This window comes from Paenibacillus gyeongsangnamensis (genome assembly GCF_027533625.1).
Taxonomy (GTDB): domain Bacteria; phylum Bacillota; class Bacilli; order Paenibacillales; family NBRC-103111; genus Paenibacillus_G; species Paenibacillus_G gyeongsangnamensis.
The window spans coordinates 173,014-230,684 of sequence record NZ_JAQAGZ010000007.1 but is presented as its reverse complement, the minus strand read 5'-3'; the positions used below and the strand labels follow the sequence as shown (position 1 = coordinate 230,684).

Below are 57,671 nucleotides of genomic sequence, written 5' to 3'. Positions count from 1 at the left end.
GAGCTTGCGGTGCAGGAACAAGTACATGCCGGAAAAGACTGCAGCCACGACAAAGGCTGCATAGCTCGCCGTGGCAAGCGACACGTGAATGAACAGCAGCTCGTCGTTGATATTCCACTGCGACAAGCTGGGCGCGACTCTCGGGTTGCTGAACACGTGCAGCGCCAGCATCGCGAAGCCGAATACATTGACCAGAAAAACGAACAGCTCGATCCGGAAAAACCGGTTGATGACGAGCGATACGGTCACTAGCAGCCACGATAGGATAAAGAGCGTTTCCAGCTTGGAGAACACTTTGATTCCGCTGCCGCCTAGTAAACTATAAATCAGGTAGGCCGTCTGCAGCACCCAGACAAATGAAAGCAACCCTGTCCCCATCCGTTTGGCACTTCGGTTCGGACCGACAAAGTCCTTGAAGTAAAACAGGAGGCTCAGGGCATATATATACAAGATCGCATCGTATAACCAGCTTTGAGTGACCATGGTCTTCCTTTCCGGTCAAGCTTTGGCGAGAATATCCGCCGGCGTAACTCTGACCTTGGAAAGCAGTTCTTCCTTCAGGCTCTCGTGCGCCGCCTGCGCTTCCTGCTGACGCGCCGCCGCTTCCGCCTGCTTCAGGGCGGCAAGCCGCTCCTCCAAAGCGAAGATTTCCGTGAACAGGTCCAGCGCCTCGTCTCCGTGACGCTCCGCTGCCATTTCTTTAATACGGACAATCGGATCCCGCAGCAATTGGTTCATCATGCTCTTCGTGAGCTTGTGAATGACCTTCAGCTCGCGTTCATCCAGATCCGGCAGCTTCTTCATCAGGCTGTCCATCGTTTCCTCATGTATGGACGACGACTTGGACTGCAGCGCCTGAATCACCGGGCTAACCCCCAGTGTCCTCGTCCACTGGTTGTAGGCTGCGATTTCCGCCACAATCCCCTCTTCGATCTGCACCGCGGCTTTGCGGCGTTCTTCCAGGTGGCTGTTGACCAGCGACTGGAGATTATCGATATCGTATAAGAACACGTTAGGCATTTCGCCCAGACGCGGGTCGAGATCCCGCGGCACCGCGATATCGATCATGAACAGCGGCCGGGATCTGCGCTTCTGGAGCACCCCCGATACCTGCTCCGCCGTCAGCACGAATCCGGCTGCGCCGGTCGAGCTGATGACGATGTCGGCCGATTCCAGATGGCCCAGCAGTTTGTCCATCGTACTCGCCACGCCATGGAACTTATCGGCCAGCTCCTGCGCCCGCCCGAGCGACCGGTTCACGACGACTACCTCGTCCGCCCCGTTCGCATACAGGTGCTTGACGGTCAGCTCGCTCATTTTGCCGGCGCCGATAATAAGCACCTTCTTCTGGTCGTAGCTGCCGAAGATGCGCTTGCCGAGCTCCACCGCCGCATAGCTGACCGATACCGGGTTCTCACCGATGCCGGTTTCGGTATGCGCCCGTTTGGCCATCGTGACGGCCTGCTTGAACAGCTGGTTGAACAGGACGCCGGTCGTCTTCTGCTGCTGCGCCAGCAGGAACGCATCCCGTACCTGGCCCAGAATTTGCGTCTCACCGATAACCATCGAATCGAGACCGCTCGTCACGCGGAACAAATGCTTCATCGCTTGTTCATTCTCATATATATATAAATGCTTGTTAAACTGCTCCCGGGGAATGCCGAACCAATTCTCAAAAAATTCGCGCAAATAGTGCGTGCACAGGTTCTCCCTGTCCACGGCCACATATAATTCCGTCCGGTTGCAGGTGCCCACGATGACGCACTCCATGACGCTCTTCGTCACCTTGAGCTCCTGAAGCGCCTGCGGCAAATCCCCTTCGGCGAATGCGAATTTCTCTCTGATGGACACCGGTGCCGTCCGGTAATTTAAGCCTGCCACGACGATATGCATCTGGTTCACCTGCCTCCTCCTCAATTATTTAACTTATTATATCACAAGGGTACGAGCTTTTCCGACATTATTTATGAAAGTTTTTTTACAGGGGCTTCCCCTGTCGACCCCTTTATTGCGGGGAGGGCCCCTGCACCCCCGGATCCATCCCCCTAAATCCCCCTTCATAAGGGGGACCCCAGGGGGCCTGAGTGCCCCCTGGACCCCCACGCTTCGGGCGGCGGGGCTGGTGCGGGGAGCGCTTTTCGTCCGAGTCTTGGTTTAACCGTTTCCCGGTGGGAAACACGGTTAAACCAAGGCTCGGACACGCTTTACGGCGTGCGGAAACGGTTTGAGAGTAACGTGATTCTGGGCAGAGGCGCACGGCGAACGTCGTTGGTGCCGGGATCGCGTTCGTTCGGCGGGGGGCCGGCTTCCTGACGGAAGCGGCCGCCCGCCGAACACGCTTCACGGCGCTAGCTCGGTCGACTTCCCTCTTCTTCGGGAAGCGACCGCATCTTTGTCCGAACCGCTTCACCCCAGTCGGGAATGGAGAAGCGGAGCGGCTCCCCTACGGGAAGCGCTCCAAAAACCCGTCAACACCTTTAACTGCTCCAAACTTTACAAAAACCCCATTCAATACAGCTCCTGTTCATATCACCATATGCAACAGCTGTTGGAAACGTAAAAACCTTTCATCAACCCATCCACACTTCCAAATTTCGCCAATCGCAAACTAACCGACCCACGTGCTGCCATTTTTAGTTTCCTCCCAAACGGTGAAACCTATACCTTTTCCCGGGGATCGCGGCAGCATTATTGCAGCAGCTTGCGCTTCAGCAGCAGGGAGATCGATTTGTCCGCCTCCTGAAGGCGGGAGTTTTGGGACGAGACGATGTCTCCGCCGCTGGATAAGAGTTTGCTATAAGCGTCATAAAGGACGGCGAACTGGTTGTTTACATCGTTTAAAGCCTGGGATTCGTCCGCGCGGAGCTGACGGCCGCCGCCGACTTGAAGGCGGAGGATGTACTGCATCAGGTCCGACAGCGAGTCCAGCTTCGTCAGGCGGGCTTCGCCGTAGGCCAGGATCAAATGATCGTGGGCGAACTGAGCCGAATAGACGGCTTGACGCAGGGCGTTCAGCCCGTCGGTGGTCTGCGATTTCGTACCGGTTTGCAAATAGCTGCCCAGCAGCTCCATTTGGAACAAAGAAACCTGATAGAGCAGCTTATCCGGACGCTCCACCGGCGACGGTTTGCCTAATAAATGGACGACCTGAAAGATCGGCCATACCACCAACACCACGACGATCGCGTACATGAATCCTTTTTTTCTCCACTTTCTCATATATGCCTCCCCTTCCATACAAGCTGCCAGCCTATTAACAGATTGTATGGGACGGGGGCAAAAGAAATAACCACGGAGCCCCGTGGTTATTTGTATCGCATATATCCTTATTTCACCAATTGTTCTTGCTTCAATACCGGTGTTTCCACTTGCAACTCACCCATGCCGCGCACGAGCTTCTTGGCATGCGCAACTTCAGGCTTCAGCACGGAGAGCATGTGCTCGATCGCGAGTTGAGGATCCACAGTTTCGCCGCAAGTATAGCAATCAAGTGCCGCGAATCCTTTCTCAGGATACGTGTGAATGGAGAGATGGCTTTCCGACAGCAATACAAGAACCGTTGCCCCTTGGGGTTCAAACTGTTTGGATTGAACCGACAATACGGTCGCCCCGCAAACCTCAGCAGCTTCTACCATTTGTGCTTGTAGCCACTCCGCGTTGTTGAGCAGATCAAAATCCACTCCCCATGTATCAACGGCTACGTGTCTTCCGAAAGTTGAGTATTCCATCTTCCGGTTCCCCCTTCCTAGGAATAAAATGTTGTAAAAAATTTCATCCGCTAGGACCTACGTCATTCACTTCCCGAGGGAATAGCTCTCTCGCAACATTCAATGTCCTGAGTGAATCCTGGTTCCTATTTTGTTTTCAATCAACGAAAATAAAAATAACATCTATTGAACAGAAATGCAATACTTTTTTTTGTCCAGGCGATGATTGCATTTCACCTTGTCACACATTGAACAAAATATGCGGAAGCCTCCCTGTTGGTGTGTGGTTATCACAGAGTTTACAAATGATTTACAAATGCATATTCATGCAAAAAGAACTCCCTCGACATCCGTAAGGACGCGGCGAAGGAGCTCCTAATATTCATTAATATGCAAAATTATATGCTTAAGCTTCGAGTACGAACAAACGGTGCGTCAGCTTCTGCAGCCGGCCGTCGATTTGCTCGCGGACGATCGGATCCTCCAGCTGATTTCTAAGATCGAGGAACCCGTTGATTTGCGCTTTGATCGCATCGATTTCTTGTTCAACAGCTTTATTCTGATAAAGCTGTTCCATTTGGCCAATGGTATCTTTGTATTCGTAAATGATTTTATCGGCGGCGGCGGATTTTTCCACGATACGGACGACCGCGCCTTGCTTATACGTATATTCCATCGTATAGGACGGATAAATCCGGTGCACGACGGCGTCTCCCTTAAATTCGGACACGGCTTTGCGCATCACATTGACCAAATTCTTGTTCGTAATGCGGCAGGTTCCGCGGCAAACGTAAAGATCGATTTCTTTCTCGAACGAGAGGATAATCTCTTGGCCCGCATCGTCGAGGAGCACCACTTCTTGACTTCCATTCTCGAGTACCTTAACTTGCAGTGAAGCCTCCTGATCGACAAACATCTGGATGAACATCGCCATTTCAGCTTCCGTTAATTGTAGGCAGGTTTTGACGTATTCGGTCGCTAACCTCATTGCCATAAAAATCCCTCGATTCATTTTTTTCGAACCATAAAGCTAATCATTGAACCTGTTTTCTTAACGATATAGAAAGTTTAAGTTCGCTAAAGCATTAATGCGGACTGCGACTTTCTGTACCAAGAAAAACTTCCGCCATAAACGGTCTGGCTTATTTGAAAGCCTCCGATAAGGAGTTTTTCTTATATACATTATACTACATATTTATTTAATATTCCTGCAGCCGGAGCGCTCAATTTCGGCTAGAATTCAGAAAATTTCGCGTTTTCCTCACAGGATTGCTGGCTAAGTTATAAAAAACTCACTTTCCCTGCGGAAGTTCTCCGTTTCCCTGCGGCGTTTAATACAAATTGCTGGTTTTTTCTCCGCTTTGCTCCCTTGTTGGCCGCTTTCCATCATATGTCGGGAGTTCTCAAGATATACTTAACCGACGGTCCGCGGTTTAAGACATATATATTAAAAAAGCCGAGACGCACGGGCTTCCGTCGTTCGGCATTTAAATTTATTGCTCGGCGGCTTCCGGCGCCTCATCTGAAGCGGCTCTCTCCGCCGCACCGGACGGCACATAGCCTATCCGTTCCTCTATGACCTGCCAAAGCTCGTCCTTGCCCAGCCCGATTTCGGAGGAGAACAGCACGAGCGGATCGCCCTTGTCGGCCTCGAGCGTTTCTTTAATTATTTTGATGTGCTTCTGCCATTTGCCCTTCGGGATTTTATCGGCTTTGGTCGTCACAATACAGACCGGAAGGCCGTTATGTTTGAGCCAGGCATACATGGCCTGATCGTCCTTGGACGGCGGGTGCCGCAGATCGATGATCAGCAGCACAAGCTTCAATAATTCACGCCCGGTCAAATAGGCCTCGATGAACTTGCCCCATTTTTCCCGCTCGGTCTTGGACACCTGGGCGTATCCGTAACCCGGCAAATCGACGAAGAATAAGTCCGTATTGATGCGGTAATAGTTCAGCTGCTGCGTCTTGCCCGGCTTCGAACTGGTGCGCGCCAGATTCTTGCGCTGGATCATCCGGTTGATCAGCGACGACTTGCCGACATTGGAGCGGCCTGCCAGAGCGATCTCCGGCAAGCCGTCCTCAGGGTATTGGCTCGGCCGGACCGCGCTGATTACGAATTCGGCTTGATTGACTTTCATGGAATTCACTCATTTCTGTGATGAGCCGGGGCGGCGAGGTCCTGCAAAAAAGTCACCTGATCCTCGTAAACCTATTCCCCGCTCCACCGCTTTAGAAATCAAATGGTCATGAATATAACCTCTTCGAGGGTACCATTTGATTTCAAATGCGGCCGTAAACTTTCCGCAGGGAATAGGTTTACTACTAAGGTGTGACATTTAAATACAAAACCATCGCCGTTCCGGCTCCGGTTTATACGCCGACGGGCTTGACGAGCGCGTGCTCAAGCACTTCGTCCATGTGGGAGACCGGGATGAACGTCAGCTCGCGGCGGACGCTTTCCGGAATCTCCTCGATGTCCTTCTCGTTGTCCTTCGGCAGAATGACCGTCCGGATGCCTGCGCGGTGGGCGGCCATGCACTTTTCCTTGAGACCGCCGATCGGCAGCACACGGCCGCGAAGCGTGATCTCGCCGGTCATGGCAACGTAGCGCGAGACCGGAATGTTGGTCAGCGCGGAGATCAGCGCCGTGCCCATCGTGATGCCGGCGGACGGGCCGTCCTTCGGAATGGCCCCTTCCGGAATGTGAATATGAATATCGAATTTCTCGTAGAAATCCGGTTGAATACCGAAATGATCGACGCGGGAGCGCGTATAGCTGAAGGCGGCCTGTGCGGATTCCTTCATCACGTCGCCGAGCTTTCCGGTCAAGGTGAGCTTGCCGCCCCCCGGCATGACCGTCACCTCGATGACAAGCGTATCGCCGCCGACCTCGGTCCAAGCAAGACCTGTGACCGCGCCGACCTGGTCGCGCTCCTCAGCCATGCCGTAACGGAATTTCGGCTGGCCCAGATATTCCTTCAAATTGTCGGGCGTAATGACCACCGAAGGCGTCCCGGCGACGATCTGCTTTGCCGCCTTCCGGCAGATGGAGGAGATTTGCTGCTCCAAATTCCGTACGCCGGCTTCCCGGGTATATTCCCGGACCGTCTTCATCAGAGCCGGATCCTCAACTTGAAGCTGCTGCTCCTGCAGGCCGTGATCGCGCTGCTGCTTCGGAAGCAGGTATTTGCGGGCGATATGCAGTTTCTCGATTTCTGTGTAGCCCGGAATATAGAGCACTTCCATCCGGTCGAGCAGCGGACGCGGAATGTTGTGAATGGCGTTGGCCGTCGTAACGAACATGACGTTCGATAAATCGAACGGCACCTCCACGTAATGGTCGCTGAACGTGCTGTTCTGCTCCGGATCGAGCACCTCCAGCAGGGCAGAAGCGGGATCACCGCGGAAGTCCATGGCCATCTTGTCGATCTCGTCGAGCAGGAAGACCGGGTTGCTCGTGCCTGCCGATTTCATCCCTTGGATGATCCGGCCCGGCATAGCGCCCACATAGGTGCGCCGGTGTCCGCGAATTTCGGCTTCATCCCGCACGCCCCCCAAGGAGATGCGGATGAATTGCCTTCCGAGAGAGCGGGCGATGGAACGCGCGATGGACGTTTTACCTACCCCGGGAGGCCCGACAAGACAAAGAATCGGCCCCTTAAGCTTCTTCACGAGCTTCTGGACCGCCAAATACTCCAGCACCCGCTCCTTCGGCTTCTCCAGACCGTAGTGATCTTCGTTCAGGATTTCTTCCGCTTTGGCGAGATCGAGATCGTCCTCCGTCTCTTTCGACCAAGGCAGCCCGAGCAGCCAGTCGATATAATTTCGAATGACGGAGCCTTCAGCGGATGTGGCGGGCATTTTCTCGAGGCGGTCGATTTCCTTCTCGATCTTCTCCTTGACCTTCTCCGGCACCCCGGTCCGCTCCAGCTGGTTCCGCAGCTCGTCAATCTCTCCGGCACGGCCTTCCTTGTCCCCAAGCTCCTTCTGAATTGCTTTCATCTGCTCGCGCAGGTAATACTCCTTCTGCGTCTTCTCCATTTGCTTCTTGACGCGTTGGGAGATTTTGCGCTCCAGCTCCAGAACCTCGCGTTCGTTGTTCAGAATGTTCAGCAGCTTCTCCAGCCGCTGCCGCACATCGACGGTTTCCAAAATTTCTTGTTTATCTTTAATCTTAAGCGATAAATGACTGCAGATGACGTCCGCCAGCCGTCCCGGCTCGTCGATATCAGAAACGGCCGCGAGCGTCTCGGGCGTGACCTTTTTGGAAAGATTGATGTAATGCTCGAACTGATTCAGCACGGTCCGCATCAAGGCGTCGATTTCCGGATCCGTCGTTTCCTGCTCGTGCAGCTCTTTCACGTTTACTTCATAGTACTCTTCGTTGACCAGAAATTCCGTAATCTCAGCCCGAATGACGCCTTCCACGAGCACCCGGATCGTGCCGTTCGGCAGCTTGAGCATTTGGCGCACTTTCGCAATCGTTCCGATCCGGTATATATCTTCGGATTTCGGTTCCTCGATATTGACCTCGGATTGGGAGCATAAGAGAATCATGCTGTCTTCCACCATGGCTTTATCCAACGCCCGAACCGACTTCTCCCTGCCGACGTCCAAATGCAGCACCATGCTCGGATAAACGAGCAGTCCACGCAGCGGCAGAAGCGGCAAGCGGCGTATTTTTTGTTTGCCCGGTCCCATTCCCGACACCTCCAGACTAAACTAACTTGCTGTGTGTATCATTTTAACAAAATCCATTTCAAAACACCAATTAGACCCAGGATATACACTACGCTGTCCTTGTCTTACAAGAACCAGCGCGTTTATCAAGGTTGATGCGAAACTATAAATTGTGACAACTTATAAATTCATATCAACCAAGTAATCGGATCGAATCTGGAAATCCTGTCTCTCCGTCTTATTCTGCCCATTTGTCCTTCAAAAAAAAGAAACGCCGGGCCGCTCTATTCGAGCGAATCGGCGTGCAGTACGGTAATGTTGGATGCGGAGAGCGTATCCGGAAGAACCGGAACGGCGGTTTGCGAAGCGAACTCCAGCCCCAGCGCGTGATGGAGCGCTTCCTCCACCGAATCGACAGGAACGACTTCAAGTCCGTTCAGGCCTGCGAACACTTCCTGCCAGTTTTCCTTCGGAATGATCACTTTGGTGGCTCCGGCCTGGAAAGCCGCTTCCACCTTGGCTATGACGCCTCCGACCGGCTTGACCTTTCCGTGAATCCCGATCTCCCCGGTCATCGCCAAATGATTGTCCACCGGAATTTGCTTGATGGCGGATGCGATGGCGGTTGCCATTGAGATGCCGGCGGACGGTCCGTCAATCGGAATGCCGCCCGGGAAGTTGATATGCAAATCATATTGGTAAGGGTCCATTCCGAGTCTTCGCAGTACGGTCAGCACGTTCTCTACCGAGCCGCGGGCCATGCTCTTGCGCCGTAGCGTGCGGGAGCCGCCGCCCATTTCTTCCTCATCAACCACCCCGGTGATGGTAAAGCTGCCCTTTCCCGGCTGTACTACGGGGATCGCCGTTACCTCGATCTCTAGCAGCATGCCGAGGTTCGGCCCGTATACGGCCAGCCCGTTGACGAGCCCGATCTCCGGCTGCTGAGGAATTTTTCGCTCCGGACGAGGGGGCAGCTGCGAGCTATTGACGACCCATTCGATATCCTCGGCGGATACCTCCCGCCGCTGATCGGTGAGCGCCATCCCAGCGGCTAGCTGGATGATGTTAACTGCCTCGCGGCCGTTGGTCGCGTACCTTTTGACCACGTCGATGGCGGCTTCATTTTCCGGAAATCCGATTTTTTTCAGCGCCTTGGAAGCGATCGATCCGATCTCGTCCGGCAGCAGCGGCCGGAAATAAATTTCCATGCATCTCGAACGGATCGCCGGCGGGAGATCCTGCGGATTGCGGGTCGTCGCGCCCACCAGGCGGAAATCGGCTGGCAGCCCGTTCTGAAAGACGTCGTGAATGTATCCCGGGATATTGGTGTCCTCGGAATTGTAATAGGCGCTCTCGAGGAACACCTTCCGATCTTCCAATACCTTTAATAATTTATTCATCTGGTGCGGATGGAGTTCCCCGATTTCATCGATGAACAAGATGCCTCCGTGCGCCTTCGTTACGGCTCCGGGCTTCGGCTGCGGGATGCCCGCCACTCCCATCGCTCCCGCTCCCTGATAAATCGGGTCGTGAACCGAGCCGATTAACGGATCGGCAATGCCCCGCTCGTCGAACCGCGCCGTCGTGGCGTCGATCTCGGTAAACTTGGCGTCCGACCGGAAAGGCGACTCCGCATTCTTTTTCGCTTCCTCTAGAACGACTCGCGCGGCGGCCGTCTTGCCGACGCCCGGCGGACCGTATATGATGACATGCTGCGGATTCGAGCCGCACAGCGCGGCTTTGAGCGCACGGAGTCCTTCACGCTGGCCGATGATATCGTCCATATTGGACGGCCGCGTTTTTTCCGCGAGCGGCTTGTTCAGGCTGATGGAGCGAAGCTTACGCAGCTTTTCCAGCTCCTTCTTCGACTCTTTATCCACCGCCGTTCGATTCGTTTGCTGATTGCGCAGTAAATTCCAAAAATACATCCCTATCACGACAGCGAAAAACAGCTGAATGACCATCAATATCATGCTTATGCTCATTGAATCTCACTAACCTCCCGGCACTCGATATAATTGGTAGTATTGCCCTAGCGAGGAAGCATTAATCCCGGCAAGGAAAGAAACTTTTTGGGGGATGCTATAACAAGCGAAGGCAGGTACCCGTGAAGGAGGCGAATCGGATGAAACTTCGTTGCTGGTTTACCTGGATATGCACCCTCGGACTGCTGCTCGGCTGCGTGTCCCGTACTTTTGCAGCCGGTCCGGTACTGCCGGAGGAGCTTTTCTTCCTGCCGCAGCCAAGCAGTCACCATCCGGCCATCTACGGTGTCGACGTACTGATCGATGTCGGACACGGCGGCATCGACAGCGGGACGGTCCACGGCACGATCGAAGAGAAGAATATTAACCTGGCCATCGCAAAAAAAACGTATGACGAGCTAAAGCGCAAAGGCTTCAATGTGATGCTCAACCGGATGGACGATTATGCGCTCAGCAGCGAGAACGAATGGCTGCGGATCCGCTCAAGGCATAAGAAGGACCTGGCGCAGCGCAGCCACCTGGCGAATGAAGTGAAGCCGCGCATGATGCTGAGCCTGCATGTCAACTCCTCCCGCAGTTCCGGCACGAGGGGACCGCTCATGCTCTATCAGAAGAATGAAAAAAGCAAGCAGCTGGCCACCTTTCTCCAGCAAGCGATGAACCCGCTCTATGGCGTGACCGAGAAGCCCAGATACGGCAAAACCTATTATGTGCTGCGCCATACGAAAGTGCCGACCGTCATTGTGGAGATGGGCTACCTAACCAATCCGCAGGACCGGGAGATGCTGACGCAGGACAAGGGTCAGCATCTCATCGCGAAGCATATCGGAACGGGCGTCGAGGCTTTTTTAAATCTGCAGTAGCTTACACGAACGATCCTATACGCGAAAAAAAGCCGCCATCCGTTGAAGGAAATCGCGGCTTTCTTTAGCGTTCAAGAAAGTATTTCGCAGTCTCTTATTTGGCCAACTCCGATATTTTCACGAATTGTCCGCCCAGCTGCCGAATGACCGGAACGGATTGCTTCAGCACCTCGGAGGTGATTTTCCCCGGCGCGCCGACATGGCCGATGACGACCGTCTCGGCGTTATCTTTCACAAGCTTTTGCACCTTCAGGGCTTGCTTAGCGATATGCCCGCGGGTATAGACATCGTCCATGAAGATGTTATTCGACACGGTTCGGACGCCAAGCTCCTTCGCCAGCTGTCCGATGACACTTTTATGAGTCGTCCGGCTGTCCAGAAACAACAGATTTCTTTCCTTGCAGACGGTCAGTATAATACGCATCACGCGTTCATCCGACGTCGCCCTGGAGCCCATATGATTGTTGATCCCGACGGCATAAGGCACATTGTCGATGGCCGCCTCCACCCGCTTGCGCACCTCTTCATCCGACAGCTTCGTGAAGATCGCTCCCGGTCCGAGCCATTCCGGCTTGCCCTTGTTCGGCTCCATCGGCAGGTGAACCAATACATCATTGCCCAGCTTATGAGCCCATTCCGCATCCCGCTTGCTTGTCGACAGGAAAGGCATGACGGCAGCCGTAAAAGGAACGCCAAGCTCCATCATCTCCTCGGTCCCTGACAAACCGTTGCCGAAATCGTCAATGACGATGGCAATCTTGTTGGATGCCGCCGGCTCTTCGGCCCAGACGCTCACCGGTATGGCCGTTAGCAGAACAACGGACAACAGCAAGCTGCGCACGCTTCTCCATCTGTTTGACTTCACTGTGCATTCCCCTTTTCGATAAGGTATCTAAATACTTATTTGCCAAAAAGGGGCTTCTTATGCAAAAAGTCACGGACAAAATGTCCGTGGCTCTTATCGGCTACGCCTTCGCGTGATGCTTGCGCCCCGGAATTTCGCCGGTTTGCTCGTAATGGGCGACGATCGTATCGATTTCTTTCTTCAGCTCGCTGAGCAGCTCGGCCTCCGGCACTTTGCGGATCATCTCGCCGTACCGGAACAGCATGCCTTCGCCCCGTGCTCCCGCGATGCCGATATCGGCTTCCCGTGCTTCCCCAGGACCGTTCACCGCGCAGCCGAGCACCGATACTTTGATCGGCACCTTGATCTTCGCGATGTACTCCTCCACCTCATTGGCGATGGAGAACAAATCGATGTCGAGCCGGCCGCATGTCGGGCACGATACGAGGGTGGCGGCGTTCGTAATGAGCCCGAACGACTTCAGCAACTCGCGGCATACTTTGACTTCCTCGACCGGATCGGCGCTGAGCGAGATGCGGATCGTGGAGCCGAGCCCCTTGCTGAGCAGGGTGCCGAGTCCCGCCGCACTCTTGACCGTACCGGAGAAGAGTGTGCCGGCCTCGGTAATGCCGAGGTGCAGCGGATAGTTAAAAGCGGATGCGGCCTGCGTATAGGCCGCGATCGCCATCGGTACGTCGGACGCTTTCAGCGATACGATAATATCGTGGAAATCGAGCTCCTCCAGAATGCCGATATGGAACAACGCGCTCTCCACCATCGCTTCCGGCGTCGGATAGCCGTACTTCTCCAGCAGATGGTTCTCCAGGGAGCCGGCATTTACGCCGATCCGGATCGGAATGCCCCGCTCTTTGCAAGCTTTCACCACCGCTTCGACCTTCTCGCGGCGGCCGATATTGCCCGGATTGATCCGGACCTTGTCAATGCCGTTCTCGATCGCCATCAGCGCGAGCCGGTAATCGAAATGAATGTCGGCGACAAGCGGAATCGAAATTTGCTTCTTGATTTCCTTGATCGCTTCCGCCGCTTCCTTGTTGTTCACGGTCACCCGGACGATCTGGCAGCCGGCTTCCTCCAGCCGGTGAATCTCGGCAACCGTCGCTTTCACGTCCGCCGTCTTCGTGGTGCACATGCTCTGGATAATGACTTCATTGCTGCCGCCAATCGTCAGGTTCCCCACCCGGACCGGTCTGGTTTCCGTTCTATGATACATGATAGATTTACTCTCCCATGATACCAAACATCCTCCGCTCCGATGGCCGCCACCCGAATCCTCTGGAAGGATTCGAGCGGATCATCGGATTGGAGGTGTCCGGTTTAGTATAGGTGCTGCGCTTACGCGCTTTCTTCCTTCTTCTTCACCGAAGGAGCATCCGCCGAAACAATCGCCGGAGCGATCTTGGCTTGAACGGCTTCTTTGGTGACGACGCATTTGGAATTTTCGGTGCGGGACGGCGCCTCGTACATCACCTCGAGCATAATGCCCTCAATGATTGCACGCAGACCGCGGGCTCCGGTATTCCGTTTGATGGCTTCCCTTGCGATTTCTTCGAGCGCTTCCGCATCGAATTCGAGCGCAACGTTATCCATCTCCAGCATTTTCTGGTACTGCTTCACGAGCGCATTCTTCGGCTCCGTCAGAATGCGGACCAAAGCGGCTTCGTCCAGCGGCTCCAGCGTAGAGATGACCGGCAGACGGCCTACAAATTCCGGAATCAGACCGAATTTCAGCAGGTCCTCCGGCAGAACCATGGACAAATACTCGCCCGGTTTCAGGTCAACCTTGTTGCCTTCCGTGCCGAAGCCGATCACTTTCTTGCCGATCCGGCGCTTGATGATTTGCTCCAGGCCGTCGAAGGCGCCGCCGCAAATAAACAAAATGTTCGTCGTATCGATCTGGATGAATTCCTGGTGCGGGTGCTTGCGTCCTCCTTGCGGCGGTACGGAAGCGACCGTGCCTTCGAGAATTTTGAGCAGCGCCTGCTGCACGCCTTCGCCGGATACGTCCCGGGTGATCGAAGGATTCTCGGATTTACGGGCTACTTTATCGATCTCGTCGATATAAATAATGCCACGCTCGGCCTTCTCCACATCGTAGTCGGCCGCTTGGATCAGCTTCAGCAGGATGTTCTCGACGTCCTCGCCCACGTATCCGGCTTCCGTCAAGGAAGTCGCGTCCGCGATGGCAAACGGCACGTTGAGAATTTTTGCCAGCGTCTGGGCGAGTAGCGTCTTCCCGCTGCCGGTAGGACCGACGAGCACAATGTTGGATTTCTGAAGCTCCACATCTTCCAGCTTGCTCTGTTGCGTGTTGATCCGTTTATAGTGATTGTATACCGCCACGGAGAGCGACTTCTTAGCTTGCTCTTGACCGATCACGTATTGATCCAGAATCGCCCGGATTTCCATCGGCTTCGGAACATCCTTCAGATCAAGCTCTTCCTCGTGACCCAATTCTTCCTCAACGATTTCCGTGCACAGCTCGATGCATTCGTCGCATATATAAACGCCAGGTCCGGCGACCAGCTTGCGTACTTGCTCCTGCGATTTGCCGCAGAAGGAACACTTCAGCTGACCTTTTTCATCGTTAAATTTAAACATGGGATCACTCCTTTTCTATTTCAATTCGTCGCGAGTGATAACCGCATCAATGAGACCGTAGGCTTTGGCTTCCTCAGCGCTCATGAAATTGTCACGGTCCGTATCGCGTTCGATCTTCTCGTAAGGCTGTCCCGTCCGATCCACGTAGATCTGATTGAGCTTCTGCTTGGTCTTGATAATCCAATCGGCGTGAATCTTGATGTCGGAAGCCTGACCGCGTACGCCGCCGAGCGGCTGGTGAATCATCACTTCGCTGTTCGGGAGCGCGAAGCGCTTACCCGGTGCGCCTGCCGTCAGCAGCAGGGACCCCATGCTCGCCGCCATGCCGACGCAAATCGTCGATACGTCCGGCTTGATGAACTGCATCGTATCATAAATACCCATTCCCGCGGTTACCGAACCGCCGGGCGAGTTAATGTACAGATGGATGTCCTTCTCCGAATCCGTAGCTGCAAGAAACAGCAGCTGGGCAATCACCAGGTTGGCGACGTCGTCGTCGATCGCGCTGCCCAAAAAGATAATGCGGTCCTTCAGCAAGCGCGAATAAATATCGTAAGAGCGTTCGCCGCGGCCTTCCTGTTCAACAACCATAGGTACCAGACTCATCGTTCCCAACCCCTTTGCTCCGTTAATGCCTTGCGGCAGCCTTACAACAAACATTGTAGCACGTTTAAGCGAGAAAATCGAACTGCCTGCGCGGCGCTCGTGCCCATCCCGTTCCATCGTGCGGATATGTACTTATAATGTTGCGTTATGTACTTCAAAATATGTAATCGAGGTATGTACTTATGTTCTTTCCCGAATCCCCTTTTTTTAGGGTAAAACAAAGGCACGCAATGAAATTCACGTGCCTTTGCTTTGTTATGTTACACGGCGCTTAGGCCGTTTTGCTGTTGTCGAGCAGGAATTGTACGGTTTTCTTCGTTACTACGTCGTTTACCAGCGTTTGAAGGTTCCCGTTGGAGGAGAAAATGCTGCGAACTTCGTCGGCCGGGCGGTTGTACATCTTCGCCAGGCTCTCCAGCTCCGCATTGATTTCTTCTTCAGTAGCTTCGATGCCTTCAGCTTTGGCTACCGCTTCCAGCACGAGGTTGTTAAGAACGCGCTTCTCGGCGTCGCCGCGCATTTGTTCTTTCAGTGCATCCGTGTTTTGGCCCGTGAACTGGAAGTACATCTCCAGGTTCATGCCTTGCATGCGCAGACGGTTTTCGAATTCCTTGACCATTTGGTCCGCTTCTTCTTCCACCATCACTTGCGGGATGTCCACTTCAGCGGCTGCCGCTACTTTCTCAACGACTTCCGCTTGTTTCTTGTTCTCCGCCTCGGCTTGCATGCGCTCCTTCAGCTTGCTCTCGAGATCGGCCTTGTACTCGTCCAGCGTCTCGAACTCGGAAATGTCCTTGGCGAACTCGTCGTCGAGCGCAGGCAGGTTTTTGCGTTTGATGTCGTGCAGCTTGACTTTGAATACGGCTTCTTTGCCTTTCAGCTCTTCGGAATGATAGTCTTCCGGAAATTTAACGGTGATGTCCTTCTCTCCGTCCTTCTCCAAACCTACTACCTGCTCCTCGAAGCCTGGGATGAAGCTGCCGGAGCCGAGCTCCAGAGAGTATCTTTCCGCCTTGCCGCCTTCGAAAGGAACGCCGTCCACGAAGCCTTCAAAGTCGATAACGACGAGATCGCCGTTCGCTGCAGCGCCTTCCTCGACCGGTACCAGCTCGGCATGGCGCTTCTGCAGCTTCTCCAGCTCTTCGTTCACTTCTTCAGACGTTACTTCCGCAGCGGTTTCCTGCAGCTCGATGCCTTTGTACTCGCTGAGCTTCACTTCCGGCTTCACAACCACTTTCGCTTTGAACTTCAGCGATTGGCCTTTGCCGAACTGCTCTACGTCCACTTCCGGACGGTCCACAGGCTCGATGCCCGTTTCTTGAACGGCGGAAATATAAGCTTCCGGAACAATAATATCGAGAGCATCTTGATAAAGGCTCTCTACGCCGAACTTGGATTCAAAAATCGCCCGTGGCACTTTGCCCTTGCGGAAGCCCGGAACGTTCACTTTTTGTACGACTTTCTTAAATGCCTTGTCCAGAGCGGCGGCCACCTGCTCCGCATCGACTTCGATATCAAGAACTCCAAGGTTCTTTTCTATCTTTTCCCAGCTTGCTTTCATTTTATGCTTTCCCCTCCAAAAATTGTCCATTAACTTTTTGTCACGCGCTGACGGCGATTAAAAGTCATGCTTGTCCTGCTCCGTCAATATAACCACTATATTATACCCGTAAACCCGTTTCTTTTCAAGGCTTGAACTCCGCTCCGGTTACAGCCTTTTTGTAAATACGGCGGAAGCGAACTGCTGCATGATCCGGTAAGCCTGCTCCCATTGGAACGACATCTCGTCCGTAATGCCGTAAAGTTCCTGCAGCTCCTCCTTGTTCCCGCCGTCAAATACGCGTTCGAGCAGAGTCAAATGAAGGGCAGCGGCCCATACGTCGACATAAGCCGCATCCTGCCGGAGCATCTGGCGGTAAGCCGACGTGCCGTATACGAACGCCAGGAATTCGCTCCAGGTCTCCTCGGCAAAATAAGACAGCGCCGGATGCTGCGTTTCGCTGATTTCCTGGACCCGCGTGATGATCTCCTGAATTTGGGACGGAAACTGGTCGAAGGAGGCCGGCGTCTCCTCGATCTCGGCCAGGAACGTTTCGCCGTTCCTGGGCAGCTTCACCGTACCGGAGACTCCTCTTTTTTTCAGCGTCTGAAGCGTCTTGAACTGCAGAATCGGATGCAGCTTCCGGTCCGGATCGGTAAGCCAGTCAAGCAGCGCTTCATCAATGCCCGGAGCGTCGATAAACGCGAGCTGATCGAGCGCCAGCAGCCGCTTGTCGATCGCCTGCTGCTCCATCAGCGTCTGCAGCAGCTTGGCGGCGTAATCCTCCTGCCGGCTCGTCTTCTCCGCGAGAATTTCCCGGAGCAGATCGGCTTCCGTAGGTTCCTCGCCCTCCGCTCTGCCAATCCCCAGCGCAACGTCCGGAAACATCATCTGCAGCCAGTCCAGCAGCGACTGCCATTCCTCCCGCGCTCTCTCATCGTCCGTATGGCAGGCGAGAAGAAAGCGCAGCGCCTCCATCGCCTCGCCATAGCGTTCGGCTTCCAGAAGCCGCGTCAGCTCGTATTGGTAAAATTCGACGGTTTTCGGGAACAGAATGACATTTTCATTCGGATGTGGGTCCATGAGGCACCGCCCTTCCTGCACGACTACTATTGAAAGCCAGTGTACCAGAAATCGAAGGAGGAAAGCAAAAGCGGCGGGCGGCCGCCAGCATCGGCAACTCTTCTTCCGGCAGCTGCCCGCGAATTTGCGAGATCGAGCCGTCCGCGCTGACGGACAAGTCGAGGACCGTCTTCTCCCGGCTTGCGAGGCGCCCAGAATAAACGGCTACGCCGTCCAAGCTGTAGAGAAACCCATGAAATAGAGAAATCTGCCATGGTACTCCGGAGGGGTATCCCCTTCCGGCCGCTGTTGTTACCCGTAAAATTTTCAATTTATTCGCTAAGCAGCGGTCATTTTCCGATAACAAAGGCGGGCGCTATCGCTCCTACAGGGGATACCCCACCTACTACCTTTTGCAATTTTCTGCATATCCGGGTTTCTCGTCAATCTAAACGGCTACGCCGTCCTTGTCTTACAAGGACCAGCGCGTTTATCAAGGTTGATGTGAAGCTATAAGTTGCGAAAACTTATAGCTTCACATCAACTAAAAGACCGGAACCGCTGATCGCGGCTCCGGCCTGATGATAACGTCGTTATCGGTTTAGTCCATCTTCATCGCAGCTTGAATGAGCTGCGCCTTGATATGCGGGTTCGAATCGATAAACGCATACATGCGGTCGACCGTATCTTTATTTTGCAAATAATCGCGCTCGCTCTGGATCATTTCGTGAGACCACTTGAGCAAGGCCGCCTCGGCAGCGCCCAGACGGTTGAGGGCCGTATGCAGACCCGTATCCTCTACAAGACGTTCCATCGTTTCCTGGGAAACCGTACCGAGCAGCTTGGTGGCTGCAAGCTTTTGCTCGAACTCCTTATTCGCCTTCTCGAAGACTTCTTTCGCGTCTTTATATTCCTTTTGCTGTTCCGACATTTGTTTCTTCATCCGATGTTGCCCACCTTTACATGTTGATCGACTGCTCGTCCGTACAGCACCCTATCCATAGAGTAGGACAAAAGCAGCTGTTTCTATTCACGTTCAGCCCAAATTTTCCAAGTGTTAAGTTTCTACACGATAGTGTAACTTTTCTGCGCACATTTGTCCAATTTTCCGACCAAGTTTCGACTCCGCCTCCCCGGCTCGGACAGACATTTTCACTTTGACGCACGCATAATCTGTTAACATATTGCGGTCGCCAGCCAGACAGGCTTGTTCAAACGCCGGCTATTCACAGACCAGAGAGGATGAAGGCTATGTGTGGAATAACGGGATGGATTGATTGGAACAAGGATTTGACCCAGTATCCGTCCATTCTCGAGAACATGACGTGTACGCTGGAGCTGCGCGGGCCGGATGCCTCCGGGACCTGGATCACTTCGCATTGCGCGCTGGGCCATCGGCGTCTGAGCGTCATGGATCCGGCGAACGGCGCACAGCCGATGACCAGGAAGGCGGGAGATAACGTCTTTACCATCGTGTACAACGGTGAACTCTATAACGCCCCCGAGCTTAAAAGAGAGCTGGAGCTGCGCGGCCACCGGTTTCAAACGACGTGCGATACGGAAGTGCTATTGATCGCCTATATCGAATGGGGGCGCTCCTGCGTCGACCGGTTCAACGGCATTTTCGCCTTTGCCATCTGGAATTCGGAGGAACAGTCGCTTTATCTGGTGAGGGACCGGCTCGGCGTCAAGCCGCTGTTTTATTCCTACACCGAAGGCCGGCTGCTGTTCGGCTCGGAGCCGAAATCCATTCTGGCGCATCCGGATTTTCCCGCGCAGATCAGCGGCGAGGGTCTGGCGGAAGTATTCGCCGTCGGGCCTGCGCGGACGCCGGGGCACGGCGTCTACCGCAACATGTATGAGCTGAAGCCCGGCCACTGCATGGTGATGGACCGCAATGGTCTTCAGGTAAGAGCCTATTGGAAGCTCGAGAGCAAGCCCCACGAGGACGACATCGAAACGACGGCGGCCAAGGTGAAGGAGCTGCTGAAGGATACGGTGGAGCGGCAGCTGGCCTCTGACGTTCCGATCTGCACCCTGCTCTCCGGGGGCCTCGATTCCAGCGCGCTGACCTCGTTCGCCGCAAGCCATTACGAGAAGAACGGGCTTGGGACGCTTCATACGTATTCCATCGATTACGTCGACAACGATAAGCATTTCAAGGCGAACGCCTTCCAGCCGAATGCCGATGCGCCCTGGATCAAACGGATGACGGAGTATCTAGGTACCGTGCACCATGCGCTCGAGTTCGATACGCCGGAGCTCGTGGACGCGCTCCGCACGGTCGTGTATGCCCGCGACCTGCCCGGCATGGCTGATGTGGACGGCTCTCTGTACTTGTTCTGCCGCGAGATCAAGAAGGACGCCACCGTCGCCATCTCCGGCGAAGCGGCCGACGAAATCTTCGGCGGTTATCCGTGGTTTCACCGTGAAGACGCGCTGAATGCCAGCACCTTCCCGTGGGCCCTGGCTACGCCGGAACGCGTCGGACTGCTGTCCAAGGAATTCGTGAACTGGGTGAGGCCGGAGCAATACGTGCAGGAGCGCTACCGCCAAGCCCTCTCCGAAGTGCCGCGGCTGGCCGGCGAGAACGCGCAGCAGAACCGGATGCGGGAGATGTCTTATCTCAATATCACCCGGTTCATGCCGACGCTGCTCGACCGCAAGGACCGGATGAGCATGGCGGTTGGACTCGAGGTGCGTGTGCCGTTCTGCGATCATCGCCTTGTCGAATACGTATGGAATATTCCGTGGGAGATCAAGACGTCGGGCGACCGGGAGAAAGGCATCCTGCGCAAGGCGCTGAAGGGCGTGCTGCCCGAAGATGTGCTGACGCGTAAGAAAAGCCCGTATCCCAAAACCCATAACCCGAATTATTTGACGGCGGTCCGCAATTGGGTGCTTGAGATTCTGGGCGATTCCTCGTCTCCGCTGCTGCAGTTTATCGATGTGGCGAAAATCCGCGCGCTGGCCGAGGACGATGAGGGCCGCTTCCAGCTTCCTTGGTTCGGCCAGCTGATGACGGGACCGCAGCTCTTCGCCTATCTGGCCCAGGTCGATACCTGGCTCCGCCATTACAAGGTTTCGATCCGGTAAACACCAGGATAAACGGCTACGCCTTCCTTGTCTTACAAGGACCAGCGCGTTTATCAAGGTTGATACGAAGCTATAAGCTGCAAAAATTTATAAAGTCTTATCAACTAACAAAAGACGGGACGGACGGCGGAAATGTTTCATTCCGCCGCCGTCCCGTCCTCTCGTTACAGGATCAGTCCAAGCCTTCGATCGCTTTCCACAGCTTCTTCAGCGCATCACCGCGGTGGCTGACCGCGCTCTTCTCCGGCGTCGTCAGCTCCGCCATCGTCTTGCCCAGCCGGGGAATATAAAACAAGGGATCGTAGCCGAAGCCTTGCTCCCCGCGCGGCTCCCCGATGATCACGCCTTCGCACGTTCCTTCCACCTGCGCGATCGGCTCACCGTCCGCGCCGGACAGCGCGATGGCGCAGACGAAGCGGGCCGGACTCAAGACAGCAGGCGCATCCTGCACCCCGGATTCGTTAACCGGCCCCAGCGTGGCCAGCTCGTCCAGCAGCTTGCGGTTGTTGGCCTCGTCATTGCCGTGCTCCCCCGCGTAGCGGGCCGAGTAGACGCCGGGCTCGCCGTGAAGCCGGTCCACGCAAAGCCCGGAATCGTCGGCAAGGACCGGAAGGCCGAAGCGCAGCGCGATCGTACGGGCTTTGATCCACGCGTTGGCCGTGAACGTATCTCCGTCTTCGACGATATCCGGAATCTCCGGATAATCGCGCAGGCTTTGCACCCGCAGACCCTCGGATTGAAAGAGCGTTTCAAATTCCTTCACCTTGCCGAGGCTTCGCGTGGCGATCAGCACCTCACCGCCGGGAAGCCGCATGAGACGCCCCCTTGATCCGTTCCGCAATCGGACCCAGCGCCTGCTCCTGCATCCGGATCATGCCCTGAATCCCCGATTCCGCCAGTAGAAGCAGCTCGTCCAGCTCCTGCCTCGAGAAGGGCGCTTCCTCGCCCGTGCCCTGCACCTCAACGAATTGGCCTCCCCCGGTCATGACGACGTTCATATCGACCTTCGCCTTGGAATCCTCTTCGTAATTAAGGTCCAGATGCGCTTTTCCTTGAATGACCCCGACGCTCACGGATCCGAGAAAATCGGTAATCGGGAACCGGTTCAGGTTCCGCTCCCGGCACAGCTTGTCTACAGCGATTGCCAGTGCCACGAACGAACCCGTAATCGATGTCGTCCGCGTGCCGCCGTCCGCTTGGATCACGTCGCAGTCCAGCGTAATGGATCGCTCGCCCAGCGCCTCCAAATCGACGACCGACCGGAGCGCGCGGCCGATCAGCCGCTGGATCTCCATAGTCCGTCCGCCGAGCTTGCCTTTTGCGGCTTCACGCTGATTGCGGACGGATGTTGCTCGAGGCAGCATCGAATATTCCGCCGTCACCCAGCCCTTGCCTTGACCTTTCATAAAAGGCGGAACCCGCTCTTCCACGGTGGCCGTGCAAATCACCTTCGTATCGCCCACTTCAATCAGCACGGAGCCTTCGGCGTGCTTGTTGTAATTCGTCGTAATGTTCACAGGCCGGGCCTGATCGTATGCTCTGCCGTCGCTTCTCATCGGTTTCTCGCTTCCTCCTTTTGCTCGGTAACGTACTCATTGTACCAGAGCAATTCTGGAAAACCAAACTCGTACCGGTGCTCGCGAGGGGGCGGGTATAGAGTTTCGGACACCCGCGCTTCTTCGCCTTATAACCCGCGTTCCCTTTGCATCATGTCAGCGGATTTCTGCCTTAAATCCTCGTACATAGGCAGCTTTAAAACAAAAGGCCCCCTTCTACGCGCGCAGCGGTGTTCACTGAGCCGGGAAGGGGACCGTTACAGGCAGCGGCGCCGCCTAAGACTTCACTTGGTTGACGTTCAGCGGCCGGGCTACCGGCTTCGAGTAATTGAAATTGTCCGTCGAGGCGACCTTGGTATCGCCGTTGACCTGGATTTGTACCTTCGTCGAAGTGCCTACGTTCTCCGTGAGCGACAACACGACGGCTTTGAGCGCTTCGGCCGGGGCTTTCTTGTCCGGTCCGAGCATTTTGTCCGAGAAGTTGACCGTGACGACATCGTCGGACTTGCTGATCTTCAGCAGCTCGGCTCCCGGCGCCATGACCCCCGTCAGCCCCTTCTTCTCGTCGGGACCCGCAATCAGCTGCTCAATCACCGCCTGAGCTACATTGTCCGTTCGTTTGATCAACCGGGTAACCGGGACATAATAGGTGTAATTGGCTTGATTCTGATTCAGGAAATAAAGCGTGACCGGCGTCGACTGTCCAAACTCTACGCTTTCCGGCTTCTCGAGATTGATCCCCATCGCGCGGGTCAACGGCTCATCCAGAGGCGTACCGCCGACCGGCATTTCCTTCAGATCCTTCCCTTCGACGCGGATCTTCACTTGATCGACTGCGCCGAAGCTGGTCAGCGTCCAGGTCACCGCCTCGAGAATTTTGCGCTCATCCTGGAGGTTGTAGTCCACGAAGGCCTTGGAGAAATCCACCGTGGCCAGCTTTTGATCCTTGGATATATTGATCTGTTTCACCTGGGTCCCTTTCGGCAGGACGCTCTTGAAGCCCGATGGCAGCCGGCCTTGGGAGGGTCCCCCGTCCACCATGTACTCCAGGGCCGTCTTCGCCACGCTCTCGGATTTCTCCACTTGAATGACGATCGGCGCGATGAAGCCTTTCTCGTCCCTGGCATAAATATTGACCTGCATCGGGTTTACGATCGGCGCGGTCACAGCTTTGGCACCGGCAGCCATCGCGTCGGCGCCGACCGGCGGAGGATCGATCTGCTGCGATTGTTCCTTCGTCTTGATCACCGAGCAGCCAGACGCAAGCACCATCACCATGCCGGTAACGGCGGCCCAACGCATCCACTTATATTTATATTGTTTCATGGTTCTTCCTCCCTTGGGGGTTCGGGTTTGTCCGTTTGCTTTTATGTATACGGAAGGAAGACGAGTTTATGACAACAATTTGTCCTATACCTGAAACAAATTAATTTACTAAAAAAATGGTACTTTAGTCCAGGTTTTTCCTTGATTACTTGGTTCTTCAAGCCTATAATTAAAGTGTATTTTACCCTAAACTCATTAAGGACCCTCGAATCCAACCGGCATAGCATCCCCATAAATCAGGCAGAGTCTTTCGCGCCAGCCGGATCAGGGCGGGAAGAAACGAGGCTGCCGCTTCTGAATTCATCCTTCAACATCGAGGTGATCGCCATGGATAAGCGGATTGATCCCGGGTCGGACAGTCGGCTCCAAGCGGCGGTAGAGCATTCCCCCGACGGGCTGCTGATTATCGACCCCGCCGGTATACCCGTCTATGCCTCTCCGGCCATCTTCGGCGGCAGGCCTGCAGAGCAATGTCTTCATGAACGTGACCGCGACAGAATCGTCGAAGCGCTTCACCGGCTCCGAACCTGCCTCGAGCCGTTTGAAGCGGAATTCCTTGCGGTGCTGCCCGACGGCCGGGAGATCTGGGCCGAGGGCAGAGGATATCCTGTCCCGCTGGCCGGAGTTCCCGCGCTGGCGGCTTTCTCCGTACGAGACGTTACTCGTCGCAAGGAGCAGGAACTGCAGCTCACCCGGCTTGCCTACTATGATGTGCTGACAGGACTCCCCAACCGCCGATTGTTCCATGACCGTTTTACCCAATCGCTTATTGCCGCCAGACGCTACCAGCGCAAGCTTGCAGTGCTTTACTTGGACCTTGACGATTTTAAGAAAATCAACGACTGCTTCGGTCATTCCGCCGGAGACGAACTACTGGTCATGGCAGCAGCCCGCCTCACACACTCGATCCGCGAGCCGGATACCGTGTGCCGGATGGGGGGAGACGAGTTCGTTGTGCTGCTGCAGCATTTTGAGGAGCGGGATGATATCGTCAAGATCGCCCGCCGCATCGCCGATGCGCTGAATCAGCCTTTTGATTTAAGCGGACGGCAAATCAACTTCTCGACCAGTATCGGAGCCGCACTATTTCCTGAGCACGGCAGCGACGATACGACGCTTTTGAATAAGGCGGATATGGCCATGTACGCCGCCAAGCGCCAGGGAAAGAACGCCTTGATGTTTTATTCGGAGTCTTGACGGTCTGGCTGCTTTGAAAGGCTCCGATAAGGAGTCAGATTGACGAGAAACCCGGGTATATCGAAAAATGCAAAAGGTAGTAGGTGGGGTATCCCCTGTAGGAGCGATAGCGCCCGCCTTTGTTATCGGAAAATGACCGCTGCATAGCGAATAAATTGAAAATTTTACGGGTAACAACAGCGGCCGGAGGGGGATACCCTACCGGAGTACCAAGGCAGATTTCTCTATTTTATGGGTTTCTCTACAGCCTGGCTCCGATAAGGAGTTTTTCTTAACGCTACAGAAAGTTTAAGTTCACTAAAGCATTAAAGTGGACTGCAACTTTCTGTACCAAGAAAAACTTCCGCTAAGAACGGTCTGGCTGCTTTGAAAGACTCCGATAAGGAGTTTTTCTTATTTGAGCGGCTTGCTGAATTCCGGCACATTGTTGTGGGCCAGCCTTCCGCACGCGGCGGCGGCAATACCGCAGACGATATCGTCTATAAACGTGTTGCATTTGCCTTCCGAATGGTCCGAATCGAGCGAATCGATGATGCCGGGCTTCTCCTTGTCCAGATAGCCGAAATTGGTCAATGCAATCGTTCCGTACAGCAGCGGGATGGCGGTGGCGACCGATTCGTCCACCCCGAACAGCCCTTCGTCATGGCCTACGATGTTCGTATACTGGGGATTCAGTTCTCCCCGCTCCACTGCAAGATCCACTTTAATCGCCAGCTGGATGGCATGATAGGCCTGCTGCTTCTTCAACACCGCCCGTACGTTATCCTCGCTGAGCTTGCGCTCCATGTTGGGATTATAAGGACGCTGCAGTCCGTCGACCAAATCGACGAGATCCTCCAGGGTCACTCCCCGGGAAGCCAGGAGCTCCAGGTTGCGCTCCGTGTAATCCTCCTTGACTTTATCGGAGATGACGACGGTGGCGGTAGAGGCGACAAGCGCGCAAACGCCTTTGGACAGAAAACTCTTCGGACGCTTGTACGGAAAGAAGAAACGGAATTTGCAGTCGACAAACCCGAACAGCGAGCTTGCGCCGCTTCCGTACATGCCGCAGATGGACATTGCGATCGTGCGGTGAATGTTGAACGACGGATCCTTCATGCTCGCCAGCAGCTCGTGGTCATGCTTTACCTTTTTCTCCAGCTCCAGAAGGGTGGTTATCACATTGTAAGTTTCCGTCTTGCTCAGCACGTCCAGCAGCGTCTCGGAGATCAGATCCTTCGGAATTTTCTTGATACCCTTCACTTCGACCAGAAGCTTGGCTACCGCTTCCTCAATGGAAGCCTTCGGGAAGTGGCTGAACAGCTCCTCCCGCATTTCGGCCATCACCAACGCTTTATCCTTCAAAAATGTTTTCATTGTCGGCACCCGCTTGTTTGAGTAGTCAAAATCGATATGAATCGCATTATACCATATTTCGGCAATCCATCGCCCCGTTCCCGTCGCCGCTCATGAAACGGACATACGAAAAGCAGGCTCCCCCGTTCGGGAAGCCCGCCTGCGCATCGGCTCAGCTGACCTGAAAGCCGCCTCCGTTCCCGTTCGACCGCACCCGGTCTACCGTTCCCGCGTTCCGGCAGGCGCTGAGGGTCGTATCGTTGAGATATTGGTACAGATTGTTGTAGCTGAAAATCCGGCCGTTGCTCCAGGTGTAGGTTTGCCAGACGTACGTGACGTCCTGAATCCAGTTCGCAATATATTCGACGGCATCATAGGAGCCATACACGCCAAGCTCCCATTTCTGCCCCCCGTTCTCCGCCGCTTGCTGACGCATCCGGTCCTGCACGCCCTCGAAGTAAGCTTCCACCTGCTTCAGCGCCGCATCTCCGGCGTATACCTCGAAATCCACGGCAAAATAGATCGGCGTACCGAACGGCTGCCCTACGCTGCCGGCCCGCTGAATGGCCGTGCTGCAGTCGCTCACGCCGCGATCGTACGTAAAGTAATCCGCCGTGTTGTTCGCATCCTGATAAACGGTTACGATCCACAGGCCTGCCGAACTGATCCGTTTCGCTTCCGCACGCGTCAAGTTCTTCCAATCGGACTGACTGTAATACCGGCCGACGAACGTGAATCCGCTGTTCTTCAAACACTGAAGCGGCGCCGCCGTCGTGAACGGAGCGGCGCGGTCAATTCCTTCCGCCATTGGCCACCCTCCCGCTGATTGGTTTATGCATAATTCAACCTATGCGGAAAGGACCAATTGGGGGATAAGGGAGATACCTATTTATGCGAAAAATGGGTACCGGCCGCTGAAATACAAGCCTTTTCGGCTATTGCACGGGCTTCAGCGTCTCGGCGACGGCCTGGGTCTCATCCTTCGAAACATTTTTGGACGGAGTGATCGCCACATAGGTATCCGCGGTCTTTACGTACAGTGTCGATTGACCGCCGACCGTCACCCACTTGCCGTCCCCGACGCTCAGCTTCACGGGCGTCTCCGACTCGGCCTTGCCGGCAGGCACGATTTCTTTGGCCGACTCCTGCATCGACAGCTTCAGAAACTCCAGAGTCATGACCCCGCCGGAGAGTCCCACCTGATTCAGCTTGTCTCCGGATGTGAGCTGCTGAGGCAAGTACACCGTCTTGAGGCCCGCCGTTTTGGCCGTGGAGGTCACCATTTGCTTCTCCGCATCGGCATATGTTACCGGCACCAGCTTCACGTTGGCAGCCGGTGCTTTGCCTGGGGCGCCTCCTGCCGCCCCCCCTGTCGTTCCGCCGGTCGTGCCGCCCGGAGCGGCGGCTCCGCCCGTTTGTCCTTGCGCAGGGGGTGTCTGCGGCGAAGGCGCTGCCGTCTGGTTTTTCGTGCAGGCGGTGAGCAAGCTGACCGCCGCGAGCATGGCTATGGTCCATTTCCAAGTTTTCAAGGTGTCGCACCTCCAGTAAATTGTACATGTACGTCAAGCCGGATGTCCGCCCGGGCAAACGCCTCCCGCCAGCGGTCCGGCGTCCATAAGCCCCGGTACAGCGGGCGAATCGCTTCGCTGAGGTGCAGCGGATCGGTCTGCTTCTCCTGCAGCAGGCGAAGCAGATCCAGGCTGTCCCGGCGAAGCTTCCCAGCCCATACGGATGCATCCGCCCCAGGGACGCGATGCGTCTCGTGCTCCGCCACGGCAAGGCGCATGCGCAGCACCGGATGCTTCAAATCCCCGTTGCCGCTGATCCGCGTCCTGCAGACCGCCTGAGTCATTACCGGTCCCGCGGATTCTTGCAAGGCGAGTTGCATAGGCTCACCTGTACCCTGCAGACAAGACAGCAGCTCGCGCTGACGGGGAGTCAGGAAGCCGGCGAGCTGTTGTTTCTTAAAAAGAACGGCTCCGGGTGAAGCAACCGTCGGCTGCAAGGAAAGATAAGGCAAAACGAGATCTTCCTCGTAAGCAAGGCTCCCTCCGCGAAACGGATCCTTGCCGCCCCCGGCCTGCTGCAGAAGGCAATAGCCTTTGGACGGACCGTCCGGCGTGCCCAGGAACCGCTCCGCCGTGCCCTGCACGACGGCGACCTGGGGCCAGCCGCCCCGGCTTAGCCCGGCGCGGTACAGCTGCCGCGCCCACGAGGCCGGGAAGCCGTGTTCGCGCACCCAGGCCTCGCCGATGACCAGCAGCTGGGGCGGCTCCTGCCGCTGCCAAGTCCAGGCGGCGTCGGAGAAGGAAGCGAAGCTTCGGGCGCGAAGCTCCCCTCCGGAGCTGTAGGCCTGAAGCCGGCCTGCTTCGCGGCTATGAAGCGTGCTGACCCGCAGACCGCCGGGTCCTTCGTCCACGCCGGCGGCGAGGAGCGGCGCATCTGCGGCATATGGCCGGACGTCGCTCCCGCCTCCCGCGCAGCCGGCCAGCGCCGCTGCAAGCAGCACCACAGACAAGAGCGGGCGGATGCATGCCGCGGAGTTTGAGTGATGCGATGGCAAGTGCTCTTCCTCCTTTCGGAGCGGCCGTGAGGAAGCGCGTGTACCGGACCGGCCGATCCTTCATAGCTCAGCAAGCTGAGCTTCCAGATGGTCTACTATTTCCCATTTGGCGGGTAAATATTCACTTGCCGCCGCATCCGCCGGCCTTACTATCTCGTCCCGACCGGGGTGGCGGTTCGGACGCGGATGCAAAAACCCTTTTCGCCCGGAAACCCGCGAAAAGGGATGTATTGGTCTGATGATCTACAGTCGCGAGAAGCGCTGGATACCGTCTTCGTCCGCCTCTGCCTGAACCTTCCCCGCCTCCCGCAGCCAGATCAAGTGCGCCAGCGTCTCCGAGAGCGCGAACCGGAGCTGATGAAGCGTGAGCCGCTCACCGAAGGCAAGACGGCATACCTCGTAAGCCGTTAGCGGCGAATCCAGCAGGCTGCGCATGGCCTCAAGCCGCTCGTCGTGATGGCGGATAAGCTCGAGCGCACGCTGCGTCAGATGGCCGAACGGCTCGCGGTGGCCGGGGAAAGCCCGCTTCACCGCATAGCGGCTGATTCGCTGCAGGCTCTCGAGATAGCTCGCGAGCGGGTTCTCGTCGATGCCTCCGGGCAGGTAGCCGACGTTCGGCGAAATTTGCGGCAGCACGTGGTCGCCGCAAAACATCGTCTCCGTCTCCGCCCGGTACAGGCACAGGTGCCCGGCGGCATGGCCGGGCGTCGCAATCGCCTCGTAGACGTCGTCGCCGAGGCGCACCGTTTCGCCTGCGGCAAGCGGCGTCACCTCCGGCTGCGGGGACACGGACGGCACGAAGCCGTCCATATGCTCCCGCATCGGAAGGGCGAGCTCCGCAGGCAGGCCGTGCTCCCGGAACAGCGCCAGCAACTGTTCCGTCATCGGCTGCCCGCCGCCCCACAGCCGGCGGGCCTGCTCCAGCCCGTCCGCCGACAGCAGGACGGGGGCGCCGCTGCGCATCTGGAACCACCCGGCCAGACCGTAATGGTCCGGATGGTGGTGGGTCAGCACGATGCGCGCAATGTCGCCGGCGGCGATGCCGCACGCGGCGAGCGCTTCGTCCCACAGCGCCTCGGCCGCGTCCGTCCGCAGGCCGGGGTCGATCAGCGTCCACCCGTCCTTGCCCCGCAGCAGGTAGCTGTTCACCCAGCGCAGCGGAAACGGGAGCGGCACCTTCACTTGAAGCACTTCCTCATGCCGCGTTACGGAAGGGTGCAGGGGAGCTTTACCGTCCATCTAATCGTTCCTCCGTCCAACGAAAATCATCCGCTTCGAGCTGCCGGACTCGTAAGGGGAAGCGTCGTAGCCTCCGAATACGTCGTCCACCTGCAGCCCGGCGATTCGCAGCATCGCTTCGAACCGCTCTCGGCCAATCAGGCGGATCTGCTCCTCATAGGTGCGCTCGCCGTTCTCGCCGGCTTCGGTGAGCACAATCGTTTTGCGCACGAAGCCGTCTTCGATCCGCCGGCGCTCTTCAATCCGGATATCCCCCTCCTGCCGCTCCGAATAAGGCACCAGACTCCGAACGACCTCACCCGGATTCAGAAAATCGATGATAAACCGGCCTCCCGGCCTCGCCAGCCGGTGAATCTCGCGAATCACACGTTCGTTGTCGGCTTCGTTATCGAAGTAGCCGAACGAGGTGAACAAGTTCACTACCGCATCGAAGGAATCCGTCAGCGGCACCTGCCTCATGTCGCCCTGCACCCAACGAACCTCCCGCTCCGTATCCTGACGGCGCGCTTCCGTCAGCAGCACCTCGGACAGGTCCACGCCCGTCACCTTGAAGCCGAACCGCGTCAAAGCCATCGAATGCCGACCCATGCCGCAGCACAAATCGAGCACCTCGGCGCCCTCCGGCAGCTCGAGCCATTCCATCATGGTGCGCACTTCCTCGTACGCTCCCTGCAGATCCCGATGCTTGTACACCAGCAAATAATCACGGCCGAAACTTTTTGTATACCACTCGCTCATCGCGCTATCGTCCTCTCCGGCTTGTTCATGAACAAAAAACCAAGTTCTATTTTACCAGATTCACACGTGCCGGCGCATCCCCTGACCGCTCATCGCGACTTCGGGCGAATAGCGCATTTTTCCAACCGTTATAGTATAATACGTTTCAAATGAGAGAGTGGGGGAACAGAATGAACCGCGAAACGGCCTCTGCACGGCTTGTCAGCCGCAAGCATAAAGAAATTTATGAATGGATCCGCAGGCAGGGGACGGTTTCCAAGATCGACCTGCTGGAAAAAAGCGGCATGACCGGAAGCACCCTGACGCGGACGCTGGAGGAGCTGACCGCGGCGGGGCTCATCCGCGAAGCCGGGCTGGGGGAATCGACCGGCGGGCGCCGGCCGATCCTGTATCAGATCGAACCGGATTTCGCCTATGTGTTCGGTCTGGATATTTCCCGGCTTGCCTCCAAGCTCAGCCTCTTCGATCTGCAGATGACCCCGCTTGAGAACCATACATGGGTCATGAGCGAGAACCGGACGCCGGACGTGCTGCTCGCGGAAATCGCCGAAGCGGCGCAGGGCATGCTGTCCCGCCGCAGACTGGATGCTTCCCAGGTGCTCGGCTTGGGCATCGGTGCCGTAGGCCCGCTCGACCGGAGCACGGGAACGATTCTCGATCCGCATTATTTCCAAGCGGCCGGCTGGCATCACGTAGGGGTGAAGCGAGAGTTGGAGAACTGGCTCGGATTCCCCGTGCTGCTCGACAACGGAGCGAATGCGGCGCTGGTCGGAGAGAGCTGGACGGACCGGGGCAGGGACTACCGCCATCTGCTGTACGTTCATGTCGGGGTAGGCCTCCGGTCGGCCATGATGTCCAGCGGCAAGCTCGTATACGGAGCGGTGGATATGGAAGGCTCGATCGGCCAAATGATCATCCAAACCGACGGCCCCCGGCTCTGGAACGAGGGCAACTACGGCTCGCTCGAGGCGTACGCTTCCATCCACGCGCTCGAGCTTCAAGCCAAAGCGCGGCTCAAGCAGGGACGGGACAGTATGCTGCTCCGGTTGGAGCCCGAGCCGGAGAACCTTCAGTTCAGCCACCTGCTGCAGGCGCTTCGCGATAACGATCCGCTGACTGTGGAGCTATTCACTCAGGCCGCCACTTACTTCGGCATCGGGTTAGCGAACCTGCTGAACATATTGCATCCGGAGAAGGTCATTCTGGGCGGCTCGCTGATCGGCAGCCATCCGGGCTTTTTCCACACGGCTACCCGGGTGGCCATCCAACGGACCTATTATTACCCGCAATATCAGGTCGTCTTCAGCCAAGGCTCGCTCAGCGAGGAGGCGGTGGTCACCGGAGCCGCCCTGATGGTCATTGACGATTGGACTGCGGGTTGAACGATAGCGAAGCCTGGCTCCCCCGCAGCGGCGGAGGAGCCGGGCTTCGCTATTCTTAAGTGGACTGTCTGCGGAATCGCTTCACGGCCGGGAAAACCGGCGTCGCAGGTAACAGCGAGCGCAGGTAAGCCTCAAGCCCTTCCTTCAGCGACGGATCGCGCAGGGCGTATTCGATGTTGGCCCGCAGGTAGCCGAGCTTATCCCCCACGTCGTAGCGCTCCCCTTGAATCGGAAACGCCAGCATCGGCTTCTCCCGGTTCAGGACGCTCAGCGCATCCGTCAGCTGAATCTCGCCGCCGGCGCCGGGTTCCAGCTTCTCCAGCGCCGCGAAGATGTCCGGCTCCAGCACGTAACGTCCGATGATCGCCAGATTCGACGGCGCTTCCTGCGGGCTCGGCTTCTCTACCAGATCCTCCAACGTCACATACGGCGGCATGGAGGAGGCGGTATTCAGCGCTCCCCTCACCGGCGCGGCGATGCCGTATTTGCTCACTTCCTCCCAAGGCACCTGCTGAACGGCCGCGATCGATGCGGGCTTCATCGCATAGAGCTCGAGCATACTGCCGAGGCACGGCTTGCTCCCGTGTACAAGGTCGTCGCCCAGCAGCACCGCGAACGGCTCGTCGCCCACGAAGGCCTTTGCCTGCAGCACGGCATGTCCAAGACCCAGCGCTTCTTTTTGCCGGATGTAATGGATGTCCGCCAGGTTCGATATGCGCCGCACGGCTTCCAGCTGCTCTGTCTTGCCCCGCTCCTCCAGCATGACCTCCAGCTCGAACGACTTGTCGAAATGATCCTCCATCGCCCGCTTGCCGCGTCCGGTGATGATGAGAATGCTCTCGATCCCCGAGGCGACGGCCTCCTCGACAATATATTGAATCGCGGGCTTCCCCGCGATCGGCAGCATTTCCTTCGGCTGCGCTTTGGTCGCCGGCAGGAACCGGGTTCCGAGCCCGGCGGCCGGTATGATCGCTTTACGAATGGACCGCGTCATGGACATCACCGCTTTCGATAGAATGATTCGTCCGGAAAACCCAGAACCGACTGCCGGCGAAGTTCACAGCCAGCGCGCATCCCGTCGCCGCCAGCTTGGAGGCCATCACCTCCCATCCCAGCTGCCGGTTGCAGCCGTACAGGACGAACGAGGATACGCTCAAGGACAGCACGTTCACCGCCGCAAACTTGCCCGCCTCCGGCAGAGCCGGCTTACCGGCCAGCTCGAAGGTCCAATACTTGTTCAGCATGAAGCTGTTCGCCGTACCGCTGATATAAGAGAGAACCTGCGAGAGAAGTGTATTCCAGCCAAACCCTTGAGCCAGCGTCGCAAAAACGAGCAAGTCGATCAACGTGTTGACCGCGCCGGTTACGCCAAAGCGCACCAGTTGCTTGAATCCGCCGCACTTACGCATGGGACCAGCCTCTATCTTGCCCGCTATCCGCGTCGAATGCCGGAAGCCCTTCTCTTTGTCCTCCCGGCGTTCCCATCGCCTCCCGTACCGGCAGCCGTTCCTTCGCGAACCCTTCCCGGGCTCCGATCAAATAAAGCGGACGGTCTTTGGACTCGTCATAGATGCGGCCGATGTATTCGCCGATAATGCCGAGAATGAGTAGGATGACGCCGTTGAACAAAAGGCTCAGACAGATGATCGAAGCCCAGCCCGCGATCGTGCTGGCCATGAACAGCTTGAGATATACCGTGATCAAGAGAGCCAGGAAGCTTCCGCCGGACAGCGCAAACCCGATGTAAGTCGCCAGCTTGAGCGGCTTGTGGGAAAACGAGGTGAGCGCGTCCGCGGACAGCTTGAGCATCTTCCCCAGCGGGTATTTCGTCTCTCCCGCCCACCGCTCGTCCCTGGAATATTCCACGCTCGTCTGCTTGAACCCGAGCCAGCTGACCAGCCCGCGGATGAAGCGGTTCTTCTCGCGAATCGTCTTCATGGCGTCGCACACCTTGCGGTCGATCAACCGGAAATCGCCGGTGTCGGCGGGGATGTCGACATCCGTCAGCGCCCGCAGAGTCCGGTAGAACAAGTGGGCCGACCACCGTTTGAAACGCGTCTCCCCCTTGCGCTCGGTTCGCTTCGCATAGACCACGTCATACCCTTCTTTCCACTTCCCGATCATGGCCTCGATCAGCTCCGGAGGATCCTGGAGGTCGGCATCGATGACGACGACGGCGTGTCCAGCGGCATGATCCATCCCCGCGGTAATCGCAATCTGGTGCCCGAAGTTGCGGGAGAAGTGAATCGCCTTGACGGCCGGATCTCCTGCGCACAGCTCTCCGAGGATCGCGGCGGAGCGGTCACGGCTCCCGTCGTTGACGAACAGGAGCTCATAGCGCTCTCCCGTCCGCCGCATCACCTCCGTTAACCGGCGGTACGTTTCCCGCAGCACCGGCTCCTCGTTATAGACCGGCACTACAACCGAATATTGAATCGGATTCCACATCGTACTCCCTCCCGTTCTATTCTCCTTGATAGACATACAGCTTCGTCATCCGGTCCATCCTGCGCATCGGGTCGCCCGAAGCCGATCCGTCGGCGGATACGGATGCGGCAGTCACCTGTGCCCCCCGCCATTCCTCGGAAGGAACCTCCTTCGCATGCTGCAGAATCCACTCGTTGACGCTCTGCTGGCTGCCGGTGCCGCCGCCTCCGCCGGGGCCCATGGACGATACCAGGAAATATTTCACTTTCCCTTCTTTGGCCAGCTTCGCCAATTGGTCCGCGGTAATGGCCGGGTCCGTACCGGAGAAGCCCCCGGTCGCCATTACCGGCAATCCGGTCTCCATAATAAGCGGCGAAGCCGACATGGAGCTATTCGTGACGACAAGATAAGCCCCTTGGACGTCTTTGTTATAGTGCGATACCAGGTAGGCAACCAGCTCCTGATTCACCGTGCTCTCCGGTCCGCCCCCGCCGGGTCCGCCCATCCCCGGCCCGCGTCCCGCAACCTTACCGCCGCCGCGGATATTGTTCAAATCCGGTCCTGCATACGGAATTGTATTGTTGCCGCCGTATAAGGCCGGCGTGAGCGACCAGAAGCCGGGAGCGAGCAGCAGGGCGGCCAGTCCCGCCGTGATTGCGGCAGGGCCGAACAGCTTGCCCCGCGTACCCTGCCGCTTCCTGAGCAGGACGAGGGACGCCAGCGACAGGAAGGCGAGCAACGCGATCGTCAAGGCCAGACTGTTCTGCAGCTCCGCATAACGCCAAGCGATGCTAATATCGAAGGCGGCCGTCGCCGCGAATCCGATCGGAAGCAGCGCCGCCTTGACCTTGGACTCGCCGCTGCGGAAATCGTGCCACATCTTCACAAGGCCGGCGCCGCTCAGCGCGGCGATTCCCGGGGCGAGCATAATCAGGTAATACCGGTGAAAGAAGCCGGCATAGCTGAAGAAGAACATCATCGGCGCGAGCCAAACGACCCAGAAGAGCGCGGTCCGCTGACGGCCGGTAAGCGCTCCGAGCGGACGGAACCGTGCGCCCCAGAGCAAAGCCGCGGCTCCGGCGATGGCTAGCGGCAGCAGCCAGGAGATTTGTCCGGAGAGGTTCGCATTGAACAATCGCAAAGGCCCCTTCGTGCCCGTCTCGCCTACACCTCCCGGACCGCCGCCTCCGAAGCCGCCGGGGCCTCCGCCCGCAGGTCCGCCCATCCCCGGAGCGGTGCCGCCTTGACCCGTCATTCCTGCCGGAGGCTGCAGCTGCCCGCCAGTATCTCCGGCGCTTCCCGTTCCCTGAACGGACTGCGGCAAGCTGCCGCCCGCGTCACCGCTCGTCCCGGTTCCCTGCATCTGCGTCCGATCCGATCGATTCCTGCTTCCATCGTCCGTCCGGTCGCTTGCCATCCCGCCGCCCTGGCGGTTCATGCCTTCGAAGCGCTGAATTCCGTTGTACCCGATCATCAGCTGGAGCACGGAGTTTTTCGTGCTGCTGCCGATATAAGGGCGCTGGTCCTGCGGTACCGAATCGACGATGACGGCCCAGGACAAAGACACGATAGCCAGAATAACCGTGGTGACGGCGAGATGCATCAGCTTTTTACGATACGTCAGTTTAGGAGCAAGCCAGTAGAGCAAATAAAAGGCCGGCAGCACCATGAACGCCTGCAGCATCTTGATATTGAACCCGACGCCTACCAGCACGGCCGAGACGATGAGCCAGCGCAGCCGGCCCTGCTCCGCACCCTTGAAGATGAACCAGGTCGCGAGCATCAGCACCATCACCAGAATGCTGTCCATGTTATTCGTGCGGGAGACAGCCACGAGCACCGGCGTAACCGCGAGCAGGAGCGCGGACAGCAGGCCTGCCGTACGGCCGAATATTTTAGCCGTGATATTGTACAGAAGTGCGGCGGAAACGACGGAAGCCAGGGCCTGCGGCATAATCAACGCCCAGCCCTTGTAGCCGAATAAGGAAGCGCTAAGCGTCTGCACCCACAAGGCGACCGGCGGCTTATCCACCGTAATGAACCCTCCCGGGTCGTAAGAAGCATAGAAGAAGTTATGCCAGCTTTGCAGCATGCTTTTGACGGCGGACGCATAGTACGTATTGCCGTACCCCGCCATAGAAATGTTATATAGGTTCAGCACCGCAGACAGCAGCAGAATCAGGGCCAGCGCCGCATAGTGTCCGTGCGTTTTCCATTCCAGCTTGGTTTTCATGAATCGTTTCCTCCTGTTCTGATCTCTATGGCTATACTTTAAAGGGGCTGCATGAAATGGGCATGAACCCAAACTGAAAGAAACCTGAGAGCTCACTGAATCGGCATTTAGGCGTGAGGGTAGGGAGAGGAAAAGGAGGGAGATGAAGGAAAAGGCAGCCCTGCACGGCAAAGGAACCGGCGGGCTAACGGCAAAAAAAATCTCTCCCCGCTCAAGGCGGAGAGAGATCGGATTGACGAGAAACCTGATATACGGAAAAATGCAAAAGGTGGCAGGTGGGGTATCCCCCGTAGGAGCGATAGCGTCCGCCTTTGTTATCGGAAAATGACCGCTGCATAGCGAATAAATTCAAAATTTTCCGAGAACAACAGCGGCCGGAGGGGGATACCCCACCGGAGTACCAAAGCAATTTTTCAATTTCATGGGTTTCTCTACAGCCTGCTCTCCCCGCCCAAGGCGGAGAGAGATGCCGTACCACGATATTCGATTATTGCTTCAAGGTCGTAATATAACGCTTCGCCTGGCCGCTCGGCGTATCGAAGGCCTCGTACACGTTGATCGTCAACGGATAATCCAGCTGCTCGGACTTGGCGTTGAAGGTGATCGTCTGCTTTCCGTTGATCAGCTTGTTCGCGCCGGTGAAATCCGAATCCGCTGTTCCGACGGTGTGTCCCGCCGTATCGAGCAGCTCCCAATGGAGCTTGGAGAACGTCGAGTCCACAATGACGTCGTCGGATTGCTTAATGTCCAGGTTAACCGACAATTTGTAATTGTAGATCATCGAAGACCCCATCCCGCTTGTTGAGGTGGACATTGACCAATCGTTCAGCTTCACCTCGAACGGATACATTGCGAACGCCTGGTCGTTTCCGGCCGGGTCGAGAGCGGCTGTCTGCACGGCTGCGATCGTACTGCTGTACGGAGCGGAAGTCTGCGTATCGAGCAGCTTCATGACGAGCTGCTCGCCGGTTTCGGACTTCGGCACGTTGAATGAATAATTCAGCACATACGCCATACCCGGATTCAGCGTGCTTGCGATATTCGTTTGGCGGGTGCCCGCGTACGACATGCCTCCGGCTCCGACCAGCTCGGCCTGGAAGGACGGCAGCGGAATCGGCATCGTATTCTTGTTCGTCAGCTTGAATTTGCCTACCACCGTTTTATACCCGGCATCGCCGTTGTCGTGGATGTGCATTTCCATCAAGGATACGTCCGTATTCGCGTCCATCAGTTTATTCAGCGGATCGAAGGCAATCGAGGTGCCCAGCGTATAAGGGACGGCCTGAGCCGGATCCGCCTTACCGCCCGCAGGCACTTCGATGCGCAAGCGGCCGACGTCGAAGCTGGTGCTGACCGGCGCCGTGCCTTGTGCTCCGGCTTGAACGAAGGCTTCCGTCGTTGTAACGATCAAAGAAGAAAGGTTTACGTTGTTGTCGATCGGAATGGCGAAATGAATGTATTTCTTCTCGCCCACATCCACCGTGACCGGGCTCTGTTCAGTACGCTTCCCGGTGTAAGTCTTCTCGGCGGCTTGCCCGTCTACACGGAACTCCGGCAGCGTTTCGCGGCCCACGCCCGGATTGTCCACGAGCAGCGTCACGAGCGCCACCCGGCCCGCTGGGCCGGAGGCTCCGGCAGCCGGCGCGGCGGAGCCGGACATTCCCGCTGACGCGGCGCCGGCACCCGAAACTGCCGAAGATGAACCAGCCGTGGCATACTGAATGTCGACGGAGACCGGCGTATAACGCAAGCCGGAGTTCAGACCGGGAATCGTAAAGGCATCGCCCCACGCTTTCGGCTCCGCATTCTTCTCCGCGCTGCCGGCGGAAGCATACCACACCTGCTTGTCGATTGGGATGCTCAGAAGGTAGGTTTCTTTCTTCGGATACACGTATTCGTCCACATTAACGAAGGACAGCTGATTAATCGTGATCGGCGTTCCGCTGTCGATGACGGCCATATAGACCAGCTCGCCGATTTCGTTCGGCTGCAGCGCGCCCTTGTTGGTTGAGCTCGGGGTAAGCGTATATTCGTTGCCGTCCGTGGAACGGACGCGAAGCTCGTGATCCGGGATGCGGGTCTTCTGGGTGCCGCCGTTATACAAACGGACGGTAGCCGCGATGCGCGTGCCGCTTGTCGTCGATTCGACGGCAAGGCTCTTGACGGCGGCCCGGATCGTATCGGTAAGGCCATAGTTGCTTGGGGCCGCAACGGCGGCACTCGGGGCATCGGCGGCCAGTGCGGCCGGAATGCCGATTTGGATCAGCGTCGTACCGATCAATACGGCGGTCATGGCGGATTTCCAAGATTTATTCATCGATCGTTCCTCCAACTCTCTCGGATATTATTTTTTTGACGGCTCGGCTGCCGGGTTGGCAGCTCCGCCGGCCGGGGCCGGCTTGGCGACTTCTACCTTCTGTCCGTCCTTTAGCTGATGCTGCCCGGACGTAACGAGCTGCTCACCCTCTTTTACCCCGCTGAGCACCTCCTGATACGTATCGCTAAGTCGTCCAAGCGTAATCTTGCGCTTCTGAACCGTATCGCCTTGAAGCACGAACACGTAGGAATCGGCGCCCTCGCGGACGATGCTGAGCGTCGGAACGGCAACGACCTGCTCCTCGCTCTCGGTCGTCAGCTGCAGCAGCACGCGCGTGCCCGGCTTCAGCTTCTGGTCGGCGTTCGCCACCTCGAGCTCCAGCGGATACGTCTTCGTCGATGCGCTCATGACGCTCGCCAGAAACTTGATCTGTGCGGTGCCCTTGCTCGCGGGATTGTCAGGGGTGTAGTACGTCAGCTGCTGCTTGTTCTTCACGAGCTGGTAAGACGCTTCGGTCAGCTCCGCCTTGATCTTGATCGGATCGATCTGCTGCACCTGCCCCGCTTTGACGCTTGGCGAGACGGAGCTGCCGACCTCGACGCTGAAATCCGTCAGCACGCCGCTGACCGGAGCCTTGACGTCGTAATTCTCAAGCGCCCGCTGGGCGTCCGACAAGCCGACCTGCGACGATTCCACCTGGGATACCTGGGCCGCCAGTTGATTCGTGCTGTCCAGGGCCGCCAGCTTGTTCTGCTGCGATTGCAAATCCATCTGCGCATTATTCAGAGCGGTCTGCGCCTGTTCGACCTGGCGCTGCGTCACTTTGCCGTCATCATAATCATTTCGAGCTTTGCTGTAGTCTTTCTGGGCGTTGTCCAATTGTTCCTGCGCGCGGGTGACGGCGCTTTGCAGATCTTTCCGGCTGTTCGCCATGTCTTCTCTCGATTTGGCGAGCGAATCCTGAGCGCTGCCCAGGGCAATCTGGCTCTTGCGGGCAGCCGATTCCGCATCCCGGCTGTCGATTTGGAACAACACCTCGCCCGCTTGAACCGTATCGCCGCGCTTTTTCATAACCTGCGTCACTTGCCCGCTCGCCTTAGGCATAATATCCATGGCGGAGATCGCCGCAACGTCGGCGATTTGCTCCCGGGGATCGCTGATCTTGTGCTTTGCGATCGTCTCCGTCTTCACCGGCTTATTGTCCAGGTTCATATTGACCGTCGCCTGACCCTTCCCGCCCGGAGCCGAGCAGCCGGCCGCGATGGCCGCAGCCACCGCAACGATCGCCAGCGCCCGGAGGCAGTGCTTTCGATTCCTTGATTTCGCCGTGCTAACCTTTGTCATAGTCCAGTGCTCCTCCTCCATGTTACATCTCGAGCGAAGTCGGCTTGCCGCCGCTGCGCTTCTTATCTCTGTTCATCCAACCGGATACGCGGTTCTTAAAGCCCTCGATAAGCTCATAAACGATCGGCACGACCACGAGCGTCAAGATGGTGGAGGTGGTCAAACCGCCGATGACGACGACCGCCAGGCCTTTGGAAATGAGCGTGCCGTGCGTGAAGCCGAGCGCCAGCGGCACCAGCGCTACGATGGTTGCGCCCGCCGTCATAATGATCGGCCGCAGGCGCACCCGGCCCGCTTCGATGAGCGCGTGCCTTACGGTGTAGCCTTCATGGCGAAGCTGCTGCGCCCGGTCGACGAGCACGATCGCGTTCGTGACGACGATCCCGATCAGCATCATGAAGCCGATCATCGAGGTGACGTTGAGCGACTCTCTAGTCACAAGGAGTCCGATCAAGCCGCCGATCGCCGCCAGCGGAAGCGAGAACAGGATGGCGAACGGCGCAGCCGCATTCCCGAATGCCAGCACCATGACAAGGTAGACGATGGCGACCGCAACAGCCATGGCCGCAAACAGCTGGGTAAAGCTTTCGTTGATATCCTTGCTGACCCCCTTGACCTGTCGGCCGACGCCGTCCGGCAGCTCGACGGAAGCGAGCGCCGCCGTGACCTTCTTGCTGACGCCGCTTTTGTCCGTGGAGTTAATCTTGGAGGTGATGTTGACGACCTGCTTCTGGTTATCTCGTGTAATGGAAGCCGGGGCCTCCACTTCCGTCAGCTTCGCGATTTCGTCCAAATAAACGGTTCCCGTACTCGTACGAATCGGCATCCGGCCCAGCTTCTCCAGCGAATCCTTATCCGTCTTGGCCAGCGATACCGTCGTCTTATAAGTGACGTTGTCGAGCTTAATATCGCCGAGTTCCTGCTTTGCGACCCAGCTGCGGGCCGTGTCGCGGACCGTGGCGACGTCAAGCCCGTAAGCCCGCGCTTTCTTCTGATCGACGACGATATCGACCTGCGTCTTGGCGTCGCTCAGACTGTCCGAGATCTCGCTGAGCTCCGGAAATTCCGCCAGCTTCTTTTTAACCTCCGCCGCCGCGGTCTCCAGCTGCTTCTGATCGGTCCCGATCAGCGAGTAGGAGAAGTCCGTCGTGGAGACGCCTCCGCCTCCGCCAAGCGTTTTCGGATCCACCTGGGAGCCCTTCGGCAATTCGGCGAGCAGCGCATTCTTGAATTGCGTCTTGACCGTGTCGGGATTTACATTCTTGTTGACCTCGACGTATATTTGCATCTCGTAAGCCGTCCGGTCATCAGCGCCGCTATAGCCCACAAGAGATTCCACGTAATCAAAGACCGGATCGCCGTTCGAGTCCTTCGTGTCCCGCATCATCTGCTCCAGTTCTTTCGCTTTGAGGTCCGTCGCGTTGAACGAAGTCTCGTAAGGCAGCTTAATCTGGTAATACATCGTCCGCGGGGTGTCGCCGTTCGGCACGAAGGAAACGGCCAAGTTCGGAATCGTGACGGCCAGCGATACGATGAAGAGCAGCCCGGAGATCAGCAGCGTCTTGATCCGGTTCTTCAGCGACCACTGCAGCACGCGCTCGTAAAAGGCCGTAAATTTGCCGGTCTCGTGCTCGTCGTGCGCTTTGATCGATTTGCCGCGGAGCACCAGCAGCTTCGCCAGCATCGGAATGACGGTCAAGGCTACCAATAGGGAAGCGAGGAGCGCACAGGCTATCGTTATAGCGAACGGCCGGAAAATTTGGCCCACCATGCCGCTAACCATCCCGATCGGCGCGAATACGCCGACCGTCGCGATCGTCGAGGACGTAATGGCCATCGCCACCTGCTTCGTAGCGAGCGCAATGACCGATTCGTTCCGCTCCTGGGCGCGGGCAAGATTCGTATAAATGTTCTCGATGACGACGATCGAGTCGTCGACGACCCGACCGACGGCGATAAACATACCGCCCAGCGTCATGATGTTCAGCGTAATATTGAGCTGCTTCAGCATGAGCAACGTGATGAGAATGGACAATGGTATGGAAACCAAGACGACCAAGGTCATCCGAATGTTGCGCAGGAAGAGCAGAATCATCAGGGAAGCGAGCAGTGCGCCGGCAATCCCCTCCCGCAGCATGCCGCTGATCGATTCCTTCACTTCATCGGCGCTGTTGTAGATCGATTTGAACGTCACGTTCGGCATCGAGGTTTTCCAATCCGCCATCAGCTTGTCGGCGGCATTGGAGAAATCGACCGCGTTCGCATCCTTCGTCTTGAACAAATGGATGCCGAGCGCCGGCTTGCCGTCCAGACGGGCGTTGAAGTTTGAATCGGAGATCGCCGATACCTTCGCCACCTGGGACAGCGTGACGGAGCCCCCGGAGCTGAGGCCGATTTCCATTTGCTCCAGATTGTACAAGCTGTCCAGATCGCCCATGACCCGGGCCATCTTATCGTTGCCGCTCAGCTCGACCGTTCCGATCGGCCCCTTCGACAGCGCGGAGCTGATCGCCCCCGTTACCTGCGCCGGCGTAAGTCCGAAGGCGCTAAGCGCGTCGGCATTCAGCTGAATGTCCATCGTCGTTTCGCGGTTGCCTATGGCATTCACATGATCGAGTCCGCTGATGGACTCGAAGCCCGGCTTGATTTTATCCGTGTACAGCTTGTCGAGCTCGGTCTGGCTCATCCCGTTGTCGGCGTATGCAACAAGGTAATAAGCCGGAATCGATGCGAAGCCGAAGGTCGCCGCCTTAGGCTTGCTGGCGGAGCTCGGAAGCTTTACATCCTGAAGCAGGCTCTCGACATCCTGCTTTTTCTTATCCGTATCCGAGCCTTGCTTGAATTGAATCAGCACGGAGGATAAATTATCGCTGGAGGTGGAGGTAAGCGAATCGATGTCCGCCACGTTGGCGAGCTTTTCTTCGATCGGCTTCGTAATGTTCTCCATAATATCCTGCGGGGATCCCGAGTAGGTGGTGGTCACCATGACGACGGGAAACGAAATATCGGGGAAATTCTCTTTCTTGAGTTGGCTCGCTGAATAGATCCCGCTCCCGAACAGCAGGAAGATGATAATCATCAGCGCCGAAACGTTCTTCATGGAAAACTGGGTCAGTCGGTTCATTCCCGCACTCCTTCCGAATCTCTCTTTCTAACTCCCTTTCATTTGAATCAGATGGGAATACAATACAACGCCAATATGAACTGAACATGAACGAACCTTGAACAAAAAAGAAACCCGGCCTCATGGACCGGGTTGAATCATCGGCGTCCCGCCGAGCGGCGTGCCGTATTGAGATCGAGCTTATCTTTGATGAATAGGCCGAGCTTATCGTTCAAAATATTAGGCGGCCCAATCGGTTAAGAATTGCCGTCCCCCGTTCACCGTTCCGCGGGAATGCTGGGCAGCGTTACGATGAATGTGGTGCCTTGGCCCGGCTCGCTGCGGACCTCGATCGTACCGTGGTGCAGGTCGACGATTTTCTTGACGATGGCGAGCCCCAGTCCGTTGCCTCCATCCTCCCTGTGCCGGGAACGGTCGGCTTTATAGAACCGGTCGAAGATATGTTTCTGATCCTCCGGAGAAATGCCGATGCCGTTATCCCGGATGCTTACTCTGACCCGGTCCGTGAGCGGCTTCAGCGAGGCGGATATTTTGCCTTGGTCCGGCGTGAATTTGATGGCGTTGCCGAGCAGATTCATCCATACCTGGCTCAGCTGGTCCTCGTCGGCCGCAATCTTGACGGCAGGCAGCTGCAGATCAAGCTCCAGCTCTTTGGCGCTCCACTGCGGCTCAAGCGATACGATCACCCGCCTCAGCTGCTCGTCCAGGTCGAACGTATGCGGATGGAACGGATGATGCTCCGATTCCAGGGATGCGAGCTTGAGCAGGTTCTCGCTGAGCCGGGACAGACGCTCCGTCTCGTCCCGGATAATATCAAGGTAATGATTGCGCTCGTCCGGGGGCATGTCCCGGCTCCGCAGCACCTTCGAGAAGCCGGCGATCGACGTCAGCGGCGACTGAATTTCATGCGAGACGTTGGAGACGAAGTCCTGCCGCATCCGCTCCATCTGCTTCAGCTCGGAAGCCATGTGGCTGAAATTGTCGGCCAGCTCTCCAAGCTCGTCCTTTCGCTGCTTCCAGTTCAAATTAATGTTGAAGTCGCCCTTCGCGATGCGCTGGGTCGCACGGGTCATCAGCTTGAGCGGCTGAACCAAATAACGCGCCGCGATCAGGATCAGGACGCTGCCGGTAAACAGCACGATCGCAAGCGACGTGAGCAGCACCCTGCGCAGATCGTTAGCCGGTTTCATGAAGGCGAGACGTAGGAAAAGCGCATAATGGCTACCCTTCGATACGATCGGATAGCCGAGAATCAAGCGGTCCGGCGATGGCTGGCTGTTGTCGTAAGAATGATTCTGCAGCACGAGAGCCGCCGCCTCCGGCGGGATTTCCGGCGTGTGCCGGTCGGGCATAGCTCCGTATTCGCTGATTTCTCCCGCTGAATCATATACCGTAATGACGTACCCGTGCACAGCCGCGCGGCCTTTCAAATAAGCATCCAGGTCCATATCCACCGTATGCGCATAAGTCTCCGTAAGATCCAGCGCCGCCTTATGCATCTCCTCCCGGATCGCCGTAGAGAATTGATCCTGAAACCAATAATTGGCCGCAAAAAAGGCGGCGATCAGACCCAGCAGCACGGCGCCGAGAAAGGTGACGACGACTCTGGAATATAAGGATCGGATCATCCGGTGACCTCCAGCTTATAACCGAGCCCCCGGATCGTACGGATCGAGAACCCGGCGCTTTCTTCAGGGAATCTTTCTCTCAGCCGCTTGATGTGCACGTCAACCGTACGGTCGTCCCCCGCATAGTCCAGCCCCCAGATTTGCTCGATCAGCTGGTTCCGCGTAAAAATTTGATTCGGGTGCGCGGCCAGCTTGAACAGCAGCTCGAACTCCTTGAGCGGAATCGTCATTCGCTCCGTCCCTTGCAGGACCTCGAAGCTGGTACGGTTCAGCTCGATCTCGCCGAGCCGGATAATTTGCGAGGAGGCGATCCGGTAGCGCTTGAGCAGCGCTTTGACCCGGACAACCAGCTCCGGCGGATCGAACGGCTTGACCAAATAATCGTCGGTCCCCAGCTGGAACCCTTTGACTTTATCCGCCGTTTCCGACTTCGCGGTCACCATGAGGAGGGGCAGATCCGGATACAGCCGGCGAAGCTCGCGGCACAGCTCCCAGCCGTCCATCAAGGGCATCATGAGATCCAGCACGACCAGATCCGCCGGAGCCCGCTCCAGAAGCTCCAGCGCCTCCCTGCCGTTCGCCGCTTCCGTCAGCGTGAACCCCTCGCCCTGAAGGGATACCCTCATCAGCTCGCGGATATAGCTGTCGTCATCAACCAATAAAATTTTCGCCATCTTGTCTTGCTCCTTTTAGCACGGGCTGCCATGTTAACCCCATCATAAGGGAAGGCTTAGGCGTTTTCAACGTGTCGAGCGGCAGACCGTCCGGACGCAGATGAACAGGCGCACGTATTCCAGGCTTCGGCCGTGCGACTCCGCAAGCGATGATTACTCGCCGCAAAACAAAAAACCGAGCCTGAAGACGGCTCGGGGCGCAGACGGAGGTTGAAGGAAGGACATGAATCAACGGTTCAGCAGGCTTCCTACGTAGCGGAGCAGCTCGTTAGCGGAAGCCGTCGTGTAGCCGTGCTCCTCGACCAACCGTTTGATAACTTCATTGATGCGCTTCAGCTGATTTTCGTCGGGCGTCTTGGTGGACGTCGTGATTTTCACGATATCCTTGAGGTCGGTGAACAGCTTCTTCTCGATCGCTTCGCGCAGCCGCTCATGGCTGCTGTAGTCGAAGCGCTTGCCCTTGCGGGAGTACGAGGACATGCGGATCAGGATTTCCTCGCGGAACGCCTTCTTTGCGTTCTCCGAGATGCCGATCTGCTCCTCGATGGAGCGCATCAGCCTTTCGTCCGGATCCATCTCCTCGCCCGTCAGCGGATCCTTGATTTTGGACCAGTTGCAGTACGCCTCGATATTGTCCAGATAGTTGTTGAAGAGCGTCTTCGCCGACTCGTCGAAGGAGTACACGAACGCCTTCTGCACTTCCTTCTTCGCCAGCTCGTCGTATTCCTTGCGCGCGATCGAGATAAAATTAAGGTACCGCTCCCGCTCTTCCTTCGTGATGGAAGGGTGCTGGTCGAGACCGTCCTTAAGCGCGCGCAGCACGTCAAGCGCATTGATGAACTCCAGATCGTGGCGGATTAGCGCGCTCGAGATCCGGTTGATGACATACCGCGGATCGATCCCGGTCATGCCTTCCTCCAGGTACTCACTCTGCATCTCCTTCAGATCGGCTTCCTTGTAGCCCTCGACTTCCTCGCCGTCGTACATGCGCATTTTTTTGACGAGATCCATGCCCTGCTTCTTCGATTCCTTGAGCCTCGTCAGGATGGAAAAGATCGCCGCCGCCCGGAAACTGTGCGGAGCGATATGGACATGCTTCATATCGCTTTGCCTGATCAGCTTCTGGTATATCTTCTCCTCCTCGGACACCTTCAGGTTGTACGGAATCGGCATCACGATCATCCGCGATTGGAGTGCCTCGTTCTTCTTGTTGGAGATGAACGACTTGTACTCCGATTCGTTCGTATGGGCGATGATCAGCTCGTCGGCCGAGATCAGCGCGAAGCGCCCGGCCTTGAAGTTGCCTTCCTGGGTAAGCGAGAGCAAGTTCCACAGAAACTTCTCGTCGCACTTCAGCATCTCCTGGAACTCCATCAATCCCCGGTTCGCTTTATTCAGCTCCCCGTCGAACCGGTAGGCGCGCGGATCGGACTCGGAGCCGTACTGCGTAATCGTGGAAAAGTCGATGCTGCCCGTCAGGTCGGCGATATCCTGGGATTTCGGGTCCGACGGACTGAACGTCCCGATCCCGACCCGGTTATCCTCGGATACGAGCACGCGCTCCACCAGCACATCCTCGATCCGGCCGCCGTACTCCTCCCGAAGCCGGATTTGGCAGGAAGGGCACAGGTTCCCTTCGATCTTCACGCCCAGCTCCTGCTCCACCTCGGGGCGAAGCTCGACGGGTATCAGGTGCAGCGGCTCTTCGTGCATCGGGCAGCCTTTAATGGCGTACACCGCTCCCCGGTCCGTCCGCGAGAACTGCTCCAAGCCGCGCTTCAGAATCGTCACGATGGTGGATTTGCCGCCGCTGACCGGACCCATGAGCAGCAGTATCCGCTTGCGCACGTCGAGCCGCCGGGCCGCCGAATGGAAGTATTCCTCCACCAGCTTCTCGATGGCGAGATCCAGCCCGAAAATCTCCTTCTCGAAGAAGTTGTATTTCCGGCGCCCGTTCTCCTCCGCAATTCCGTGGGAGGCGATCATCTCATAAACGCGGGCATGCGCCGTCATCGCAAGGCCGGGGGTTGCCCGAAGCTTTTCGATGTATTCGGCAAACGTTCCGGTCCATGCCAGCCTCTCAGTCTCCGTGCGGTAATCGGCGATTTTCTTGAATAGGTTCATGGTTACCTCCTCCGGGTTTTGCGGAGCAAAACCGACTTCGTAAGGATTTGCGTTGGCTTTGCGAAGCAAAACCAGCCTCGTCAAGGTGATCTCGGGTATTGCGAGCAGAACCGCTTCGTTCGGAGCGTCCGGCCTTCGCTTCCGGTCCGGCGCTTCCTATCATTAAGCCGGTGCTGCATACCAAACCTGATGCTGGATCGGATGCATACAGCTTCAAGGATGCCGGTTCTTCGCTGCTGGAAAAGGCGGGGGATGGGGTTGCTAACGTCATGGTATCTCACGTCATCTTCTCTCACATCAACTTCCTGTTTTAGAAGTGTATTAAATACCTATGCAGTTTGCGGGGGGAAATTGCCCGAAATTTTTAGACAAAAAAGAAAAACTCCTTTTCGGAGTTCAGGTTGTCTTTAGCAAAAGTCAGAGTCAGCCGGCCGTTTGTTCGAATTGGCGAACATCAACTTGCTTGAACGCCGAAAAAAGCGCGGACCTTCGTCCGCGCTTGTCCAAGCTGATGTCGAAGCTTGTCAGAACCATTCCTGCAGCCGCAGGATCGTATAGCGGCTGCGCACATATTTCGCGAAGCGGAGGCTGTCCTCCACCAGCCCCGGCCCGATGCCGAGCTGCTCCGGCGTGGTACGGCCGCCGGAAGCGGCGAGAAGGGCCGCGAGGCGCTCCGGCTCCGGCACGCGGCGGCAGACGTCCCGGACGGCGTCCCAGCGCGAGACGAGGCGCCCGCCGATGAGCTCCAGCTGCGCCCGCCGCCGGACCGGATCGAGCTCGGCCGCATTCTCGGCGAGCACGGAAGAGGCGATTCCGCCGTAGCCCTCGCGGATCGCGGTTACCGCAGCGGCCGGATCGTAACTGGCCGGGTCGGCGAGGCGGCGCTCCACCGCAGTGCGCACCTCGCCGGGTGAGAGCTTGGCCGTGCTAGCGTAATAACCGCCCATAATTACCGCGGCGGCGCCGACCTTAGCACCGTGGAGCAGCGCCCGGCGGCCCTCCTGCAGGAACCGCATCTCCCAGTAATGGGACAGATGGTGCTCTGCGCCGGAGGCCGGACGCGAATGCCCGACGATCAGCATCGAGATGCCGGAGAGAATAAGCCCCTCCATGAGGCGGCGCAGGCCCACTTCGCTGCCGGCGGCAATCTCTCCGGCATGATCGACGCAGAGGCCGAGGCCCCGGCGCGTCATCTCCGCGGCGAGCTCGCAGACCGGCTCGTCAAGCAGCAAGCGGCCGAGCTCCCAATCGGCGAGCGAGGTGTATTTGCCCAGCATGTCGCCGAACCCGGCGGCGATCATGGGCCGCGGCGCCGAGGCGAGCACCTCGAGGTCGGCGAAGATCGCTTCCGGCGCGCAGGCCGGAACCGTCTGTTTGAAGCCGCCGACGATCAGCGGCGCCCCGACGGAAGCGAAGCCGTCGACCGAGGGGGCCGTCGGCACGCTAAGGAACGCGCGGCCCGTCCGGTGGGCCGCGAAACGGACGATGTCGTGGAGCGTCCCCGCGCCCACGGCCACCAGCCCCTGCGCGGACGCGTCCATGTGCAACAGCAGCTGCACGATGGCCCGCTCGTCCGCGGCCAGCTCACCGTGCTCGTCATCCGCGAGCACGTACAGCTTCGCCTGGAGCCGCGCCTCCGTGCAGCGCTCCAGCAGCGCCTGTCCGGCGGCCTCCGCCGTCCGCCGGTCGCATACGAGCAGGAGCTCCCGGAGCCCCCGCTCCTGTGCATAGGCCGGCAGCGCAGCTAACGCCCCGCGCTCCAGCACCACTTTGCGGAGCGGCACGCGGTGCGTCTCCCCGCAAACGCATACAAAGGTTCGGCCGAGCCACGGCTCGATCCTCCCCGCCTCTTCCATCAGCTGTTCGGTCATGTGAAACGTCTCCTTTCTCCTTGCCGTTTAAACTCTATTCTATCAAAGTTATGCTATAATTACATGCAGCATCCCGAACGGAACCGTACTATTTTCCAAGCAGCAAAGGAGAGACATGCTTCATGGCCATCAAACGGGAAACGGAGCTCTATGCCCCGGTTAAGGCTTACCTGGAAGCGCTAGGCTACAGTGTGCGCGGCGAGGTGAACCACTGCGACATCGTCGCGATCCGCGGAGAGGAGCCGCCCCTGATCGTCGAGCTCAAGAAAAGCTTCTCCATCCCGCTCCTGCTCCAAGCCATCGACCGGCTGAAGATCACCCGCAGCGTTTACGTCGCTTTCGAGCTGCCGGCCAAGGGCCGCGCGCCTCACGGGGCCAGCTGGACCGAGCTCCGCAAGCTGTGCGGCATGCTCGGCGTCGGGATGCTGACCGTCCAGTTCTACAAATCCCGCAAGCCTAAGGTCCAGGTCGAATGCCACCCGCCTGAAGGCGAGCAGCCGTTTTATGCCGTCCCCAGGCACAACAAGCGCGCCGCCTCCCGGCTTGTGACGGAATTTCAGGAGCGCAGGGCCGACTACAATATGGGCGGCAGCCATCAGCGCAAGCTCGTCACCGCCTACCGCGAGAAATCGCTCCAGCTCGCTTGGCTGCTGAAGATCCATGGCACATTAAGCCCCAAGCGCCTGCGCGAGCTAACCGGCAACGGACGTGCCGCTGGATTCCTGCAGAATAACGTCTATCTTTGGTTTCAGCGGGTCGAGCGGGGCTTATACCGGCTCGCCCCGGCCGGCGAAGAGGCTCTTGTGCAGTATGCTCATGTGCTCGCGGGCTTCCAGAAGCCGAGACCGCTCGAGCCCGTAGAAACGATATAAATCCGGGCCTCTTACTACATATCATGCATAATGCGGCTGGCGACAGGATATCAATAAAGTTAACGATTTCCAGGACAAGGTGCTGATGCTATTGAATTGGACTCCAGCCGTTTGGATCCGAATGTTCCTATCCGCCGCACTCAGCCTGCTTCTCCTGCTCCCTGCCGTTACTGCAGGAGCCCGTGAGCCGAAGGTATTCTTTCCCGTGCTCAATTACCACAGCATTGCCGTGGATCCGGGCAACCGCGCCACCATCGCTCCCGAGAAATTCGCCGAGCAAATGCATTACTTGTCGCATCAGGGCTATACCACCCTGACCTTAGCCCAATTTACCGATATGCTGGAGCACCGGGCCGAAGTCCCGGCGAAGCCGGTCCTGCTGACTTTCGACGACGGCTATGCCGATAACTACGCGCACGCGATGCCCCTGCTCAAGGAGCTCGGCTTCCACGCCACGCTGTTTATGTCACCCGGCATGATGGGCGGCTATTATTTAAACTGGGACCAAATCCGCGAAATGCATGCGGCCGGCTGGGATATCCAGCCCCACGGCATGACGCATCCGCACCTGCCCAAGCTGAAGAAAGCCGAGCAGGAAGCGCAAATTACCGAAGCCCGCGCCCTCATTGAGCAGGAGCTCGGAACGACCGCCGACGTGTTCTGCTACCCGTACGGAGAGTACAACCGGACGACCTTGGATATCCTCGAGGAGCACGGCTTCCGGTACGCCTTCACGATCGACCAAGGCTGGACCGACAGCGAACAGCCCCCCTATAAGCTGAAGCGCATCTTCGTAAACGGCGAGGAATCGTTCGACAAGTGGAAGAAGCGGCTGCAGACGAAATAACCGGTGCAGCTCAGCCGTCTGGACCTCCCGTTCTTTACCCACTTCCACGCTCCCTGCTTAAGCAGCACAAATCCCGCCCCTGGCAAGCCGGGGCGGTTTCTTCCGTCTCAGGCCTTCACAAGGCGCGGCCCGTGCCCTTGCTCTGCGGCCTCCAGCCGCTGCTGCAGCTCCTTGTGAATCCATATGGCCGACAGTGCACCCTCGCCCATCGCCACCGTCACCTGCTCGGCGTGCACGCCGATGTCGCCTGCGGCCCAGATGCCCGGTACATTCGTTTGCTTGGTTCGCGGATCGGTAACGATGTGCCAGTTGTCAAGCCGCTCCAGGCCCAAGGCCCGCGTCCAATCCGAGTGCACCTCGTTGCCTCCGAAGGCAATGAAGCCTCGCTCGCCTGACACGAGCCCGCCGCTCCGAAGCCGCACGCCTCCGAACGCCCCGTCCGGTCCGTGACCGGGGGCCACAACGCTTTCGATTTCTTCCTCGAAATATTCGATCCCTTCCCGCTGAAGCCGGTCCAACAGCTCGCTTCCGACAACAGCCCGCTCGTGATTGACATAGACGAGCTTGTCGGTCCAATGCTTCAGCGTCAGCGCCATGTTCGCGCCCACCGGACCGGAACCGAGCACGATCGTTCTGCGGTTCCTGGTCTCGTAGCCGTCGCAGTCCGGACAGACGTAGACGGAGAGGCCAAGACAAGGCATCAGCCCGGGAATCGGGGGGAAGCGGTCGGTGACGCCGCTTGCCACCAGCAGCGTCTTCCCGCGGATACTGCCCCCCGAGGCGCAGGCGGCTTCGACATCCTTCCCGTTCTTCGCCGCAGCAATCACCTCGTCCTGCCGAAATTCGACGCCGAGCTTCTCCGCTTGCTGACGCCCGAGCCGGCGCAGCTCCGGACCGGAGATCCCGTCCGGCCAACCCAGAATATTATGATAGGAACGGCACCAGGTGCTTCGGCCGATGCCTTTGTCCACGACCAGCACCTTATGCCGATAACGCCCGAGCTGAATCGCAGCCTGCAATCCGGCAATTCCGCCCCCTACGATCAGACAATCGTACATCGTGCGCTTCCTCCCTCCCTGCAATAAGATGTAGTTTATGGAGAGGACGCCGATCTCATACGGTTCCCCGGTACACGGTCAGCCCTGTCACAACTGTCCATTCGGTTACGCTCAGCCCTGCTGCGTCTTGCCCCCGGCCACGGCGGCAACAGGGGCCTCCTCCTTCCGGTTCATCAGCCACGCCAGCGCGAATTGCAGCGCCGAACCGGGCGGCCAGTACCCAAGGGAGCGACTCGCTGCCCGCCCGGTTCGTCACCCAGAACAGGCCTGCAATGGACAGCACCCTGCCCCAGTTCAGGAAGGTCTCGCGCATGACGACGGATTCGACGCGCAGCTCGCCTTTGAGCGGCAGACTCCCGTTCAGCCGGTAATAGTAAGAGGTAATCGTATTGCCCTGCAGCGGGCTGCACACCGAGTACAGAATCATGAAGGCGATTACAGTAAACAGCGTCATTTTCCAAATGATAAAGCCCGTACCGATCAGAAAACCGAGCGTCGAGATGATAAGAAACCGCTTCGCCTTCTCTTCCGCGCCATACCGCGAGATGAACATACCGGTTCCGATGCTGAGTCCCGCATAGACCACGCCCAGATATCCCACCAGGTCCTCCCTTCCGACGATTTGGAAGAGCAGTATATTCGGCAGGAAGAGCATGATTCCCTGGAACAGCCCCATTGTCGTAAAAGCGAACAGCGACTTCACCCAGTCACGGTTCTTCTTCATCAGGAGTCCGGCATATTTCAAATAATAGGTCTTATGGTGAGACGTCTTGCCTCGAATCCGCAAGCTCCCCAGCGCGGCCAGCAGGAACATGACGAAAGCGACGCCGAACACGATCGTATATCCCTGCAGCCCGTCGTTCTGCCGGATAATAAAGCCGGCCAGAGCAGGCCCTATGAGCCCGGCCAGCGTGAAGAAAATCATGTTCATCGCCAGGAACCGGATCCGGTTCTGCTCCGTCGACACGTCGTACATCAGTGTCAAATACCCCGCCCAGTAGAAGGAGCTTGAGATGCCGTTGAAGACGGCGAAAAAAATAAAATAACTGGCGACCCGCTCCTGCGCGAACACGACAACGAGGTAAAATAAAGCGATGAGCGCTATGCCGATCCGGTACGTGACAAGCCGGTCCTTCCTCTTGATGATATAGCCTCCGAGCGCGAAGGCGAGCGGCGCCACGGCGTAATTGACGATGTTGTACAAGCCGTTGATCCAAAGGCTGTGGGTCAGCCGCCATAAGTACAAGGTGAGGAACACGCCGGACATGGAGGCGCCGAACTGAAAGCAAAAATGAATGAATAGCGTAACGCCCGCTTCCTTGGATAACCGCCTTTCTACAGGAATGGACACCGTACGGGCATCCCAACGTTCCCTGATTCGCTCCTTCAACCATCCCATGCTGCGCATCCTCTCCGTTCGCCTGCCATTGATTACCTTTTGTCCCATTGTAGCAGGGCCCCGCCCCCCGTGTTAAGCGCCAAAAAGCCTCAGCTGCGGGGCTGAGGCTTCCTTGGGCGGCGTATCGCTTCATAATGGCAGGATAAATCTTCTTATTTCTTCACTTTCAGATTATCCCATGTTTTTTGGAAATCGGAGTACATTTGGTCCTTCTTGATCTTGCCGGCAACGTATGCTTGCATCGTCGCACCGAGCTCCTGCGTTGCGCCGTCCGGGTATTTAGGCCAGTTCCAGCTCAGCACCTTGTTTTCCTTGCTGTATTTCAGCAGATCGGATGCGATGGAGCCCAGATCCTTCTCATCGGCGGGAATGTTGCTGAAGGCGGGAATGAACTTAAATTCCTTGGTCATATACTGCTTGCCCGTGTCGGAGGTAACCATCCAATTGAGGAACTCCTTCGCTTCGGCTTTCACCTTGGAGTCCTTATTGATCACCCAGTTGTTCGGCACGCCGATGAACACTTTATCGTTCGCCGCCGCATCGTCGTTGATCGGCATCGGCAGGACGCCGACCTTGATGTTCGGGTTGATTTTGTCGATTTGCACCTGCGTCCAGTTGCCCTGCTGCATCATCGCCGCTTTGCCGCTCGCGAAGTTGGTCACTTGCGTGTTGTAATCCGTTGTCAGCGGGTTTGGCTGACCGTATTTTACCGTCAGATCCAGCAGCTTCGTCCAGTCGTCGAATACGGGACCGCCGAATTTTTGCGAGCCGTCATACAGGCCGTTAATGAATTTATCCGGATCGGCTTGACGCGCGAACGCAACGTTCAAATTGTGAATCCCGAGAATCCACCATTCCTGATAGCCGTTGGAGAAAGGCGTGATCCCTGCCGCCTGCAGCTTCTTCGCCGCATCCTCCAGCTGGGTAAGCGTCTTCGGCAGTTCGGTAATGCCGGCCTTGGCGAAGAGATCCTTATTGTATAGTAACCCGTAGCCTTCGATATTCATCGGCATGCCGTACAGCTTGCCGTCCTTGGTCATCGGCGCTTTCGCGACCGGAAGGACGTCCTTCACCCACGGCTGATCGGAGAGATCCTCCAAATGCTCCATCCAGGTATCCGCTTCGCGGAAGCCGCCGTTGTTGAAGATATCCGGCTGGTCGTTCGACGCAAATTTGGTTTTCAGCGCCGCGCCGTAATCCGCTCCGCCGCCAACCGTTTCGATTTGCAGCTTCACATTCGGATGCGTTTTCTCGTACTCGTCCTTCATTTTATTCAGCGCTTCATTGATTTCCACTTTGAATTGAAAAATCTTCAAGGTCACCGGCTTGCCGCCGCCGGCCGCCGTATTTCCTCCGGCCGCCGTGTTGCCCGGCTGATTGCTTGCGCAGCCCGCCGTAACGCCTGCGAGCAGCACCGCGCTCATGGACAGAGCAGCCGCCTTTTTCATCCCTTTGTTCATATACGTGAACCTCCCTTATTTGGTAACTATTTACGGGTTCTTACTGTATTTTGTCTACATGGCCCATTATAAATTCCGCCGCGATCGCCCAACACCGAGGATATTGAACAAAAAGGTGGAACAAATTGACCACGCTTACAAGTGAGGTTCACCGGCAGGAGTTGAACATCGGCTGGTATGTATGGTTTTAAAAAGGAAATACCAAGTTGCTATCGAATACATTATGGGCATAATCATTACGACTAGAGGGGAAAAAGTGTGCTTGGCTTTCGTAGAAAGGAGTGAACGACATGGTTGACGATATTCCACAGGACGGCGATTTGGCCGAGGTCTTTCCGGCTGCAGTCCGAGCGGTGAGGACGGGAGACGTTGAATTGCTCGCGGAGTTGCTGCACGAATATCCCGGCTTGGCTAATGCACGCTCTATGAAAGGCCGAACGCTGCTGAACCATGCGTGCGATTGGCCTGGACATTTTCCACGTGTAGTGGAGACGGGCCGATTGCTGATCGCGAGCGGTGCGGATGTCAACGCCCGTGCCGGAGACCCGGACAAAGGCGAAACTCCCCTGCAGTGGGCGGTTAGCTCGAACGACGTCCCCATGGCGGAACTGCTCATCGAGTCAGGCGCCTCGGTCAACGGACTTGATCATGACCTGCGGCCTCTCGCGCAATCCCTTTTCTATGGAAATCATGAGGTCGCCGAGATGCTGGTAAGACGAGGCGCTGCCATGACGCTCGAGTTCGCCGCAGGGCTGGGCCGGATCGATCTATTGCCGGGCTTCTTTGGCCCGGACGGCCGCTTGCTCCCTCAAGCAGGCCCTCATACCGCTCCCATTAACAACGCTATCCCTCCACAGGATTCCAAGGACGAACGGCTCGAGCAGGCGCTGATCTACGCGCTGATCAATCTTAGAATCGACTGCGTCACCTGCTTGCTCGATTACGGAGCCGATGTTAACGTGATGCCAACGGGCTTCCACTTCTTGGGTGCGCCGCTTCACTGGGCGGCTCACATGGGACAGGCGGATATGGTGGAGCTGCTCGTGAACCGCGGTGCGGACATCCATGCACCCGCTCCGAAGGACAAGGCTACGCCGCTCAGCATGGCGGAACACAGAAAAAACGACGAGACAGCTCGTCTGCTAAAGAAGTTGGGAGCGACGCGGTAGGAAGCTGTGAAGGAAATGTATTCGTAGAGCAAACGTTTTAATATATTGTTAACACACAAGCTGTAGAGAAACCCATGAAATAGAGAAATCTGCCATGGTACTCCGGTGGGGTATCCCCTTCCGGCCGCTATTGTTACCCGTAAAATTTTCAATTGATTCGCTAAGCAGCGGTCATTTTCCGATAAGAAAGGCGGGCGCTATCGCTCTTACAGGGGATACCCCACCTTCTACCTTTTGCATTTTTCTCTATATCCGGGTTTCTCGTCAATCTGACACATTATATAATGTGTATTTTCGATCATCAAAATAATAAGTTCTAAAAGTCCCTCGCGTCGTTCCTTGCGTCACCTAAAAATTACGCAGAAGAACCAGCAGCAGTCTTGGACTTTAATTCCAAGGCTACTGCTGGTTTTAATTCAATTAATTTGGGGCATTATTAACGGCTATTATCCAGATATGTTACTCGCTACGCCTTGTCGCCATAAAGACGACCCGTTCAGCAAGCCCTACTTAGCTCTTCAATTCGTTATGGATGGGGTTCGAAGCTTCAGAAGGCCTGTTCTGTATCCGCGTCTCAGCAAAAGAACAGCATGACGTAAGCAGGGTTGAAAATGCCCGCCCAGAACAGCATCAGCATTTAGTTTGGATAATGTTTTCAACGATTTCAAGTACATTTCCGGGTCAAAATCCTCGGCAACGGAAATACCCAATCTAGGCTGCCCATCCGGCCCCTGCATTAAAGAGTCTCCCGTAAACAAAATGGTTTTGCCATCCAGTTTTAAT

48 protein-coding genes (2 of these 48 only partly in view) are annotated in these 57,671 nt (G+C 57.1%); 8 read left to right on the top strand and 40 right to left on the bottom strand.

Going from position 1 to position 57,671, the window contains the following annotated elements; genetic code table 11:
- The 8 genes from O9H85_RS12995 to lonB all read right to left on the bottom strand — a co-directional run.
- A protein-coding gene (locus O9H85_RS12995) for a cytochrome C assembly family protein (RefSeq protein WP_269881817.1) crosses the window boundary here: on the bottom strand, window positions 1–483 show its 5' portion. The gene continues 342 nt to the left of window position 1, outside the view; 483 of the gene's 825 nt are visible here — the first part of the coding sequence; its start codon is at window positions 481–483; the stop codon falls past the left edge of the window.
- Between the two features lie 15 nt (window positions 484–498).
- A complete protein-coding gene (hemA, locus tag O9H85_RS12990) occupies window positions 499–1,893 on the bottom strand; it encodes a glutamyl-tRNA reductase (RefSeq protein ID WP_269881890.1) in 1,395 nt (464 codons plus the stop codon).
- A gap of 795 nt (window positions 1,894–2,688) precedes the next feature.
- On the bottom strand, window positions 2,689–3,219 hold the full coding sequence (locus O9H85_RS12985; protein WP_269881816.1) for an S-adenosylmethionine decarboxylase: 531 nt from the start codon (window positions 3,217–3,219) through the stop codon (window positions 2,689–2,691).
- A 107-nt stretch (window positions 3,220–3,326) separates the two neighbouring features.
- Window positions 3,327–3,728: an adenosylmethionine decarboxylase gene (gene speD, locus O9H85_RS12980; RefSeq protein ID WP_269881815.1), complete on the bottom strand. Its 402-nt coding sequence runs from the start codon at window positions 3,726–3,728 to the stop codon at window positions 3,327–3,329.
- 385 nt (window positions 3,729–4,113) lie between these two features.
- Window positions 4,114–4,701, bottom strand: coding sequence for a non-ribosomal peptide synthetase module (locus tag O9H85_RS12975; protein ID WP_269881814.1), 588 nt, complete (start codon window positions 4,699–4,701; stop codon window positions 4,114–4,116).
- Between the two features lie 499 nt (window positions 4,702–5,200).
- Complete coding sequence (gene yihA / locus O9H85_RS12970; RefSeq protein WP_269881813.1) at window positions 5,201–5,848, bottom strand: ribosome biogenesis GTP-binding protein YihA/YsxC; 648 nt, start codon at window positions 5,846–5,848, stop codon at window positions 5,201–5,203.
- A 232-nt stretch (window positions 5,849–6,080) separates the two neighbouring features.
- Window positions 6,081–8,411, bottom strand: coding sequence for an endopeptidase La (gene lon / locus O9H85_RS12965; RefSeq protein ID WP_269881812.1), 2,331 nt, complete (start codon window positions 8,409–8,411; stop codon window positions 6,081–6,083).
- Between the two features lie 263 nt (window positions 8,412–8,674).
- Window positions 8,675–10,375: an ATP-dependent protease LonB gene (gene lonB / locus O9H85_RS12960; protein ID WP_269881811.1), complete on the bottom strand. Its 1,701-nt coding sequence runs from the start codon at window positions 10,373–10,375 to the stop codon at window positions 8,675–8,677.
- Between the two features lie 140 nt (window positions 10,376–10,515).
- Here lonB and O9H85_RS12955 point away from each other — a divergent pair, with 140 nt between their 5' ends.
- Window positions 10,516–11,238, top strand: a complete 723-nt coding sequence (locus tag O9H85_RS12955; RefSeq protein ID WP_269881810.1) for an N-acetylmuramoyl-L-alanine amidase family protein — start codon at window positions 10,516–10,518, stop codon at window positions 11,236–11,238.
- 94 nt (window positions 11,239–11,332) lie between these two features.
- On the opposite strand, the gene O9H85_RS12950 is transcribed toward O9H85_RS12955, so the two are convergent.
- The 8 genes from O9H85_RS12950 to O9H85_RS12915 all read right to left on the bottom strand — a co-directional run bounded on the left by O9H85_RS12950 (window position 11,333) and on the right by O9H85_RS12915 (window position 18,852).
- Window positions 11,333–12,079, bottom strand: a complete 747-nt coding sequence (locus tag O9H85_RS12950) for a divergent polysaccharide deacetylase family protein (protein WP_269881889.1) — start codon at window positions 12,077–12,079, stop codon at window positions 11,333–11,335.
- 124 nt (window positions 12,080–12,203) lie between these two features.
- Entirely contained in the window at window positions 12,204–13,313 is a 1,110-nt protein-coding gene (ispG, locus tag O9H85_RS12945) for a flavodoxin-dependent (E)-4-hydroxy-3-methylbut-2-enyl-diphosphate synthase (RefSeq protein WP_269881809.1), read from the bottom strand.
- A 122-nt stretch (window positions 13,314–13,435) separates the two neighbouring features.
- Window positions 13,436–14,701: an ATP-dependent protease ATP-binding subunit ClpX gene (clpX, locus tag O9H85_RS12940; RefSeq protein ID WP_269881808.1), complete on the bottom strand. Its 1,266-nt coding sequence runs from the start codon at window positions 14,699–14,701 to the stop codon at window positions 13,436–13,438.
- A 15-nt stretch (window positions 14,702–14,716) separates the two neighbouring features.
- Complete coding sequence (gene clpP, locus O9H85_RS12935; protein WP_269881807.1) at window positions 14,717–15,307, bottom strand: ATP-dependent Clp endopeptidase proteolytic subunit ClpP; 591 nt, start codon at window positions 15,305–15,307, stop codon at window positions 14,717–14,719.
- Window positions 15,308–15,578: 271 nt separating this feature from the next.
- On the bottom strand, window positions 15,579–16,868 hold the full coding sequence (gene tig / locus O9H85_RS12930; RefSeq protein ID WP_269881806.1) for a trigger factor: 1,290 nt from the start codon (window positions 16,866–16,868) through the stop codon (window positions 15,579–15,581).
- Window positions 16,869–17,015: 147 nt separating this feature from the next.
- Complete coding sequence (locus O9H85_RS12925; RefSeq protein WP_269881805.1) at window positions 17,016–17,930, bottom strand: hypothetical protein; 915 nt, start codon at window positions 17,928–17,930, stop codon at window positions 17,016–17,018.
- Window positions 17,911–18,276: a hypothetical protein gene (locus O9H85_RS12920; RefSeq protein ID WP_269881804.1), complete on the bottom strand. Its 366-nt coding sequence runs from the start codon at window positions 18,274–18,276 to the stop codon at window positions 17,911–17,913. Before O9H85_RS12920 ends, O9H85_RS12925 begins: the two co-directional genes overlap by 20 nt.
- 234 nt (window positions 18,277–18,510) lie before the next feature.
- A complete protein-coding gene (locus O9H85_RS12915; RefSeq protein WP_269881803.1) occupies window positions 18,511–18,852 on the bottom strand; it encodes a hypothetical protein in 342 nt (113 codons plus the stop codon).
- A gap of 308 nt (window positions 18,853–19,160) precedes the next feature.
- Here O9H85_RS12915 and asnB point away from each other — a divergent pair, with 308 nt between their 5' ends.
- Window positions 19,161–21,005, top strand: coding sequence for an asparagine synthase (glutamine-hydrolyzing) (asnB, locus tag O9H85_RS12910; RefSeq protein ID WP_269881801.1), 1,845 nt, complete (start codon window positions 19,161–19,163; stop codon window positions 21,003–21,005).
- A 172-nt stretch (window positions 21,006–21,177) separates the two neighbouring features.
- Here asnB and O9H85_RS12905 read toward each other — a convergent pair whose 3' ends face one another.
- From O9H85_RS12905 to O9H85_RS12895, 3 genes are all read right to left on the bottom strand, one after another.
- On the bottom strand, window positions 21,178–21,819 hold the full coding sequence (locus O9H85_RS12905) for an XTP/dITP diphosphatase (protein WP_269881800.1): 642 nt from the start codon (window positions 21,817–21,819) through the stop codon (window positions 21,178–21,180).
- The gene (gene rph / locus O9H85_RS12900) at window positions 21,800–22,561 is read right to left on the bottom strand and encodes a ribonuclease PH (RefSeq protein WP_269881799.1); all 762 of its coding nucleotides are present in this window, start codon (window positions 22,559–22,561) and stop codon (window positions 21,800–21,802) included. Before rph ends, O9H85_RS12905 begins: the two co-directional genes overlap by 20 nt.
- 276 nt (window positions 22,562–22,837) lie before the next feature.
- Window positions 22,838–23,887: a GerMN domain-containing protein gene (locus O9H85_RS12895; protein ID WP_269881798.1), complete on the bottom strand. Its 1,050-nt coding sequence runs from the start codon at window positions 23,885–23,887 to the stop codon at window positions 22,838–22,840.
- A gap of 327 nt (window positions 23,888–24,214) precedes the next feature.
- Between O9H85_RS12895 and O9H85_RS12890 the strand changes: the two genes are divergently transcribed.
- Complete coding sequence (locus tag O9H85_RS12890) at window positions 24,215–25,084, top strand: sensor domain-containing protein (protein WP_269881797.1); 870 nt, start codon at window positions 24,215–24,217, stop codon at window positions 25,082–25,084.
- A 393-nt stretch (window positions 25,085–25,477) separates the two neighbouring features.
- On the opposite strand, the gene O9H85_RS12885 is transcribed toward O9H85_RS12890, so the two are convergent.
- The 6 genes from O9H85_RS12885 to O9H85_RS12860 all read right to left on the bottom strand — a co-directional run bounded on the left by O9H85_RS12885 (window position 25,478) and on the right by O9H85_RS12860 (window position 30,959).
- The gene (locus tag O9H85_RS12885; protein WP_269881796.1) at window positions 25,478–26,440 is read right to left on the bottom strand and encodes a phosphatidylglycerophosphatase A family protein; all 963 of its coding nucleotides are present in this window, start codon (window positions 26,438–26,440) and stop codon (window positions 25,478–25,480) included.
- Between the two features lie 151 nt (window positions 26,441–26,591).
- Entirely contained in the window at window positions 26,592–27,227 is a 636-nt protein-coding gene (locus O9H85_RS12880; RefSeq protein WP_269881795.1) for a DUF1906 domain-containing protein, read from the bottom strand.
- Between the two features lie 127 nt (window positions 27,228–27,354).
- Window positions 27,355–27,948 (bottom strand): hypothetical protein, encoded by a 594-nt coding sequence (locus O9H85_RS12875; protein ID WP_269881794.1) that lies wholly within the window; start codon window positions 27,946–27,948, stop codon window positions 27,355–27,357.
- Window positions 27,945–28,982, bottom strand: a complete 1,038-nt coding sequence (locus O9H85_RS12870; RefSeq protein WP_269881792.1) for a hypothetical protein — start codon at window positions 28,980–28,982, stop codon at window positions 27,945–27,947. The genes O9H85_RS12875 and O9H85_RS12870 overlap by 4 nt, the downstream gene beginning before the upstream one ends.
- A 243-nt stretch (window positions 28,983–29,225) precedes the next feature.
- Window positions 29,226–30,221, bottom strand: coding sequence for an MBL fold metallo-hydrolase (locus tag O9H85_RS12865; protein WP_269881791.1), 996 nt, complete (start codon window positions 30,219–30,221; stop codon window positions 29,226–29,228).
- Window positions 30,222–30,959 (bottom strand): class I SAM-dependent methyltransferase, encoded by a 738-nt coding sequence (locus tag O9H85_RS12860; RefSeq protein WP_269881790.1) that lies wholly within the window; start codon window positions 30,957–30,959, stop codon window positions 30,222–30,224. It abuts the gene before it with no gap.
- Between the two features lie 170 nt (window positions 30,960–31,129).
- On the opposite strand from O9H85_RS12860, the gene O9H85_RS12855 reads away from it, so the two are divergent.
- Window positions 31,130–32,341: an ROK family transcriptional regulator gene (locus tag O9H85_RS12855; RefSeq protein WP_269881788.1), complete on the top strand. Its 1,212-nt coding sequence runs from the start codon at window positions 31,130–31,132 to the stop codon at window positions 32,339–32,341.
- A 55-nt stretch (window positions 32,342–32,396) separates the two neighbouring features.
- Here O9H85_RS12855 and galU read toward each other — a convergent pair whose 3' ends face one another.
- The 10 genes from galU to O9H85_RS12805 form a co-directional block, all read right to left on the bottom strand.
- The gene (gene galU / locus O9H85_RS12850) at window positions 32,397–33,335 is read right to left on the bottom strand and encodes a UTP--glucose-1-phosphate uridylyltransferase GalU (protein ID WP_269881787.1); all 939 of its coding nucleotides are present in this window, start codon (window positions 33,333–33,335) and stop codon (window positions 32,397–32,399) included.
- A complete protein-coding gene (locus tag O9H85_RS12845) occupies window positions 33,316–33,750 on the bottom strand; it encodes a GtrA family protein (RefSeq protein ID WP_269881786.1) in 435 nt (144 codons plus the stop codon). The genes galU and O9H85_RS12845 overlap by 20 nt, the downstream gene beginning before the upstream one ends.
- A complete protein-coding gene (locus tag O9H85_RS12840; RefSeq protein ID WP_269881785.1) occupies window positions 33,743–34,789 on the bottom strand; it encodes a glycosyltransferase family 2 protein in 1,047 nt (348 codons plus the stop codon). The genes O9H85_RS12845 and O9H85_RS12840 overlap by 8 nt, the downstream gene beginning before the upstream one ends.
- Window positions 34,790–34,805: 16 nt before the next feature.
- Window positions 34,806–37,001, bottom strand: a complete 2,196-nt coding sequence (locus tag O9H85_RS12835) for a glycosyltransferase family 39 protein (RefSeq protein WP_269881784.1) — start codon at window positions 36,999–37,001, stop codon at window positions 34,806–34,808.
- A 487-nt stretch (window positions 37,002–37,488) separates the two neighbouring features.
- Window positions 37,489–39,318, bottom strand: a complete 1,830-nt coding sequence (locus tag O9H85_RS12830; RefSeq protein WP_269881783.1) for a hypothetical protein — start codon at window positions 39,316–39,318, stop codon at window positions 37,489–37,491.
- A gap of 27 nt (window positions 39,319–39,345) precedes the next feature.
- On the bottom strand, window positions 39,346–40,662 hold the full coding sequence (locus O9H85_RS12825) for an efflux RND transporter periplasmic adaptor subunit (RefSeq protein ID WP_269881782.1): 1,317 nt from the start codon (window positions 40,660–40,662) through the stop codon (window positions 39,346–39,348).
- A gap of 22 nt (window positions 40,663–40,684) precedes the next feature.
- Entirely contained in the window at window positions 40,685–43,786 is a 3,102-nt protein-coding gene (locus O9H85_RS12820; protein ID WP_269881781.1) for an efflux RND transporter permease subunit, read from the bottom strand.
- Between the two features lie 257 nt (window positions 43,787–44,043).
- The gene (locus O9H85_RS12815; RefSeq protein WP_269881780.1) at window positions 44,044–45,414 is read right to left on the bottom strand and encodes a sensor histidine kinase; all 1,371 of its coding nucleotides are present in this window, start codon (window positions 45,412–45,414) and stop codon (window positions 44,044–44,046) included.
- Complete coding sequence (locus tag O9H85_RS12810) at window positions 45,411–46,088, bottom strand: response regulator transcription factor (RefSeq protein WP_269881779.1); 678 nt, start codon at window positions 46,086–46,088, stop codon at window positions 45,411–45,413. Before O9H85_RS12810 ends, O9H85_RS12815 begins: the two co-directional genes overlap by 4 nt.
- Before the next feature lie 228 nt (window positions 46,089–46,316).
- Window positions 46,317–48,212 carry a PrkA family serine protein kinase gene (locus tag O9H85_RS12805; protein WP_269881778.1) on the bottom strand — a complete coding sequence of 632 codons (1,896 nt, stop codon included), beginning with the start codon at window positions 48,210–48,212 and terminating at the stop codon, window positions 46,317–46,319.
- Window positions 48,213–48,310: 98 nt separating this feature from the next.
- Here O9H85_RS12805 and O9H85_RS12800 point away from each other — a divergent pair, with 98 nt between their 5' ends.
- The gene (locus O9H85_RS12800; RefSeq protein ID WP_269881777.1) at window positions 48,311–48,526 is read left to right on the top strand and encodes a hypothetical protein; all 216 of its coding nucleotides are present in this window, start codon (window positions 48,311–48,313) and stop codon (window positions 48,524–48,526) included.
- A 210-nt stretch (window positions 48,527–48,736) separates the two neighbouring features.
- Here the strand turns inward: O9H85_RS12800 and O9H85_RS12795 are convergent, their stop codons facing one another.
- Window positions 48,737–50,083, bottom strand: a complete 1,347-nt coding sequence (locus tag O9H85_RS12795) for a sn-glycerol-1-phosphate dehydrogenase (RefSeq protein ID WP_269881776.1) — start codon at window positions 50,081–50,083, stop codon at window positions 48,737–48,739.
- A 122-nt stretch (window positions 50,084–50,205) separates the two neighbouring features.
- On the opposite strand from O9H85_RS12795, the gene O9H85_RS12790 reads away from it, so the two are divergent.
- Together O9H85_RS12790 and O9H85_RS12785 are read left to right on the top strand one after the other, a co-directional pair.
- The gene (locus O9H85_RS12790; protein ID WP_269881775.1) at window positions 50,206–50,955 is read left to right on the top strand and encodes a DUF2161 domain-containing phosphodiesterase; all 750 of its coding nucleotides are present in this window, start codon (window positions 50,206–50,208) and stop codon (window positions 50,953–50,955) included.
- 91 nt (window positions 50,956–51,046) lie between these two features.
- Window positions 51,047–51,802, top strand: a complete 756-nt coding sequence (locus tag O9H85_RS12785; protein WP_269881774.1) for a polysaccharide deacetylase family protein — start codon at window positions 51,047–51,049, stop codon at window positions 51,800–51,802.
- A 107-nt stretch (window positions 51,803–51,909) separates the two neighbouring features.
- On the opposite strand, the gene O9H85_RS12780 is transcribed toward O9H85_RS12785, so the two are convergent.
- The 3 genes from O9H85_RS12780 to O9H85_RS12770 form a co-directional block, all read right to left on the bottom strand.
- Window positions 51,910–52,860: an NAD(P)/FAD-dependent oxidoreductase gene (locus tag O9H85_RS12780; RefSeq protein ID WP_269881773.1), complete on the bottom strand. Its 951-nt coding sequence runs from the start codon at window positions 52,858–52,860 to the stop codon at window positions 51,910–51,912.
- Window positions 52,861–52,915: 55 nt separating this feature from the next.
- Window positions 52,916–54,259, bottom strand: a complete 1,344-nt coding sequence (locus tag O9H85_RS12775) for an MFS transporter (protein ID WP_269881772.1) — start codon at window positions 54,257–54,259, stop codon at window positions 52,916–52,918.
- 152 nt (window positions 54,260–54,411) lie between these two features.
- Window positions 54,412–55,719 carry an ABC transporter substrate-binding protein gene (locus O9H85_RS12770; protein WP_269881771.1) on the bottom strand — a complete coding sequence of 436 codons (1,308 nt, stop codon included), beginning with the start codon at window positions 55,717–55,719 and terminating at the stop codon, window positions 54,412–54,414.
- Window positions 55,720–56,009: 290 nt separating this feature from the next.
- On the opposite strand from O9H85_RS12770, the gene O9H85_RS12765 reads away from it, so the two are divergent.
- Complete coding sequence (locus O9H85_RS12765) at window positions 56,010–56,888, top strand: ankyrin repeat domain-containing protein (protein ID WP_269881770.1); 879 nt, start codon at window positions 56,010–56,012, stop codon at window positions 56,886–56,888.
- A gap of 518 nt (window positions 56,889–57,406) precedes the next feature.
- Here O9H85_RS12765 and O9H85_RS12760 read toward each other — a convergent pair.
- Window positions 57,407–57,671, bottom strand: the 3' end of a protein-coding gene (locus tag O9H85_RS12760) for an MBL fold metallo-hydrolase (RefSeq protein ID WP_269881769.1). It continues 446 nt past the right edge of the window; 265 of the gene's 711 nt are visible here — the last part of the coding sequence; its start codon lies off the right edge, out of view; it ends in the stop codon at window positions 57,407–57,409.

Bases quoted from the DNA above. Each gene is read 5' to 3' on its own strand.
- hemA (WP_269881890.1), bottom strand. From the start codon at position 1,893: ATGCATATCGTCGTGGCAGGCTTAAATTACCGGACGGCACCGGTGTCC.
- O9H85_RS12985 (WP_269881816.1), bottom strand. From the start codon at position 3,219: ATGAGAAAGTGGAGAAAAAAAGGATTCATGTACGCGATCGTCGTGGTG.
- speD (WP_269881815.1), bottom strand. From the start codon at position 3,728: ATGGAATACTCAACTTTCGGAAGACACGTAGCCGTTGATACATGGGGA.
- O9H85_RS12975 (WP_269881814.1), bottom strand. From the start codon at position 4,701: ATGGCAATGAGGTTAGCGACCGAATACGTCAAAACCTGCCTACAATTA.
- yihA (WP_269881813.1), bottom strand. From the start codon at position 5,848: ATGAAAGTCAATCAAGCCGAATTCGTAATCAGCGCGGTCCGGCCGAGC.
- lon (WP_269881812.1), bottom strand. From the start codon at position 8,411: ATGGGACCGGGCAAACAAAAAATACGCCGCTTGCCGCTTCTGCCGCTG.
- lonB (WP_269881811.1), bottom strand. From the start codon at position 10,375: ATGAGCATAAGCATGATATTGATGGTCATTCAGCTGTTTTTCGCTGTC.
- O9H85_RS12955 (WP_269881810.1), top strand. From the start codon at position 10,516: ATGAAACTTCGTTGCTGGTTTACCTGGATATGCACCCTCGGACTGCTG.
- ispG (WP_269881809.1), bottom strand. From the start codon at position 13,313: ATGTATCATAGAACGGAAACCAGACCGGTCCGGGTGGGGAACCTGACG.
- clpX (WP_269881808.1), bottom strand. From the start codon at position 14,701: ATGTTTAAATTTAACGATGAAAAAGGTCAGCTGAAGTGTTCCTTCTGC.
- clpP (WP_269881807.1), bottom strand. From the start codon at position 15,307: ATGAGTCTGGTACCTATGGTTGTTGAACAGGAAGGCCGCGGCGAACGC.
- tig (WP_269881806.1), bottom strand. From the start codon at position 16,868: ATGAAAGCAAGCTGGGAAAAGATAGAAAAGAACCTTGGAGTTCTTGAT.
- O9H85_RS12925 (WP_269881805.1), bottom strand. From the start codon at position 17,930: ATGGACCCACATCCGAATGAAAATGTCATTCTGTTCCCGAAAACCGTC.
- O9H85_RS12915 (WP_269881803.1), bottom strand. From the start codon at position 18,852: ATGAAGAAACAAATGTCGGAACAGCAAAAGGAATATAAAGACGCGAAA.
- asnB (WP_269881801.1), top strand. From the start codon at position 19,161: ATGTGTGGAATAACGGGATGGATTGATTGGAACAAGGATTTGACCCAG.
- O9H85_RS12905 (WP_269881800.1), bottom strand. From the start codon at position 21,819: ATGCGGCTTCCCGGCGGTGAGGTGCTGATCGCCACGCGAAGCCTCGGC.
- rph (WP_269881799.1), bottom strand. From the start codon at position 22,561: ATGAGAAGCGACGGCAGAGCATACGATCAGGCCCGGCCTGTGAACATT.
- O9H85_RS12895 (WP_269881798.1), bottom strand. From the start codon at position 23,887: ATGAAACAATATAAATATAAGTGGATGCGTTGGGCCGCCGTTACCGGC.
- O9H85_RS12890 (WP_269881797.1), top strand. From the start codon at position 24,215: ATGGATAAGCGGATTGATCCCGGGTCGGACAGTCGGCTCCAAGCGGCG.
- O9H85_RS12885 (WP_269881796.1), bottom strand. From the start codon at position 26,440: ATGAAAACATTTTTGAAGGATAAAGCGTTGGTGATGGCCGAAATGCGG.
- O9H85_RS12880 (WP_269881795.1), bottom strand. From the start codon at position 27,227: ATGGCGGAAGGAATTGACCGCGCCGCTCCGTTCACGACGGCGGCGCCG.
- O9H85_RS12865 (WP_269881791.1), bottom strand. From the start codon at position 30,221: ATGGACGGTAAAGCTCCCCTGCACCCTTCCGTAACGCGGCATGAGGAA.
- O9H85_RS12860 (WP_269881790.1), bottom strand. From the start codon at position 30,959: ATGAGCGAGTGGTATACAAAAAGTTTCGGCCGTGATTATTTGCTGGTG.
- O9H85_RS12855 (WP_269881788.1), top strand. From the start codon at position 31,130: ATGAACCGCGAAACGGCCTCTGCACGGCTTGTCAGCCGCAAGCATAAA.
- galU (WP_269881787.1), bottom strand. From the start codon at position 33,335: ATGACGCGGTCCATTCGTAAAGCGATCATACCGGCCGCCGGGCTCGGA.
- O9H85_RS12845 (WP_269881786.1), bottom strand. From the start codon at position 33,750: ATGCGTAAGTGCGGCGGATTCAAGCAACTGGTGCGCTTTGGCGTAACC.
- O9H85_RS12840 (WP_269881785.1), bottom strand. From the start codon at position 34,789: ATGTGGAATCCGATTCAATATTCGGTTGTAGTGCCGGTCTATAACGAG.
- O9H85_RS12835 (WP_269881784.1), bottom strand. From the start codon at position 37,001: ATGAAAACCAAGCTGGAATGGAAAACGCACGGACACTATGCGGCGCTG.
- O9H85_RS12830 (WP_269881783.1), bottom strand. From the start codon at position 39,318: ATGAATAAATCTTGGAAATCCGCCATGACCGCCGTATTGATCGGTACG.
- O9H85_RS12825 (WP_269881782.1), bottom strand. From the start codon at position 40,662: ATGACAAAGGTTAGCACGGCGAAATCAAGGAATCGAAAGCACTGCCTC.
- O9H85_RS12820 (WP_269881781.1), bottom strand. From the start codon at position 43,786: ATGAACCGACTGACCCAGTTTTCCATGAAGAACGTTTCGGCGCTGATG.
- O9H85_RS12815 (WP_269881780.1), bottom strand. From the start codon at position 45,414: ATGATCCGATCCTTATATTCCAGAGTCGTCGTCACCTTTCTCGGCGCC.
- O9H85_RS12810 (WP_269881779.1), bottom strand. From the start codon at position 46,088: ATGGCGAAAATTTTATTGGTTGATGACGACAGCTATATCCGCGAGCTG.
- O9H85_RS12805 (WP_269881778.1), bottom strand. From the start codon at position 48,212: ATGAACCTATTCAAGAAAATCGCCGATTACCGCACGGAGACTGAGAGG.
- O9H85_RS12795 (WP_269881776.1), bottom strand. From the start codon at position 50,083: ATGACCGAACAGCTGATGGAAGAGGCGGGGAGGATCGAGCCGTGGCTC.
- O9H85_RS12790 (WP_269881775.1), top strand. From the start codon at position 50,206: ATGGCCATCAAACGGGAAACGGAGCTCTATGCCCCGGTTAAGGCTTAC.
- O9H85_RS12780 (WP_269881773.1), bottom strand. From the start codon at position 52,860: ATGTACGATTGTCTGATCGTAGGGGGCGGAATTGCCGGATTGCAGGCT.
- O9H85_RS12775 (WP_269881772.1), bottom strand. From the start codon at position 54,259: ATGGGATGGTTGAAGGAGCGAATCAGGGAACGTTGGGATGCCCGTACG.
- O9H85_RS12770 (WP_269881771.1), bottom strand. From the start codon at position 55,719: ATGAACAAAGGGATGAAAAAGGCGGCTGCTCTGTCCATGAGCGCGGTG.
- O9H85_RS12765 (WP_269881770.1), top strand. From the start codon at position 56,010: ATGGTTGACGATATTCCACAGGACGGCGATTTGGCCGAGGTCTTTCCG.